Below are 57671 nucleotides of genomic sequence, written 5' to 3' on the forward strand. Positions count from 1 at the left end.
AATGAAAAAGGTGATATTAGATATGCGTTAGATGATTATAACGAATTAGAGTCATCAATGAATAAGAAGTCTGCTAGTGGTAACGACACTATTGAAGAATTAGAGGAAGAAATTGTTTTCGAAAAAAAGATTTTAGAAGACGTGAAAACGGATGATTTATCTAGTGAAGAAGTAGATCCCATGAACAGTCCAATATCAGAGCTTTTAAAAGAACGTGCAGAAGAGCGCAGACGTAAAATGAAGGATTTTAATTATAAATTCAATAATGCCAAAATTGATGATATTGAAAAGGTGCCAGCTTACAGGCGTCAAGGCGTTAATTTGGAAGATGCGAAACACTCATCAGAGAATGATATGTCTAGGACCAGCATTGGTTTTGATGATAATGATGATATACAACTAAGAAGTAATAATTCGTTTTTACACGACAATGTAGATTAATAGCGTACCGAACTTACTTACTTATTATCCGAAAAACGTCCCTCTGTTTTTCGGTTTTTTTTGTGAATTAAAGGCTTTAATTAGGTAAAGGCGACTATCTTTTTTTTATCTTCGCATCAAGTTAATTTTTCAGAAACTATGAGTTTACAAGCAGATATAATGACGGCGCTTAAAACAGCTATGAAAGCTAAGGATCAAGTGGCTCTAACCGCTTTAAGAGCTGTGAAATCGGCTATTTTATTGGCGCAAACTGAAAGTGGTGCAAAGGAAGAATTATCAGAAGAACAGGAGCTTAAAATACTTCAAAAACAAGTCAAGCAACGCAAGGATAGTGCTGCCATTTACTTAGAACAAGGACGAGAAGATTTAGCTGCGCCTGAATTAGCTGAAGCAGAAGTTATCAGTCAATTTTTGCCAGAAGCTTTAAGTGATGAAGCAATCGAAAAAGTAGTTGTTAAGATCATAGAACAAGTTGGTGCAGAAGGCATGAAAGATATGGGTAAGGTTATGGGAATAGTTAGTCAGGAGCTTGCAGGACGAGCAGACGGAAAAACCATCTCTAATATTGTAAGATCTAAATTAACATAATATTTATTTTGGTGTTTAATAGTACGATACACGCCAAAAATTAATTTTGAATACTGAATACTGAATACTGAAATGGCTGCGTAGTTCAACTGGATAGAATATCAGATTTCGGCTCTGAGGGTTGGGGGTTCGAATCCCTTCGCGGTCACTAAAGCTAAAGTTATTTAGTATCAAAACCATGTAATTTTTATTAATTACATGGTTTTTAGGTTTTTATGAGTATATTGGATTATATAGCAATTGGTTTAAAATGGTAGCTATCCGTCAGTTAATTTTTGAAGTGAAAGTGCAACTGACACTTTGAAAATTTCTAACGAATAATATATAGTTGATTTGACTTTCGTCTAAAAATGTTTAACAATTTAAAGACGACAACTATGCGTACAACAAACACATTCTCCATCCTTTTTTGGGTAGACCAAAAAAAGGCAATCTTTAACTATGCTCTAATCTATGTTAGAGTAACAGTAAATAGTAGACGAGTAAACATTAGCACAAAAAGAAAAGTGCCTCTCGAAATTTGGGATGCTAAAAAGAAAAAAGCTATTGGTAATACCTTTGAAGCTAGACAAATCAATTTGTATTTAGACCAAGTTCACTCGCAAATTTTTCAATGCTATCAAGATTTAATATTTAAGAATAAATTAGTAACCGCCAAGTTAATAAAGGCGAATTATGTTGGAGAGGGTGAAAATGTAAAGACCCTTCAAAATATTATAGATTACCATACCAAAAAAGCTGAAAGTACTCTAGCATTAGGAACTATTAGAAACTTTTCCGTTACAGAAAAGTACATTAAAAGATTTCTAAATAAAATCATTAAAACTTCAGATATTTATCTTAATCAATTGGACTACAGGTTTATTTGCGATTTTGAACACTTTTTGCACACTTATTGGCCAAAAGGACATCAAAATGCCATGAGCCATAATACGGTTATGAAACATATTCAACGCTTCCGTAAAATGGTAACTCTGGCATTTCATTTGGAATGGATAGAAAAAGATCCTTTCATTCGTTGGAAACCAACTTTTGAAAAAAGAGAAAGGGAGTTTCTTTCTGCTAATGAACTTTCAAATTTAGAAACGTATAAGTTTCCAATCGAACGATTAGAAAGAGTAAGAGATTTATTTGTGTTTAGTTGTTATACGGGGATTAGTTATGCTGATATCATAGCTTTAACCGAATCTAATATTATGATTGGTATCGATGGGTTAAATTGGATCATGACTAAACGGCAAAAAACCAATACGCCAGTAAAAGTGCCTATACTAGATGCCGCCCAAGAACTTATTAATAAATATAGTAATCACCCTATGACATGTATTTCAGAAACTTTGTTTCCAGTAATTTCAAATGCAAAATTGAATTTGTATTTAAAGGAAATTGCTGATGCTTGTGGCATAAAAAAGAACCTTACCTTCCATATGGCACGACATACATTTGCGACAACGGTTACATTAACCAATGGTGTTCCTATTGAAACTGTATCAAAACTATTAGGGCACACCAGAATAGCAACTACACAAATATATGCCAAGGTCATAGAAAGAAAAGTAAGTGAGGATATGCAATTTCTTAAATCTAAGCTTATAGCCGATAAGAATAATTTAAAATCAAACAAGTTTTTTAATGAAAAGCACTCTTAAAAGAAAAGTTCAAAATTGTAACCAAAAATTAATCCATATTATAAATAAAATAAACAGCCAAGTTGTTGGGGTTTAATATTTTGCTAAAAATATTACTATTTCCCACAATAAGATTGTTAAATTTGATTCTTAACCATATAACGACAGATTCAAAATCCATCATTAGTAATTGGTTTCTATCGAAACCATTTATAAAATCCATAAAAATAGATGTTGGTTATCAGTACTTTAAGATACGTATTATATAGGTTTTATTAGTATTTTTTATGAGGAAGTTTTTGCGCAGTCTGACGGTCTTGTATATGGAAAGTTGCGGGTTTGTGTGCGAGGATTTTCCGAAGGAAAATCAGACGTAGCAAACGTGCAACGACCTTTGATTTAGCACAACACCAGCAATTTTTTATAGGACACTGTGTTGTGGTGCGTTATTTTTTCAAGCTGACATTGGATTCACTTGAATTTGTCCTCCGATTGCTTTTAATACTTTCATAATTGTCGCAAATTGAGGTTTCGCTCCATCAGATAATGCTTTGTATAAACTCGGTCTGCTTAATCCGGTTTCCTCCGCAATTTTTGTCATTCCGATTGCTTTCGCAATATGTCCGATTGCATTAATTATATCCGCATTATTTCCCTCTTCCAAAACAGTATTGAGATATTCCGCAATCATTTCTTTGCTGTCTAAATAATCTGCTATTTCAAATCTTGAAGTTCCCATTTTCTATTTATTTAATTTTTTCCAAATTTCTTTCGCTTTTGCAATGTCTTTTTGCTGAGTAGATTTATCTCCACCAATAAGCAATACAATTACTTTTCCGTCTTTTTCTTTAAAGTAAACTCTGTAGCCTTTCGCAAAATTTATTCGCATTTCCCGAATTCCGTCGCCAACTGTTTTACAATCGCCAAAATGTTCGTCAGTTTCTAATTTTTGAATTCTGAACAAAATTTTCGCCTTTGCTTTAAAGTCTTTTAGCTTTCTTAGCCATTTGTCAAATTCATTTGTTTTCTCAATAAAGAACATAAATATTGTATCTACTTGGATACAAAGTTAAGAAAAATATTTGAATAAATTCAGTTCAGATTGAGTTTTTAGCAGAGTGAGTTTTAAAATGGTTGGCAACGTGTCCGTGTATGGTTTGTTGCGTGGTTTGGTAACTAATTTAGTAAATAATTACCGACCAAGAAAATCCGCGAGGATTTTCGCAAGTAAGTAAAAAGCCAGCAATAAATTATACGGTGTTACCAAACGTTTGTATAGTCATTATTCGATTTACTATTTGAGCCTGAGTGCTTCAATAAACCCAGCATCTACCCACATTAGTTTCTTGCCATTGGCATGAAACCGTGTAAAGAAAAAGTATTTCCCATCTGATGTCACACTGCCATAACCATCTGGGAGTTCTGTATTTATCTTATTCCCTAAATTAATTGCAGCGCCCCATGAACCATCTTCATGACGAAAACTAATATACATATCATTATTACCATATCCGCCTTCTCCTTCTCGGGCATCCCAGATCAAATAGGATTCATCCGGAGCTACGAATGGGTGGAATTTCCTTGTTCCAATATCAATGTCAAATGTTCTCGGTTTTTCACGTATGCCGTCTATTAATCGTGAATAACGAATAGTTCCTACTGCAGATGACTTATCATAAAAGGGTGACGAATCAAAATAGTAAGTCCCTTTAAATGAAGTCGTAAGGCGCATAATGGGAATAGAATCAAACGGTTCGCCAAGGCTTTTCACCTCTGACCAACCAGAACTGGTTCGCTCTCTATACTCGTTTCCTATGTGCATAATCTTACCGTCAGGAGAAATCTCGTCTTTGGGTACCACAAAAGACTCGGTCCATAGATTATCTTTATATTGAAAGGCAATCAACGAATGATTTTTTAATTCCTCATCAGATCTGCGGAAATAAATTTCTTCTATATCGGGTGAAAAAGGGGTGTCTAGTTCACTGTGCGCTGTCGAAATAATACGGGGATCAAAAATTTCAGGAATCGAGCCTGGTGATTTTTGTCCAAAATATGGGCTTACTATAGTTGGTAAATCACCAGCTGTTGTATTCTGTTTTTTTGTATTGCAGGCATTTAAAAATTGCATCAATGCAAGCATCAAAATAAAATATGCTTTTTTCATTTGTTTAAATTTTCTTAAGTGTTGGCAACATTGAATTTAAAAATGTTTGATAACATTCCTACTTCGTTGTATTTGCTAAAAATAAATAGCTTTCACCATTACTCCCCTTCTTTAAGCAAGCTGGCTAACCAATACATACTCCGGATTGCAGTCATAGGCATTGCTGTTTGATGGTTACCTTCAACCACAATATTTTGTAAGGTTAAACTCTCATCGTTTATGCTTTTAAGCATGGTAATAAATTTTTCGAAATGAGGGATATCTTCCCCCTCCAATATGCCATATGAAATAAAAACATTTGCGTTCAGTTTTTTTCGCTCTTCAGCTGTAGTAGACTCAATTTCATAAATTTTCTGTATAACTTCATGATCAACTCCAAGAGCTGGACTACCAAGAATGAAATTTTTAAAGGTATTGGGGTGTTTGGTTAATATGTAAGCACCAACTAAAGCACCAGCGGAATATCCAAAATAGGTACGTCTGTTAGCATCAGCCCGGTAGTTGCTTTCTACCATCTTAAAGGCATCGTTACTAAGAAAGTTCACATAACTGTCCAAATTCCCAAAGTTTATTCCTTTTGACCAGGTAAGCCCAACTATAATAACGTCTTCTATCAGAATTTCAGAGACTGCAGATAATATCTCGATATGTTCTTTCGGAAAAGTAAAATAGATTACAGGGTATTCTAAATCTGTGTTTTTTTCATATCCTTTCGGTAGTTTTATGTAAAGTGTATTTAGTGTATCTGTTTCAGAATTACTGACCTGGATGACCTGAGTTCTGGGCATTTCATATGCCTTTGCTGTATTATCATTTGCAATACTTTCTTGAGCATAGACTGTGTTAAGAGATAAAACACATATCAATATTAATAATTTCGTTGTTTTCATGTTTTCTGTTTTCGTTAATGCATTTAATTTCACCTTATTCTGTTGTAGAACGATTTTACTATCATTTTATATTTCAAAAATGAAACTATATGGGCAGTAACTAAATTTTAATCTATGAAAGTGTATTGTTAATCTATGAAAGTAAAATTTAGTTATTCTTTTAAGGAATCTAGGACATATGCTTTGAGCGTTTTGCCAATAGGGATTTTTAATTCGTCACTTAAATAAATAAGATTGCCATATACTTTTTTGATCTTATTTATATTGACAATGTATGATCTATGTGGTTGTAAAAAATTAAACCCTTTTAATTTCTCATTCCAGTTTCTTAATGAGTCCAAGATGAGATATTCTCTTTTATTTGTAGCAATATTAATATAATCGGCTTCGCCTTTTATGAACAATATATCTTCAATTTGAATATTAAAGAATGTTTTATCGGTGTAGACAAACACATTCTTTTTTGATTCATTTCTTTCTAGGGCTGCTTGATTTCTGATTCTATCTACTGCTTTAAAGAAGCGTTCGTACGAAAAAGGTTTGACTAAATAGTCAGTAACAGCTTCTTCAAAGGCCTCTATTGCGTAATTAGGATATGCGGTGGTTATAATTACCTTGGGAGGGTTTTTAAGTGTTTTCAAAAATGCAAGTCCACTTAATTCTGGTAATTGAATGTCTAAGAATAATAAATCTGTATTTTGAAGTGATGACAATGGAATATGCAGCCCACTTTCATACACACCTTTAGATGAAAGAAACGGTGTTTTTTCTATATATTTTTGCAAAACCCGCTGTGCCGGTTTCTCATCTTCTAAAACAATACATTTAATCATAATTTAATATGTAAATCTATCTTAAATTTATTATTTGAATGATCAATTATTAATTGATGGCTTTTTGGAAATAGTAATTCCAACCGTTTTTTTGTATTCTTAATACCAATTCCGCTTTCTACCCAATCCGAATCTATTTCTTTATCAGTATTTTCTACATAAGGATTTTCACAATTAAATATAAAATCATTCTTTAAAAGCCTTATTTTTATATTTAAATTATGATTTATCCCGGTCATCATGCTTGAATATTTGAAGGCATTCTCAACAAAAGAAATAAGTAAAAGAGGTGGTATTAATTGATCATAATTGTCTATACTTTCTTTCCAATTTACATTTACTTTATTAGACAATCGCTCTTGCTGAAGATTGATATAGTCTTTTAAATGACGTACTTCTTTTTCTAAAGGAACTTTATTTTTTTGTCCTTCGTTTAAAACATATCTAAAATTATCAGCTAGCTTTAAAATCAACTCAGGTGTTTTCTCTTCTTTATCTAAAGCACTAGCATAAATGGTATTTAATGTATTAAATAAAAAGTGCGGATTAATTTGCCCTTTTAGCAATCTCAATTGAGCCTTTTGTTCCTTACCTGATATTTCGTTAATCTCTTGCTGTTTTTTATACAACTGTTTTATAGAAAATAACGCAAAAAATACCAGTCCAAATACTCCATCACTAATAAATCGAGTTGCATTCTTAATGATAGTCCTTTTATCTAAGGAAAAACCATTTTCTGGATGAAAAAAGTTATCTATATACATGTAAAGAACTATATTGAATACCACCAATAAGGAAAGGAGAATAAAATGATACCATTTTTGTTTAATTTTAAAAAACCACAGATATAGTATATATGCTGGTATCATATTAAAAATAAGCTCAGCTATATCGTGCCAAATACTATCTTTATACTCAAATCCCATTGTTAGGGATAGCATTCTAGGATATATAAGAATTATACTCCAGAAAAGGATGTGTATAAGGGGTTCATACCTTAAAACTTTTTGATAGGTTTTATTCATTTAACTTTATAAATGTAATTTACACAACAAATTTGATTAATTATTATTTGCTTATAAAAAAAATTCTATGAAAGTATTTAAAAAATCTTTAAACGTGATGTTGGCCTTGAGACTAAATCTTACTTTCAAATTGGTAGTAATTTACTATAAATGATTACAGATCATAGGATTTTCTAGCTATCAGTTACAGAAACAGGAAAGTGACACCATGAGAGCATCTTTTTATTGAATCAATTTGACCCCAAATAAAACTAAATAAAATGAAAACCCATCATTTAAGTTTTTATAATGTTTGGTAACGTTTTTGTATAAGAATAGCCCTTATGTTTGTAGTAGTCAATACGAAGTTTAGTATTTATCTTTCTATTTTAAAGAACTAAAGATAGGACAATTATGGAAAAGGCATTTACAAAGTTAGATTATAGCGGACAAAATATTTATATTGGATTGGATACGCATTTAAAGAATTGGAAAGCTACCATACGAGTAGGCGATACCTTTTATAAGTCTTTCTCACAGGACCCAGAAGCTGTTATTTTATCAAAATATTTACATAAACACTTTCCTGGGGGTAATTATTACTCGGCTTATGAGGCTAGTTTTAGTGGCTTTAAAGCGCATCGTGAATTAACCAAATTAGGTATTTACAATATTGTGGTCAACCCAGCAGACATACCAACGACAGATAAAGAGCGTAAACAAAAGGAAGACGCAAGAGATAGTCGAAAAATAGCTGAGCAATTGGCGGCATCAAATTTAGTGGGGATACACATTCCGGATATTGAGATAGAGGGCGATCGTTCACTACTGAGGTTCCGTAAAACATTGACCAAAGAAATTGCCAGGAACAAAGTTGCGTGATTTAAGCACTAAAGTTAGTAAATAAATCACAGATAGAAAGTCCGTGAGGGCTTTCGTAAATAGGCGAGAACCCAATGTCATTAAGTTAAGGTTTTTCAAATGCTATCTTTCTGATTTTTAGTTATTTTTGGTTTGGTTCTAGTTCTATATTTAGCCAAATCTCTTTTAAATGACCGATTAGGTCTTATAGGAACCATGTTTTCCATAAATAGCTGTTTGAGTTCATTCAGCGGTTCTTCTATTGAGCTTTCGGTAAAAAATAATTCTACAACTCTATTTTTTAAAAAACCATAGGAGAGGTTTTTGTTAATTTTGTAATCTAATCTTCTTTGTTTATTCTTTTCTGCTATTTCATCTTCTAACTCACTGACAATTAGTCTTTGTATGTTACTAATAAATAGAGCTGCGTAAAAATCTTGTAGAATACTTTGTTTAGAGTATCCAGAAAAATGTTCTACTTTCAGTTTGTTTTTTAACTCGTCATAAAATGTTTCTACATTCCATCGTTTGTAATAAAGTGATTTAAATATGCTGTTGGGATAACTTTTAATATCGTACAAAGAGGTCATTAATATTTCAACCTGCCCTTTTGGTAGTTCTACTCTGATAAGCCTTACTTTGATAGGTTTTGATTTATCTAAACCTTTATCTGATTGTTTTATGTATATACCAGGACTTATGGTTACTATTTGAGACTTTTTTTTGCTTTTTTCAAAATTGATAATAAGTTTGCTAAAGCCTATCTGCACACGTATTACATAATCCAAATTATTGGTAATGTGATATTTGATAAAATCATATGATGGATATCCTCTATCGTAGAGTATTAAATCACCTTGCTTACAATGGGTTAAATGTGAGAGTGCCATAGCGCGTTCGCCTTGACTTACTGGCGCTAGTTCACCATCTATAACATAATTGTTTTCCAGATCATATAAAACAGAACATCTTGCTTGTACGATACTCGTTGTGGTATGGTTTTTTGTTTCCCCAAAATATGACTTTAGTTCTTTTGTTAGTGGTAAAGTAACCCGAGAACCATCTACTGCCAACAGTCTAAATCCTTTCCAAGTTTTAATAGCGCACTCATTATCTGTATAAAACTCTTCTATTAAAGTATGTGAAAGATGTTTAAATACTATAGGGCTTATTTTCTTTCGCGCTTGTACAAAAGCACTTTTGGTAAACTTTTGGGTTGGACTTATTTTTAAAAAACTTAAAAAATTTTCTAATTCAAGGGATAAACTTTTACGTAGCATATTCAACATAAGTAGTAAGATAGTAGAAAATTCTTGTTTTCGTTTACGTGTAAAGTCCTTTTCTGAAATTCTAAATTCAGTTTTTAATGTGTCATTGAATAATTCTGCTTTTAATTTCTTAAAAATTAAAATAGTAGTTTTTTTTCATCTTTATAATTGGTTGATTACCAATTAAATATACGAATAAATTTACAAAAAAACAAATTTAAACTACTGTGAATCAACTAATTAACACCTTAACTTAATGACATTGGGCTAGAACTAGCAATTAATTTTATACGGTGTTGAACGAATCCTCCCTACCGGTCGGAAGCCCATCTCCGAGTCTTCGAAGGGGAGTTCTTTTGTAAATATAATAGATTTATTAATTTGTATCTAAATTTTAAAATGAATATTATGTTTAAAAAAAAGTAAAACCATTGCTGAACGCGCTTTTGATGAAGTTGCAGGTTTCAGTACCCTTCAAGACAAGTTGGAGCAAAGTTTTTCCATTAATGGCAAAGCCAAAAGCACCTTAAACAATTACCTCAGGTGTTTGGCTCACCTTGCTTTGCATTATAAGCAGAGTCCCGAAACACTCTCTGTAGAAAGCATTGAATCTTACCTTTATTACTGCCAAAAACTTCACAAAACGCCTTCTGAAAGTTTCTTTAAACACACCATTTTCGGTCTTAGAGCCGCCTATAAGGTTATGGGTATGGCGGGTAAACGTGTGGCGTTACCTCAAATTAAACGCGACTTAAAACTGCCGATAGTTTTGAGCCAAGATGAAGTGAAACGTCTTTTAAAAGCGCCCAAGCATCTAAAACACCGTTTAATTATTGGCATGCTTTACGGCTGCGGACTTCGTAGCTACGAGTTGTGTGACTTAAAACTGTCAGACATCGATTTTGATCGGAAAACCGTATTTATTCCCAAGAAAAAAGGGAAGATTGATCGTTATGTACCTTTAAGCAAGTTCTTAATCAGAGGGCTGAATACGTACATCAAAACTGAAAATCCTCAAATCTATCTTTTTAACAGTCAGGTCACCAAACAAGGAAAGCCTCAAGGGCTTACCACCAATGGCATCCGCTGGGTAATTAAAGAAAGCCGTAGTAAAATAGGCAGTTCCAAAAAGATAACCGCCCACACCTTTGCCACACATTTGTTGGAATACGGTGTAAACCTAGTGAGTTTAAAAGAACTTTTGGGACATGCGCATATTGAAATGACTTTAACCTATCTGCATGTGGCCAATCTACCCAGTGGTTCGAAATTTTCTCCACTGGACAAACTCTACGATTAATGCGTTCCCGACATACGGTCGCTGACATTTTAGAGATGGAACAGCTACAGCTCAGCAACTTGAGCTTGACCTCTTGGCATTACCGAGCTTTGCAGGCCATCAGGAGGTGCCGCACCAAAGCGATGGGCGGTCATATTGATAAATGCGATTGTTGCCACGCATTGCACATCAGTTACAACAGTTGCAGGAACAGACATTGCCCAACCTGCCAAGGACATAAACGTGAAGAGTGGATTCGGGCACGAGAAGGCGAACTTTTAAATGTTCCTTATTTTCATTTGGTGTTTACCATTCCAAGTGAGTTTAACAGTTATGCTTTGAGCCACGGAAAAATAGTGTACGGTAGTTTGTTTAGGGCAGCATGGCAGACTTTACAGCAATTTGGCAACAATCCCAAACACTTGGGTGGAAGCATGGGGATGATTGCAGTGCTGCATACTTGGGGTCAGAATATGAGTTTGCACCCGCACTTGCACTGCATTGTGCCAGGGGGTGGTTTGAGTCAATCTGGAAGATGGAAAAAGGCAAAGAACAATGGTAACTACTTGTTCAATGTAAAATCCATGAGCCAAGTGTTTCGAGCAAAATATATAGCAGAACTCAGAAAGAATGACTTAAAAATTCCTCAGAAAACATACAATGATCTGTTCGGTAAAAAATGGGTGGTTTATGCCAAACAACCTTTTAGAAGTCCAAAATATGTGATAGAATACTTGGGTAGATATACCCACAAAATAGCGATTAGCAACCATCGGATTAGGGATGTGGATTGTAAAAATAAGAAGGTCACTTTTACTGCCAAGGATTACCGTCGTGCTGGTAAGAAAACCAATTTAACAGTATCAAGTGCGGAGTTTATTAGGCGCTTTGCCATGCATATTTTACCCAAAGGATTTACCCGCATACGGCATTATGGCATTTTAAGCAGCCCTTGGAAAAAGGAGAAACTACCAAAACTACAAGCTGAACTGGCTACAGTAAAAATAGAATGTATTAAAACAGACAACCCCGTTTTGCACCGCCAATGTCCTGTTTGTAAAAAGGGAAGACTACATACCATTTTATTGTTTAATGAACGTGGACCACCCGAAAATTGGCGCGTTTTACTAAAAGACAAAAAATTGAATATGAGTAACTAAAAATCATTCTGCAAAAGCGGCCTGGCTTTGCTATGCCTTAACTTTAGAATGAATTGATAAAAAACAGAAATTTTAAGTTAAAAACTACTAAAAACCCACCAAGAATGTAAAAAAAAGTGATCTCTATACGCTTTGATCGCATCAATCGCATCGCAATCTCCAATCAACCTTCTATAAACGCATCGTTTTACCCATAGCACGGCAAATCAACCGGATTCGTCAACACAGAATTCAGCTCTGGCCTATCGGCGAGCCGAATTCTTAGTTATTGGCAACAGTTATTTTTTTCGACTCCAATAGTTTGTTGAAACTGGCAAAACTTCATTGTTAGGCCCTTTCATAAACATAAATGGGATTTCGTTCTTTTTATTTTTCTCCATATATTCTTTCAATCCGAACTGAATGTCAATGATTGATTCTGTTGTTTTGTTTAAAAGCCAGAATAAAATAAAAGAGATTGATAAATCATTATCCTTTCCAAGTTCTCTTAATTCACTAAAATTTTTATTGAATGTCGAAGAAACTATAATTTTCGTTTCAACTTTTCCTTTCATTAATTCTATTAAGAGTGATGATTTTCCGTTATCATTTCCGATGTGAATTAAATAAGACCTATGGTCATAAAGTCTTCCAATAAATGTTCTATCTAAATTGTCAATTAGTTCACTAAAGTTAGTTTGAGATAATTCATTCTTTTGGTCTCGAACAGATTTAGCGAATTGAGTCCATTTAATTTTCTTCTGATTTTTAATACACAAGAAACCTACTAAATTACTTACGTAGTCAAATGCAGAAACAATATGAAATATTACACTATCAAATAAAGATGAAATATCCGATTTTCTATTCTCAAAATAGATTTGCATACTAATTTGCCCATTTTCTTTAGAATAAATATCGGTTAATTCTTGGTCGAGTGAATTTAGAAGGTTCACAAGAATATTTATATGCAGTCTGGTTGCTCTTAAACGATAAAGTATGTTATCTCTAAATTCATAGATTTTTTTGTCATTAAAACTAGAATCTAAATAATGCTTATAATCCATTCCAATCGCAATCATATTGTTATCTATTGCTTGGAAATCTTTCAGAACGTTTTTCATTTCCAATTTTAAATCAACAATATTTTTATAAGGTCTATTTTCTCGCAATTATTCGGTTTTTTCTAATTCTGACTAACGTTCTTGTTTTTTTTCCTTGTTTTTTAGACTTCTAAAAAGTCAAAACATTCGTCCACTTTAAGAGAAAAAATATTAGAGTTGTAACTCCGATACTGACGAAAATTGCTCCTTGCCAATAAAATAATCTCGTTCCCCAATTTTTCCATGTCCCTTTGCTAAAAACTTCATTTTTGAAATAATTCTTAGAAATTCTCCAATAAAGAAATATGATTATTAAAAATAGTACTATTGCAATAATCCAAATATTTTCCATTTTTTAGTTAAGATGTTTTTAATTGTTGCCAACGTTAGTATAACTAGTCATAGCACCCTACGGGATGCTACGATAGTTATACTAACGTTGTGGGCAAGTTCTTTAAAGAGAAAACCCGGCTCGTTTTTAGCATTTTGGAATTCAATTTCCGCCAAGCCCGGGCGTAAAAACCCAATTTTTTTGGCGCACAAAAACGAAAATTCCAGCTAACGTTCCTGCCTGTTTGTTAATGTCGTTCCCTGGCGGATGAGCAAGGTTGCGGATATTTTTTTGGCCGTTTCCCTTTTTCGGGGTTCGGTAACTGAATTTCCGTTTTTTACCAGTGGCCTTTTTCCATCTGCCAACTGCCGAAACTCCAATCTGGGCGCTTTATTTTTTTGGCCGTTGTTTATCTGCAATATAAAAAATCGGGTTTTTGGACAATGGCCACTGGTTTTTTGCCAACTATTTGCGTAATGGGTCAAAACCTGCCCACAGTCGAGTAAGCCAGGGGATTTTCACCCCTAACTTCTCACAGAACCGTACGTGAACCTCTCAATTCATACGGCTCTTATTATGTAGTCAATAGTTAGGTTAACTGATAACCCAACGCCCAATGATAAAACATATTTGGATAATCTTTAGTAATACGTCTTAACCATTTTACGGCTAAAACCCGACTTCTTTTGAAGCGTTTATACTTGTTCAAAATCCATTTAATAATGCGATGATGGAGATAGTAAAAAACAGGTTTAAGAGCGTTACGCTTTATTTTCCCATAATAATTTATCCAACCCCTAATTTTAGGGTTTAGCATAAATGCTAGGTCTTGTAAATTAGATTGAGTTTTGTTATGAATGTTCAATTCCCTTAAATCTTTTAGAATTCGCTTCTTAGATTTTCGGCTCATCTTACAATCATATTGTAAAAAGAATCCTCCCTTTCTTAGTTTAATCATAATAGGACGGAAACTAAAACCTAGAAAATCAAACTGCACTGGTAATCCTTTTAGATTTCTTCCCTGTTTCTTGCAGTACACTATTTTCGTCTTTTGCGGATGAACACGGAGCCCACATTGCTTAAAACGTTCGGTTACTTTATCAAGCAAATACTTTGCTTCCCGTTGTGTGCTGCAATGAATAATCATATCATCAGCATAACGAACCATTTGTATTTCAGGAAAATGACTTGCAAGCCATTTATCTATACAATAATGTAAAAACAAATTGGATAGCAATGGACTAATTACTCCTCCCTGCGGAGTTCCTTTTCCTTTTGAGTGTATTAATGTACCATCTTCAAGTTGGATAGGTGCTTCTAACCATCTCTTAATATACATTTGCACCCATGTTTCAGGAACATGAACTTGTAGCGCTTTAAAGAGTAATTCGTGGTTGACATTCTCAAAAAATTCTTGAATATCTAAATCTATTACCCAACTGTATTTTCGTGCGTTTTTCTGCACTTCTTTTACAGCTTGGTGCGCACTCTTGTTTGGTCTATAACCATAAGAGTTGTCCATAAATTCAGCATCCAAGCGCGGTTCGATATACGTTTTGATAACCTGCTGTGCGATTCGGTCGCCAACCGTTGGGATTCCTAATGGACGTGTTTTACCGCCGTCTTTTGGAATATCTACACGTTTAACATTTGATGAAAAGTAACTCCCAGAAGATAACCGATTCCAGATTTTATACAATTCTTTAGAACGAACTTTTTCAAATTCCTCCAAGGTCCGTAAATCCACTCCAGCACTTCCTTTGTTCCTTTTTACCAGTTTATACGCATCCCATACCATCATCTTTGTAATGGGTACTGACTTTGTTTGTTCCTTAAAAATCATCCTTACTTTTTAAGTTGTTTTTAATTCTAAACTACATAATTGAATCCCTTTGCTCCACTTCCATTACAGAGGCTTCAACACTAATACGGATTCATCCGCCACCTAAACAAATATTGGTAATCGCCTTACAGGTACTTCCTGCTTGGTTTTTCCCTTTCATACTTTGTTTAGGTTTCCTGTGTTCCAAAATAAAGCCTAAATAAAAGTCATGCCTCCTTTATGACGGTTGCCGTATAGCCAGTAATTAGGTTGCCGCTATACTTATCCCTAAAACCTCGATAGTCCTTAGGTTTTGACAACAACTTGCCTTTTCGTCACTTCATCGGATGGTTCGCTTTCGCTCATCTCTCTTATTCACACCTGACTGTTTTAAACAGCCTTTTCTTCTATCGCTTCATGCACCGTTGTTACCGCTGGCACATCATAAAAGTGGTTTGATTAGTGCTCCTAAAAGCCCTAATCGGAAGGTCTACTTCCATCTTAATTTTAGTTACGGTGTCAATAGACACCTCACAGCACACATCGAGTAGACGGCTCTCCTGACTAAAGGAGAGTGCGCCTCTCACACCACCGTACGTACGGGTCTCGTATACGGCGGTTCGATAATGAAACTTATCGTTTGTAGTATTCAATTAAACTAACATAACCTTTCCTCTTTAAACGTTTTATGGTAATGGTAGTCCGTAGTATAGGACTTTGAGCGACTGCCCATCCTCCCATTCTTGTACGACTCCACGCATAGGCATGGTCTTGGTCAATTCCTAGACGAATCAGGTTTTTCCGTTTTCGTTCTGGTTTCTTCCAATGATGCCATATGCAATACCGTAATCGGTTTCTTAACCACTCTTCCAGCTTTTTAAGTTTCGCTTGAATGGATGCCGGTCTAAAGTAATTTATCCAACCACGTATTAGCAGATTGATACGGTCGATACGTTCTTCAAAACTTGCGGGTATCGTCTTTTTGGTAAGGTATTTAAGCTTTGCTTTGAATTCCTTCCATTTGGACGGTTTTACCACCAGTTGATATTTACCTTTTTCTCCTTTCTTGTAGGTCGGTACAAAACCAAACCCTAATACTTGGAAACTTAAAGGCTTACGTATACCACTTTTCTCCCTGTTTATTGGCAGTTGAAGTTTGTCTTTCAGGAACTTGTAGATACTGTTACCTACTCGTTTTGCAGACATTTTACTCTTAACATAAATACTGAAGTCATCAGCGTATCTTACATAGCGATGTCCTCGTTGCTCTAATTCTTTATCCAACTCATTGAGCAGGATATTAGAGAGCAATGGACTTAAAGGCGAACCTTGTGGAACACCTTTTTTCCGTTTGTGTAATTTACCATTGATTAGTATCGGGGCTTTAAGAAAACAGCGCAGTAGCTTCATCGTCGGTTTACATTTTACCTTTTTGTAAATCAATTCTAAAAGAATATAGTGTTCTACTTCATCAAAGAAACTCTTTAAATCTATATCTACTATATCCTTAGAGCCTGAATTGATATTTTCTAGGCTCTGTGCAATTGCCTGATGGGCGTTGCGCTGTGGTCTGAATCCATAACTATGCTGTTGAAAGTCTGGCTCGAATATAGGTTGCAAAACTTGATGTAATGCTTGTTGAAACACCCTGTCAACAACCGTGGGAATACCGAGTAATCGTTTCTTCCCGTTGCTTTTTGGTATTTCAACGCCCAATATTGGAGACACCTGATACATCTCTCTTTCTATTTGCCAGATATATCGGTTACCTTGGGTTTGCAATATAGATTTGAGTTCAGTGATATGAACTCTGTCTATGCCTGCTGAACCCTTGTTACGATATACCCGCTCATAGGCATAGTTTAGATTCTTTTTACTTGTTAATTGTTTAATCATTAATACTAAATTGATTTGCTGTCTCGCTTAATCAAAGGCTATTATTTTACTGGAAAGCTATCCGTAACGTAAAACAACTCCTGAGTTTATTAAAGACCATTATCGTTCTGTCCTTCACCAACCTATCAGGCGGTCGGTTACTATGACTTCTGCTGACTTCTCTACTTTACCAACTCGTGGTTATAGAGACCTCCCCAGGTAATGGCATCTTCTTTCACTCAATCGCTGCCGTATCTACATAAATACACTTTTGGTAATCTTTTGGGCGTTACAATGATGTGCTTGCTTACCCGTGCATAAATGCCTCGTATACGGTTTCTGTTCGTCAGTACCGAGCTTTGTAGTCCTGCTTCCTTTAGTCCTAGTTTCGCAACTAGCAACCTTGCAGCTTACTAATGGTTCAAGGCCGTACCCCTGCCCATAAGGGACTTGCACCCTCTAGATTAATTATTTACCTTTCGGTAAATTTAAAGATGCCCATGCTGGGCACACACAATGGCTATAGTTAATACGGGTTTTGGCGCTTAACCCAAAGTTTGGTGTATTTTTATAAAGTCCGCCAAATCTTTTGATTTGGCTTTAGAACAAAAAAGATAAAACAAAATAAAAAGTTTTGGCTAATTGCTTAATCGGAAATTAATTACTTTTAATTCCCGTACTAACCATAGCCGAGACGTTGCCAGTAATGCAAAAAAACCGTTTTCAATCAAATAATTAAGTTAAAAATTGTATTTTTGATTAAATACTCGAATTATGGATTTACAAACTAGAAAACTCAATTTAATAACCTATTTGGCTCAAATTAAGGACGAAATATTTTTTGATAAACTAGAAAATTATATCCTAAAGAAAGAAGTTGAACATAATCCAGGCTTAAAACCATTTACTGTTGAGGAGTTAATCAATAGAATTGAGAAGTCTGAATTGGATTTAAAAAACGGAAACTTTAAAAGTCAAGAAGATTTAGAGAAAATATCTGCAAATTGGTAGGAATGAAAATAGTTTGGACTGATTTTGCTATCAGAAATTTAAAGGACATTTTTGACTATTATTCTACTAAAGCTAATAAAAAGGTTGCTCATAAAATTAGAAGACAAATCCTTAAATCTTCAAAACAGCTTAAAAATAATCCGAATTCTGGCCCAATTGAATCAAGCCTCACAATACTTAAGAAAAATCATAGGTATTTAGTGAGCGGAAACTACAAATTGATTTACAGACTAATAGATAATCAAGTAATAATAAATGATGTTTTTGACACAAGGCAAAATCCATCTAAAATGAATGATGAAAAGCGAAAAGCGGAATAAAGCACTACTGGCAACACCGTGTCCTATGAAAAGCACTAGCCTAGTTCTTCAAAGTTAATATTTATTTTTTTAATTATCTCATAATGATGATTCTGTGGTGTTGGAATGTTGATAATTCCGATAGGATTATCAATATTTCAATCGCCTTTAAATAACTTGCTCCGCATCCTATATGTGATCCATTGTAAAACTTGATGGTCACCAGCATCTGTATGATTATAAGTTATAATAAACCTGGCCACTTGCTATAAATGTGTGATACCTATTAATCTGGTTCACCTACGGTGTTCTGTGATACAGGTTTTGCTACTTCTTTGTGAGCTTGGTTATTGATTTATATTATTCTATAACACCTATGGTGTAGGGTGTTTCTGTTTTTATGACCGCTAAGGTTCTACTCAATAATTTACGTGCTATTTTCACTATGATGCTCTTTGCGTTCTTCCCTACGTGTTTTCTATAATAGGCTTGCATCACAGGATCTGTACGTATGGCTTGCCATGAGGCTTCTATAAAATAACTCCGCATTAATCGGTGTGCTCGCATGGTAATGCCTGTGTGCCTTTGGTTGTCTCCACTTTGGTGAATTCCTGGTGCTAGACCTACATAGCCCGCCAAACGTTTTATGCTATTAAAGCGGCGCAAATCTCCCAACTCGCAGATGATACCACAAGCGACAATACCTCCTATTCCTGGAATACTGCGTAAAAGATAATAGTCCTTTTTATAATGCTTGCGACAATAAGCCCGAAGTTTGGTAGACACATCGCGTAATTCCTTATCTATAAATCTGAAGTTTCGCATCCTGCTATCCAAAGTCTCTCGAGCTGTGGGATGACTAAAAGTCAAGGCGTCTAGCCAATCTCTAAATTTATGACTCCAATGATCATTATCAAAGGCCTCTGGAATGCTTACGCCAAAATACAATAACTGCATTTTTATGTAACTCTTCACCCGTCTAAAATCCTTGACCAAGTCGTTGCGTCTTCTAAAAAGACTACGTAGTTGCTCACGCTCTACTTCTGGAATAGTAATACTCTCCAATCTGCCATCCTTTAGTTCTCTGGCTATTAATTGGGCATCGATCTTATCGGTCTTGGTAAAGCGTTCTTTTCCCTTGCGATGGATATCTGCTGGATTTACAACCAGTGAGCGCCAGCCATATCCTTCAAAATTGCGATGGGCGTAATAACCACAGCAGCCTGCTTCGTAAGCTGTTGAAACTTCATGACCCTTAAAATGGGTAGTGACATACGTTTTTAATAACTCTGGCTTTGGTGGCATGGTAAAGGACTTTCCTGAAAATAAATCCGTAGCACAGTGAATTTTCCAACTACGTTTGTGAATGTCAATACCAATGTATAACTTTGGTTGGGCAGTAATTTGAGTGTTCATATCTTTTAAGTTTTTGTGAATTATAAAGATACTTGACTTACTGCTTTTTCATGGATGCTATAATTAATGGCTAGTTTTAGGTTAATTAAGAAAATCCTCTCGGATTTTCTATCTGGTGTTTATTTGCTAAATTAGGTACTTAAACACGCCACTAATCATATACATAAACGTTAGCTTTAATTTAAAATGCACCACGTTAAAGAATTTATAATAGATAATAAAGACAAAATATTTGACTCAATTTCGGCTATTGGACTGATTCTTGACATGATAGGTGTTTATTTATTATTTAAGTTAAAAGATAAATATTTCGACAGACTAAAAATCGCATTTAAAATAGAACGTAAAATTCCATTTGCAGGAGATTCTAAACCTGTTAATTTAGTTAACTCATCTATAAGGATTTTAAAAAATGAATTTAATGACATGATTAATGAATTAACTTTAAAAAACCAAGAAACGAGTAAAAAAGCCAACAAAGCAATGGTATTAATAATATTGGGTTTTGGATTACAGTTTTTAGTATATGCAATAAAGATATTTCACTAACTGAATAGTGTTTTGTAAAAAAAATATAAAAAGATATTGCGGTACCCATCAAAAAAATATGGAATAAAAGAAACATATAATCTGACTTTAAACCAAAAAAATAGATTATGATTAGAGCAAAAACTAAAGCTAATTGAGTAGACGGGTGACGACTTAAAAGTCGTCACTGCGCCTCTCACACCACCGTACGTACGGGTCTCGTATACGGCGGTTCACCAAATTGAAGTTTGCGTATTATTAATGTAATCTAACAAAGGTTTATACCCTTTTCGTTTAAGTCTAGAGACTGTAATAGTAGTCTTTAGAATAGGACTTTGAGCAACTGCCCAGCCTCCCATTCTTGTTCTACTCCAAGCATAGGCTTGTCCGATTTCTATACCTAATTGAATTAGGTTTTTACGTTTCCGTTCTAGTTTCTTCCAATCGTGCCAAATACAATAGCGCAACCGATTTCTTAGCCACTCATCTAGCTTTTTACTTTTTGCATAGATGTTGGTTAAGCGGTAATTGTTCATCCAGCCTCGGCAGACTTGATTAAGTCGTTCGAGTCGTTCTAACAACGACATGGGTTTGGTTTTCTTGGTTATACTTTTTAGGTTACGTTTAAACTTTGCCCAACTTTTATTGGCTACCACTAGTACATATTGTCCTTTTACACCCTTTTTATAGATGGGTACAAAACCATGCCCGAGTAACTCAAAGTTTACAGGTCTGCGGATGCCACTTTTGGCTTTGTTTATAGGTAATTTAAGTTTATCTTTTAAGAAGACAAACAGTCTATTTCCTATTTGTTTAGCCTCGCTTTTGCTTTTGGCGTAAACGCTAAAATCATCAGCGTAGCGAACATAACGCAAGCCCATGCTTTTCATTTCTTTGTCCAAAACATCTAACATAATATTAGATAATAAGGGACTAATTGGACTGCCTTGCGGGATGCCTTTTCTGCGCTTTTGGAGTTTTCCATCTATTAATATGGGAACTCTAAGCCATTTTCGGATTAATCGCAAAGTGGTCGGACATTTTACCTTGTGGTAAATAAGTTGCAGTAAGATACAGTGGTCTACTTGGTCAAAGAATCCTTCTAAATCAATATCTACAATATCTTGATAACCAGAATTGATATACGTTTGAGCTTGTAATACTGCTTTTTGGATGTTCTTTTGTGGACGGAAACCGTAACTAACGGGTTCAAAATCATATTCAAAATGAACCATTAATTGTTGACTTACCGCTTTTTGAAGCCACCTATCGACTACAGTTGGTATTCCTAATAGTCGGGTTTTACCCTGTCCTTTTGGAATGGTTACTCCTAATATTGAATTTGGATTATAGCTGTTTGTGCGAATAGTCGATAGTATAGTCGAACGGTTTTCTAATATATAAGCGGAAAGCTCCGTTGTTTTCATACCATCTACACCGCTCGCGCCTTTATTGCGCTCCACTTGTCGTGTTGCTTTAAAAAGGTTTGTTGCTGATAATACGTTTTCAATCATAGGTTTAATAATTCGTGTACTCCTGTTGGTTTAAAACTAGGCTAGCTAGGCATCCTAATCGAATTCCAACGTAATTTAATGTTCTGTCCTTCCCTACTTGTGAGACCATCTGAGGTATTGCCTCAACTCGTTTCCCGTAGGTACTATGACCTCTGCTGACTTCTCCAAATAACCAACTCGTAGTTTTGGAGACCTCCCCAGGTAATGACATCTTCTTTCTCTCAATCACTGCCGTATCTACATATTTACCCTTTTGGTGTTCGTTGGGCGTTACAATGATGTGCTTGCTTACCCAAGTAAATATGCCTCTGTATACGATTTCTGTTCGTCAGTACCGAGTTTTGTAGTTCCGCTTCCTTCAGATAGAACCTCACGGTTTTCACCCTTGCGACTTACTAATGCTTCAAGACGTTACTCCTGTACATAAGGGACTTGCACCCTCTAGATTAATTATTTACCTTTCCGTAAATAAAAGATGCCCATGCTGGGCACACACAACGTATAACAGCAAATAGCGGGTATTGTACTGAAAATTGTCATTTCAGAGATCAAGTAACAAACCACAAAACCGACAAGAACGTGTCCTTACTCCACGCCACTTGCGTTATACAAGACCGTTGCCATTAATACCAGAAAAACTTTGCGGATTGAAAAAAATGTACTAACTTTGTAATTACAAAACAAAGTTATGGAAACAGCAATTATAAAAATTGGAAATTCAAAAGGTCTGCGTTTAAGCAAGACTATTTTGGAAAAATACAACATAAAAGACAAAGTCGAAATGATTTTAGAAAAAGGACAAATAATCCTAAAGCCAATTGATAGCCCAAGAAAAAATTGGGGAAAAGCGTTTGAAGAGATGCGTGAAAATAATGATGACCGATTATTATTCAATGATGTCTTTGAGGACGAAAATTTTGAGGAATGGAATTAGAACAGTATTCAATCGTACTCGTAAATCTTGACCCAACAATAGGTAGCGAAATTAAAAAAACAAGACCTTGTGTAATTGTTTCGCCAAACGAAATTAATAAGTTTTTAAGAACAATCGTAGTTGCACCAATGACAACGAACTTGAAAAATTATCCAACCAGAATTAAAGTAAAGCATAACGGAAAAAAAGGAATGATTGCAATCGACCAAATTCGGACAATTGACAAATCTCGAATAATAAAAAAGTTTGACCAATTATCGAAATCTGAAATACAGAAATGCAAAGATATTATCAGAGAAACTTTTGTGGATTAAAACTGACTTTTGAACAAAAAAACGAAAAGTACTAATGCCAATTGAGTAGACGGGTGACGACTTAAAAGTCGTCACTGCGCCTCTCACACCACCGTACGTACGGGTCTCGTATACGGCGGTTCACCAAATTGAAGTTTGCGTATTATTAATGTAATCTAACAAAGGTTTATACCCTTTTCGTTTAAGTCTAGAGACTGTAATAGTAGTCTTTAGAATAGGACTTTGAGCAACTGCCCAGCCTCCCATTCTTGTTCTACTCCAAGCATAGGCTTGTCCGATTTCTATACCTAATTGAATTAGGTTTTTACGTTTCCGTTCTAGTTTCTTCCAATCGTGCCAAATACAATAGCGCAACCGATTTCTTAGCCACTCATCTAGCTTTTTACTTTTTGCATAGATGTTGGTTAAGCGGTAATTGTTCATCCAGCCTCGGCAGACTTGATTAAGTCGTTCGAGTCGTTCTAACAACGACATGGGTTTGGTTTTCTTGGTTATACTTTTTAGGTTACGTTTAAACTTTGCCCAACTTTTATTGGCTACCACTAGTACATATTGTCCTTTTACACCCTTTTTATAGATGGGTACAAAACCATGCCCGAGTAACTCAAAGTTTACAGGTCTGCGGATGCCACTTTTGGCTTTGTTTATAGGTAATTTAAGTTTATCTTTTAAGAAGACAAACAGTCTATTTCCTATTTGTTTAGCCTCGCTTTTGCTTTTGGCGTAAACGCTAAAATCATCAGCGTAGCGAACATAACGCAAGCCCATGCTTTTCATTTCTTTGTCCAAAACATCTAACATAATATTAGATAATAAGGGACTAATTGGACTGCCTTGCGGGATGCCTTTTCTGCGCTTTTGGAGTTTTCCATCTATTAATATGGGAACTCTAAGCCATTTTCGGATTAATCGCAAAGTGGTCGGACATTTTACCTTGTGGTAAATAAGTTGCAGTAAGATACAGTGGTCTACTTGGTCAAAGAATCCTTCTAAATCAATATCTACAATATCTTGATAACCAGAATTGATATACGTTTGAGCTTGTAATACTGCTTTTTGGATGTTCTTTTGTGGACGGAAACCGTAACTAACGGGTTCAAAATCATATTCAAAATGAACCATTAATTGTTGACTTACCGCTTTTTGAAGCCACCTATCGACTACAGTTGGTATTCCTAATAGTCGGGTTTTACCCTGTCCTTTTGGAATGGTTACTCCTAATATTGAATTTGGATTATAGCTGTTTGTGCGAATAGTCGATAGTATAGTCGAACGGTTTTCTAATATATAAGCGGAAAGCTCCGTTGTTTTCATACCATCTACACCGCTCGCGCCTTTATTGCGCTCCACTTGTCGTGTTGCTTTAAAAAGGTTTGTTGCTGATAATACGTTTTCAATCATAGGTTTAATAATTCGTGTACTCCTGTTGGTTTAAAACTAGGCTAGCTAGGCATCCTAATCGAATTCCAACGTAATTTAATGTTCTGTCCTTCCCTACTTGTGAGACCATCTGAGGTATTGCCTCAACTCGTTTCCCGTAGGTACTATGACCTCTGCTGACTTCTCCAAATAACCAACTCGTAGTTTTGGAGACCTCCCCAGGTAATGACATCTTCTTTCTCTCAATCACTGCCGTATCTACATATTTACCCTTTTGGTGTTCGTTGGGCGTTACAATGATGTGCTTGCTTACCCAAGTAAATATGCCTCTGTATACGATTTCTGTTCGTCAGTACCGAGTTTTGTAGTTCCGCTTCCTTCAGATAGAACCTCACGGTTTTCACCCTTGCGACTTACTAATGCTTCAAGACGTTACTCCTGTACATAAGGGACTTGCACCCTCTAGATTAATTATTTACCTTTCCGTAAATAAAAGATGCCCATGCTGGGCACACACACTGTATATAGCAAATAGGGCATTCGGTGGTTTGTGAAACTTTGGTAGTTATTTGAAACACCGCCAAATCGTTGATTTGGCTTTTAAGAATGAGTAATTTAAAAACAAAATAAACGATTTGGCTCAGTGCAAACTTGAAAGTTTATCGCTTTCTACTGCCCTACTTGCCATATACTAACAGTTAGCCACAAGCTGATGAAACTAAAATTACAAATTGAATTTAGATAACAACCTCTTATTTTTTTTCAGTGCATTAGGTGCTTTTAACAGTCTTGTTTTAAGTATCTATTTTTTGGTGTTCAAAAAAGCAAAGCTATCTTCAAATTATTTTTTAGGTGCCTTATTGGCTGTTTTGAGCATTAGAGTTTGGAAATCTATTTTTTTCTATTTTAATCCGAACTTATCAAAAATTTATCTGCAAATAGGTTTGTCTGCTTGTATTTTTATTGGACCGTTCTTGTATTTTTTTTTAAGAACTAAACTATCAAATTCTAAAAAACATACAAAGTACTTTATTTTTCAGTTAGTCATATTACTTTTGTTGGTATTGTTAGTTGGAATTCTTTATCCTTATGAAACAAATCCAGATTTATGGGGAACAGTCTTCTATAAAGTAATTAATTACCAATGGCTTTTGTATATTATTGCATCTATAACACTTATAAAACCTGTTTTTAAAAAAAGTATTCGATCGAAAACTAGTTTAAATTATGATGAAATTTTTGCCATAAGTGTATTTATAGGAGTTTTAATAATCTGGCTTTCTTACTTTTTCGCATCCTATACTTCATATATTATGGGAGCAATAACTTTTTCATTTTCAATATATCTATCAATATTAGTTATCTATTTCAAAAGAAAAACTTCCAATAAAAAAGAAAAATATGCTGATAATAAAATTAATGCAAATGATGCGAGTGAATTATTATTAAAAATCGACCAAGCTATACAAGAGCAAGAATTATACAAAAATCCTAATTTAACTTTAACTAAACTTGCTAAAGATTTAAATATTCGTTCTCATTTAATTTCTCAATTACTAAATGATAATCTAAACAAAAACTTTTCGTTATATATTAACGAATACAGAATTAAAGAAGCAAAAAGAATTTTGAAATTAGAACCCAATTTAAAAATAGAAGTTATTGCAGAAATGTGTGGTTTTAACTCTAATAGCACTTTCTATACTGCTTTCAAAAAAATCACCAATACTACCCCCTCCAAATATTTAAGTTCTACATAGTTTCTATATTCCTGATTTATACATTAGGAGTTTCAATGTATAAATCTTTAAGGTTTTATAATGGCTACTGTTTTAATATTGCTTAAAAGTTATTTAACAATTAAAAACAGATCTTATGAAATATTTACTTTTAGTTATTGCTACTGTATTAATTAGTAGTCAAACATTTTCTCAAACAGATGAAAGTCGGATAAAAAACACTTTACTAAATTATATCAATGGGACTTCATATAATAATACCAAACTCATTGAAAAAGCGTTTTATCCCGAAGCTAATTTATATCTAACAAAAAATAAGGACGAACTCTGGACCGTTCCTATTTCTGAATATACGAGTTGGTATACAAAGGCAACTCCTGGAAAATTTAATGGGAGAACGGGAAATGTTTTATCCATAGAATATTTTAACAATATTGCGATGGCAAAAGCTGAAATAGTGATACCTGCAAAGAATACAAGATACATAGATATGTTTTTGTTGAAAAAAATTAATAATGAATGGAAAATAATTAGCAAAAGTGCCGATAGCCAAAAAAGCAATGCTAATAGCAATAGAATTCTTTTTATTGTTTCAAATGCACACTATTATGGAGATTCTAAATTACCAACAGGAAATAGTTATTCTGAAATAGTAAATGCCTATGATACCTTTAAAAAGGCAGGATACACAGTTGATTTTGTTAGCCCAAAAGGTGGAAGTATTCCTTTAGCATATATCAACACTACAGATTCTTTGCAAAAAACCTACTTGTATAATGCAGACTTTATGTATGCTCTAAAAAACACAAAAAATCCAAACCAAATAAACCCGAACCAATATAAAGCTGTACATTATATTGGTGGAGGAAGCGCGATGTTTGGCGTACCTGAAAATAATGCCATTCAGAAAATAGTAATGACAATTTATGAAGAGAAAAATGGAATTATATCATCTGTTTGTCACGGAACAGCAGGCATAGTTCATCTAAAAACAAAAGATGGAAAGTTTCTAGTTGCAGGTAAAACTATAAATGGGTATCCAGATGCATTTGAAAGAGAAGGTGCTGAATATTTAAAGCAATTTCCTTTTTTTATTACAAAAACTATTGAAGAACACGGAGGTATTTTTAAATATTCACCGAGAAATTCTGTACACGTTGAAGTAGATGGAAATTTAATTACAGGACAAAATTATTTATCTTCAAAGACAGTGGCTTTAAAAATTATTGAGAACCTAGAGAATCACAAAAACTAATTAAATATTAACAGAACAAAGCCAGTGGCTAATAACTAAGAATTCGGCTCGCCGATAGGCCAGAGCTGAATTCTGTGTTGACGAATCCGGTTGATTTGCCGTGCTATGGGTAAAACGATGCGTTTATAGAAGGTTGATTGGAGATTGCGATGCGATTGATGCGATCAAAGCGTATAGAGATCACTTTTTTTTACATTCTTGGTGGGTTTTTAGTAGTTTTTAACTTAAAATTTCTGTTTTTTATCAATTCATTCTAAAGTTAAGGCATAGCAAAGCCAGGCCGCTTTTGCAGAATGATTTTTAGTTACTCATATTCAATTTTTTGTCTTTTAGTAAAACGCGCCAATTTTCGGGTGGTCCACGTTCATTAAACAATAAAATGGTATGTAGTCTTCCCTTTTTACAAACAGGACATTGGCGGTGCAAAACGGGGTTGTCTGTTTTAATACATTCTATTTTTACTGTAGCCAGTTCAGCTTGTAGTTTTGGTAGTTTCTCCTTTTTCCAAGGGCTGCTTAAAATGCCATAATGCCGTATGCGGGTAAATCCTTTGGGTAAAATATGCATGGCAAAGCGCCTAATAAACTCCGCACTTGATACTGTTAAATTGGTTTTCTTACCAGCACGACGGTAATCCTTGGCAGTAAAAGTGACCTTCTTATTTTTACAATCCACATCCCTAATCCGATGGTTGCTAATCGCTATTTTGTGGGTATATCTACCCAAGTATTCTATCACATATTTTGGACTTCTAAAAGGTTGTTTGGCATAAACCACCCATTTTTTACCGAACAGATCATTGTATGTTTTCTGAGGAATTTTTAAGTCATTCTTTCTGAGTTCTGCTATATATTTTGCTCGAAACACTTGGCTCATGGATTTTACATTGAACAAGTAGTTACCATTGTTCTTTGCCTTTTTCCATCTTCCAGATTGACTCAAACCACCCCCTGGCACAATGCAGTGCAAGTGCGGGTGCAAACTCATATTCTGACCCCAAGTATGCAGCACTGCAATCATCCCCATGCTTCCACCCAAGTGTTTGGGATTGTTGCCAAATTGCTGTAAAGTCTGCCATGCTGCCCTAAACAAACTACCGTACACTATTTTTCCGTGGCTCAAAGCATAACTGTTAAACTCACTTGGAATGGTAAACACCAAATGAAAATAAGGAACATTTAAAAGTTCGCCTTCTCGTGCCCGAATCCACTCTTCACGTTTATGTCCTTGGCAGGTTGGGCAATGTCTGTTCCTGCAACTGTTGTAACTGATGTGCAATGCGTGGCAACAATCGCATTTATCAATATGACCGCCCATCGCTTTGGTGCGGCACCTCCTGATGGCCTGCAAAGCTCGGTAATGCCAAGAGGTCAAGCTCAAGTTGCTGAGCTGTAGCTGTTCCATCTCTAAAATGTCAGCGACCGTATGTCGGGAACGCATTAATCGTAGAGTTTGTCCAGTGGAGAAAATTTCGAACCACTGGGTAGATTGGCCACATGCAGATAGGTTAAAGTCATTTCAATATGCGCATGTCCCAAAAGTTCTTTTAAACTCACTAGGTTTACACCGTATTCCAACAAATGTGTGGCAAAGGTGTGGGCGGTTATCTTTTTGGAACTGCCTATTTTACTACGGCTTTCTTTAATTACCCAGCGGATGCCATTGGTGGTAAGCCCTTGAGGCTTTCCTTGTTTGGTGACCTGACTGTTAAAAAGATAGATTTGAGGATTTTCAGTTTTGATGTACGTATTCAGCCCTCTGATTAAGAACTTGCTTAAAGGTACATAACGATCAATCTTCCCTTTTTTCTTGGGAATAAATACGGTTTTCCGATCAAAATCGATGTCTGACAGTTTTAAGTCACACAACTCGTAGCTACGAAGTCCGCAGCCGTAAAGCATGCCAATAATTAAACGGTGTTTTAGATGCTTGGGCGCTTTTAAAAGACGTTTCACTTCATCTTGGCTCAAAACTATCGGCAGTTTTAAGTCGCGTTTAATTTGAGGTAACGCCACACGTTTACCCGCCATACCCATAACCTTATAGGCGGCTCTAAGACCGAAAATGGTGTGTTTAAAGAAACTTTCAGAAGGCGTTTTGTGAAGTTTTTGGCAGTAATAAAGGTAAGATTCAATGCTTTCTACAGAGAGTGTTTCGGGACTCTGCTTATAATGCAAAGCAAGGTGAGCCAAACACCTGAGGTAATTGTTTAAGGTGCTTTTGGCTTTGCCATTAATGGAAAAACTTTGCTCCAACTTGTCTTGAAGGGTACTGAAACCTGCAACTTCATCAAAAGCGCGTTCAGCAATGGTTTTACTTTTTTTTAAACATAATATTCATTTTAAAATTTAGATACAAATTAATAAATCTATTATATTTACAAAAGAACTCCCCTTCGAAGACTCGGAGATGGGCTTCCGACCGGTAGGGAGGATTCGTTCAACACAACCTATAAACAATACGTGCTTAGCTGCTTAAGATATAAACCCGGAATATCGACCAACACCGCCAAACCTTTTGGATTTGGCATTAAATAAAAAAAGAAAAAGCAAAACAAAAAGGTTTGGCTAATTGCGTGGCGGAAAGTAAACGTTAGTTTGCCCCCGTACTGTTCATAGCTCAACCGTTGCCATTCATTGCGCAACGCACTCTGAACGGAAAAAAATGTAGTTATTTTTTTGAATTTTAAGAAAGTAAAAACCGAAAAATTATGTTGCTGAATTTTTAAAATTGTGCTGATTTCTCACTCAAATGTGGAATAAAAATCACATCGGACTTTTTAGCTCGTTTGCGGAATCGGAATCTGAATTGAAAACAAAAAATCGAACTGTGTGCGGAATTTAGCAAGTTGCGGAATTGCTTACTCAATCGGAATTGAAAAAGTTTGCGGATTATTCCGTTAACTGAACTGATTCAAACAAAAAAGAGGTTTCAGCTGATTATAATTGTCTTCTTGCCCTTTTGTTTCTACTGCTACGGAAATTCTTCCCTCTTCTGGTAAAGTAAATTACAAAACCAAAAAGCACGCTTATAGCAATAATTAAAATTGTTATCTGATAAAATTCTTCTGGTAAATTCATATTTAAATATACGAAAAAAACAACGAAATGGCAACACCGTGTATAATTAATTGCTTGGTTACTGCCGACTTACGAACATTCCTGCGGAATATTCTATCTGTTATTTATTTGCTAAATTAGTTGCTTAACCAAGCAACTAACCATACACAACACGTTAGGCACAATTTGACAAACCAATGAAGTTATCGATTTTAATATTACTTTTTTCTACCATTTCTGGGTTTAGCCAAGAAATAAAATTCAATCTTTTTTTGAAAGATTCTTGTTCTAACGAAATTGAAAGAAGTACTTATTATCATCTTGAAAAAGATGGAACAGAATATAATATATCGGACTTTGACGGAACAATAATTCTTCAAACCAAAGGAGAGTATAAACTTGTCGCAACCGAAATTGGAGAAACACATAAAATTGTAATTGACAAACTAATCAATTCGGACACTATAATTAAACCAAGAATTGAAGAATACATAAAGAAAACTAATTTTTCTTATAAAAAAGGCACGAGTAAAGAACAACTTAAAAAACTTGGATTAATTCCTAATTATAAGTTTATGAATTGCTCAAAGGCTTGTGACGGAATTGAAACTGAATATTACTCAAACGGAACAATTCGACTTAACGCTGAATTTAAAAACGGACTTGTAATTGGAGAATTAAAAAGATATTATCAAAACGGAAAAATAAAAGAAATTTCTAATTATGATAATGACGGAATTTTAACAAAAAGAACTCTGTTTCACGAAAATGGAGAAATAAAAAAAGAATAAAAACTGTGCCTAACACCGTATTATTACACGCGCTACGTTGTGTGTCATTATAATCAACTAATTAAAGATCATTATAGTTCGTAATTCATTTCTCCTTATTCTGAGCTTTTCTTTTTTGCTACAACAAAATAACTAGATGCCCCTTTATATATCTTTTCAGAATCAACGGTCTGAAAATTGCCATTTGCCAATAAATCATCCAATTCAATACTTTTAAGTCTTCTTATAGGAATGGGAATAATTCCAGTTTTAGACAATATCCGAACAAGCTGAATCTGAATACTAACTAAAAATGACATTTTATCTCGTAAGCAGGGGGTTACAGAAATAAATAACCCCTCAGGTTTTAATAACTCATGTATTCTTTGCACCACATTTTCTGGGGCAGGTACCGTATGCAACATATTGAAGGCTAGAATTATATCAAACGATTCTTTTTTATATATTTTATCAAAAATATCTGTTTGTGAGAAATTTACATTTTCAACTTTACCATCGATAGCTTTTTGTTTAGCTATTTCAATCATTTTTGATGATATATCAATAGCATGGATTTCTTTCACATAATTGGCAAGTTCACAAGATGTTGTACCTGTCCCACATCCATAATCCAAAACAATATTATTGCCCCTAAGATATTTTTTGGTATTATCTCTAGACTTTTTATGAATGTGTTCAAAACGCTCTTCCGTTCTATCATAATTCTTTGAAGCCTTATCCCAAAATTCTTTTGATTTATTCATTTTATATCTTTTCTATTCGTTTTGAACACATACGCTTTAATCATTTATTTTTCTTTCTCCTTTTGAATTTGTCTTTTGACGAATCATAAGTAAATACTTCATCCAAAGTGACTTTAAAAACGTTTGCTATTCTAAAGGCAAGTTCAAGTGATGGAGAATATTTCCCACTCTCAATAGCTGCTAATGTTTGTCTTGTCACCCCAACTTCATCCGCCAATTGTTGTTGTGTCATTTCATCTTTAAAAAAACGTAGGGTTCTAACTTTATTTTGAATATGATCTTTAATCATCTTAAGCTCCTTTATTATAGAAATATATTTTCCAAACGTCACTCATCAGAGCTGATAAAAAACCAAAAATCAAAATAGTTATAAACATATACTGGACTGAATAACTCATTGAAACAGGAATCATTGAAGCCACAAATCCAAACATGGCAATCCAATGACTGTAACGATCTGATTTCATTTCTATGAGCTTATCTCGCTCATCCATAAATTCTAAATCTTCTTCATCCATATTTCTGTTCTTTACTTTTTTGAAAATTGCAAACAAAATAAACAAGATGATTTTTGCCACAACCATTAGCACTGTCAATTTTAATATGAAAATTCCCCAAAATTGAATATCTAAAACCTTCGACAGATTAATATCTCCTTGAATTCCAAAGACGTAAAATAGATATCCTCCCAATAATAAAATGGTCGTAACGAAATTAAATACTGCTTTTTGTACTTGTATAGACATTATTTATTCTTTTTAATTATGTTAACTAATTATGACACAAAGTTATATATTTTTTACACCATGTAAAATATATTTAACATTTAAAATGAATTAATTTTTTATCACACTGATATATACGCTATTAAAAGTAACGAACACACAACAACGTATCCTATGATTAATTGCTTGGTTCCAGCCTACTTACGAAAATCCTCGCGGATTTTCTATTCAGTTTTTATTTGCTAAATTAGTTGCTTAAACCACGCAAATCATACACAAACACGTTAGGCATAATATGACAAAAATGACAATTTCAGAACAAATACAGCATAGTACAGTAAGAATTGAAACTGTATTAAATAACGGAAATACTTCCACAGGAACAGGTTTCTTTTTTAAGTTTCTTGAAAAAGATAACGGAGAACAAAAACAGACAAGCACTTATGGAAGTTATCGAAGATAGACACGGCAAGCGCAGTACCATTATCGCCTCACAATTCCCTGTTGAAGCCTGGCATCAAATCATAGGAGAACAGACCATTGCAGATGCAATTTTGGATCGATTAGTACACTCAGCTCACAGAATCGATATCCAAGGTGAATAAATGAGAAAGAAATCAATTAAAAAACACTAACTTTAAACCACCAAAGAATCAAATTTGAGCACTTGGTTTGCTATGCTCACTTTTATCAGCCCGAGGTGGCTCACTTTGTCCGTCCTTTCCACTATAGCCTCCTTTTTCGTAGAAAACCACATACCTACCAAAAGGAAGCAATAGATTAAAAAGAGCTTTTAGACTTGCTGCAAATACCATTGGAAATTTAAAAGAAGGACATCTTAATGATTTTTTCAAAAGAATAAATTATAAAAAAGGACGAGCCACCGCTATAAGTGCTACAGCAAGAAAACTCGCTGTTATCATTTGGAATATGCTTGCTAAAGGACGGGATTATAATCCGCCAGAAGCATACTTGTATCTTGACCAAAAGAGGAAATTAAAATTGGTCAACAGAATTAAAAAAAATATAATTAAATTTGAGATTAAACCTGAAGACGTCGGTTTTAGCAATCACTTGATTATCAGAACTTAATATTTGACGTTAGTTGGAAGCTGAAAAAACTGCACGCAATAAACTCTCTAACTAAAAAATAAAGCACACTATTTCAAAAAAGATTACTTAAAATTTGTGTAGTTAGGAATCCTTACTATATTTGTAGGGCAATAATGCATTAATCTAAAAATATAATAAAATGGGTAAATCAATTTTCTATCACGCAGGATGTCCAGTTTGCGTAAGTGCAGAACACGACATTATTAATTTAGTCGGTGCCGACAATGTTGAAGTTGTTAACATTGGCGAAAATAGAGCACGAATTTTAGAAGCGGAAAAAGCTGGTGTTAAATCTGTCCCAGCATTGGTAACACCAAATGGCAATACATTACATATCAATTTTGGTGCTTCGATGGCAGGTGTAAAAGGTTAATTTTTAAAACAAATAGTTAGGATTCCTAACACTAAAGGAAGTCCTAACTTCTTAAAACAAATCAAAATGAAATCAATACTATTATTACTTTCAGCAACGATGCTTTTAAGCACAACAAAATCTTGTGCTCAAGAAAGCGAATATAAAAATGACAACTTCAAGATTAATGAAGTTAGTGTAGTACACGAATCCGATTTAGGCGTTACTATTTGGGAAATAACTGTAGATGGAACAGCAGGAAAAACAACACCTACCAAAGTTGGTCAACTTGATGGTGCGACAGTTTTAGGGTATGTTTTTCCAACAAGTTTAAAACCTAGTGATGTTGGCTTTAATCAAACGGACGGAATTGTTGCACTTGCTCTAACATCACATCCCGATTTTGATGACACACCATTATGGGACGAGAATAGTGACCAAATATTTGATAACGATGGAATTATTTGGCATCCACATTGGGTAATTCTTCACGAGGACAAAAGAGTTGATGGAGGTCTTTCGGTTAAACAATTTAAGAAAGCAGATGAAACAGTTGTTTTACCACCAACAAACCCAGGAATGCCAATGTATATGGATTCACCAGGTTATCCTGTTACAACTAAAAACAACACTATAAAGGTAGTCGTACCAGATTATCGTATGAACAATAGAACAGACTTTAGTTGTGATGGTGTTACTGCATTTATGAAAGTAAATACAAGTAATGAAAATTTACCTATGCTCGGAGTTTACGAAGTTTTTAGTGTGGCAAGTGGAGATTTGTCATTACCATATAAGGTGAAAAACCAATAAAATGAAAGTAGCAGTTTGGGACACTTATGTAAAAATAGAAGATGGGAAAATTATGCACTTCGATATTCTCGTACCAAGTGAAATAAATGACGAACAGACCATATTTAACTTTGGTAAACATTATCTACAATCCAAGTCAGTTAAAACAGAACAATTAACCGCTAAAGAATGTCGTCTTTGTCATATTGAACAGGCTACAGAAGAAATAATTGCATCCATTGAAAAAAATGGTTATTCAATTATTGAAATGGAAAATTGTAATTAATTTAATTAGGATTACTAACTTTGCCTGTCGGACAAATTTCGGCAGGCTTTTTTTATGAAGAAAAGTACATTCAACCCAGAACAACAACAAAAGGATATTTCAAGTAAAATCGTTGCAGGATTGGAACGAGTTTCAGAAGTATTTAAAATCCTGCTATGGGAAAAAGCCAAATTGGTCGGTTTAAGTCCGATTCAAATTCAGATACTCATTTTCATAGCTTTTCACAAGAGAGAATTGTGCAATGTCAGCCATCTTGCCAAAGAATTTAATGTGACCAAGCCAACTGTAAGCGATGCAGTTAGGGTTTTGGATAAAAAAGGATTCATTGTAAAGGACTTTTCATCATCCGATAGTCGCAGTTATTCAATTTCGTTATCCGATTTGGGAAATGATATAATATCTCAAACCTATGATTTCTCAAGCCCATTAAAAAAACAAGTTGACAGCTTTTCGCAACCCGAATTAGAGAGTTTATTCGGAACTTTAAGCCAATTAATTTATAAATTAAACCGATACGGAATTTTGAGCGTACAGCGGACTTGTTATGGCTGTAAATTTTATCAAAAAAACCAGGAATCGGATTATTGTAATTTACTTCAAAAAGAATTATTAAACCGAGAGATTAGATTAGACTGTCCAGAATATGAAGAAAAAGCCAGTGGCTGACACCGTGTCCTATGAAAAGCACTAGCCTAGACTGTTCCCCTATTTTGATTAGACAATGCTTATGCGATAATCAAAGATAGTCTATAGGAAGCGAAATAACTCTGGGCAATATTCGTTATCTTTGTAACAAAACAATACCTAATAACAATGGACATTCAATTAGAAAAATATAAGTTAGTGGAGTGGTTGATGAGCCTTAAAGACGAATCAATCATCTCTAAAATAAAGCATATGAAAAATAACCTTTCTACTGCTTCTGACTGGTCAAGTGATATCTCTGAAACAGAAAAATTATTGATTGAAGCTGGGTTAAAAGATATTGAGGAAGGGAATACATTCACTCATGAGCAAGTAATGAAAGAGATTAATGAAGCTTACGGTATTTAGTGAATGGAAATAGTTTGGACAAAACTAGCTAAGGTCACATATTTGGAGGTTCTTGAAAACCTTAAAAGGAGATGGACAATGAAGGAAATAAAAACCTTCAAAGACTTAACCAATGGGGTGTTAGAAGAAATCAAAAACAGACGAGTTACCCATTTATATGCAAATGAAGCGTTAGGAATTCGAAAAGGTTTGGTACACAAAAATGTTTCTCTATTTTATAAAGAAGACAGAGAAAATAATAAAGTTTACTTGATTACATTTTTCAATAACAGGATGAATCCCGAAACACTAAGAACTTTATTGAAAAAGCAAAACGGAAACTAACAATTCGTTGATTAAAAAACATCAATTAATAAAATTTCTGAACATTTGTCTTGGTTTGATATGCAACAAATAATATATTTGCAGCATCAGAAAGTAAGGCATTTTACTTTAAGTTCATTTATAACACCGTCAACAAATCGGATAACAGTTTGTTTTTGTATTTTATAAATGATTGGTATATAAGATATTACGTGGGCTAGGTGTCATCCTGCCACCCCGACTTTTAGGGTATCAAACGATACAAAAAAATAGCTAATCTTATGATAATCAACGATTTTCATAATTTTTGACATCAAAAGATTAGCTTTAATATCAATTGGTAGGTTACCTAAAAAGTTACCGAATTTTTCACTACATTGGTAATCCAGTAACAATTGACTTTCGCACGATTTGACTTTCGTAAACAAATCGAATATTCATCTAAAGCGAGAGTACATGCGAACTTCAAAGACTTTTAGCATCCATTTTTGGTTGAACACATCCAAAAAAAAGAACGGTATTGCACCCGTTTATGCCCGTATAACGGTCAACGGAAAACGTGCAGAAATCAGTTTAAAACGTTACCAATCGGTTACCTCTTGGGCCCCCCAAACCAAAAGGGCCAAACCAAGAACCCCAAATGCCCCAGCCTTGAATGCCTACCTAGACCAAGTATATGCTGACTTGTTGGCTTGTCATAAACAATTATTGTCTGAATTTAAGCTGATAACCGCCCAAGCCATCAAAGCCAGATATTTAGGGGAGGACGAACACCAAAAGAGCTTATTGGATTTGGTGGACTACCATAACGCCAATATGAAAACCGTCCTAAAGTTTGGAACATTGAAGAACTATTTTACCACGGAGCGTTACTTAAAACGATTCCTAAAAGCTAAAACAAAGTCCAGTGACATTTATTTAAAACAACTGTCATACGGTTTTATCATTGATTTTGAACAGTACTTTCTTTCTTTATTCTCTTTCCAAGGAATTATATGACTTGCGATTAATAATTCTGGTATCTTAAGACCAGTTATACAGCAACTTAAATTATATTCCGAAAGAACAGAACTTCTAAAAAATGTTTGGTTAACTCTTGTTTTTATCATTCTCATTTTATCTTTTCCTTCAGGAAAATCTTCTGTTGTAAGTTTGCTTTGAATATCAATTCCCATGAAATTCGTCCCAAATAATTTCTTCTAATTTACTTCCGTTTACCAAACCTGTAACACCTCTCTTTTTCAATTCTGGGTCTAATCTTCCCAAGTTTCCGATTTTCATATTTAAAGCAGAAGGCGAACGTCTAATAATGTTTGCATATTCTATTACTGTTGGGTGTGTTTTACTGCTATTCTTAAATGGTATTTTACAATACACATTAAAAGCTACTATAGTTTCTTCTCTTGACCAATTATTTTTTGCCATTCTCAAGCTGCGTTAGGGATAGAAGTGAAAAGCCCACAGCGAGGCACGAGCGAGGACTTGCAACGGATAGCCCGACCCTTTAGGGTAACGCCCAAATCTTTAAGAAATACAACTATGAAAATCCGTTCACGATTTTGAGGAACTCCGAATTCTTTTGCATTTAAAATTTGTGGTTCTGGAACATAGTAGTTTAAATCTTCTCTTAATACATTCAAGATTGTGGCTAATGTTTTTCCTTTATCGTGATTTCGTAAACCTTTTACATTTTCCAAAAAGATAGCTTTTGGCTGTTTCTTTTTTATAATCTCTGCAACATCAAAAAATAATGTTCCGCGAGTATTTTCAAATCCACCACGTCTTTTCGGCAATAAAAAAAGCTTGGCACGGAAAACCAGCACAAAGTACATCGAAATTGTTTGGAATATAGCTTTTAGTCTTTTCTTTTGTGATGTCACCAAATGGTATTTCTCCAAAGTTGGCTTTGTAAGTTTGTTTTGAATATTTATCCCATTCGCTAGTAAATACACATTTTCCTTCGAGATTTTGAAATGCCATTCTAAATCCACCAATTCCAGCAAAAAGGTCAATGAATTTGAATTTTGGTTTTTCAGGTGCGGGAAAAGGAACTGTTTTATTTAAGTCGAAAATTAAATATTGCAAAGCCTCTTCTGCGACTTTGTTCGTTATTTCGTTCATTGGGTATTCTTTCACAAGTATTTCCTTTACAAATGCAAGTGCATCTTTTTTGTAGAATTGCGAAACTCCATTTGTGTGATTGTGCAAATAATGGGTAAAAGAAGCTGGTTTAGAGTTCTCTGGCTCAACCAGTTTTATTTCAAATAGCTGTCCGTCAATCTTTTTTATGTCAATTCTTTCTTTTATCATTCCTTTTTAAATTCAACTCCACAAGTTAAAAAAGATATGTTCTACTTGTCTTTTTTATCCGTTTTTTTGTTCACATTCTTATGTAGATAAAGTTGCTCAAGTGCAAAGGCAGAAACAGCTCTTTTATTTTTTCAGCGTTGGCTGGTGTGATTGGCAAAAATAAATGTGCTGTTTTAGCGGTGGCTTTCCGCTTGTAGAGAATGCCCACAGGACATAAAACCATTTCAATGCTTTATATTAACCGTTAAACGAAACTAGCAAATTCTCCTCGCAAACTCAAGTAAAATGATTCTTATAACAGTTTCTGTTTACTCAAAAGCATACCATCTGCATCCACATAAACATAATTATCTGGAACAAAGGTGATGCCTCCAAATTTAACAGGAATATCAGTGACGCCTATATTACGTTTGATACTTTTAACAGGAGAGGTGTTTAATGCTCGTATCCCTATGGTCATAGTTTCAATAATTTGGCTATCGCGAATACAACCATTAATAATTATACCCGCCCTAGTTGTTTTGTATGGCTAATGCAGCTAATAGGTCTCCTACTAAGGTACAACGTAACGAGCCGCCACCGTCAATAACGAGCACTTTTTCCTGTCCGTTAGATTCTAATGCTTGTAATTGTCTTCAAATAACTTTAGGGTTTTAATGGGGCCTGAAAAACGCTTCTTAGCTCCAAAAGAACAAAAAATGGAATCGGCACAGATGAGTAGCTCGTGATGCTCATCCCAGAGGTCTGCTGTTGTAAAAATATATTTAATATGGGTTAAGAAAGTTGGTAACAAGAACTTAAATTAAAAAGAGGCTGTCTAAAAAGTCATTTTTATTCGTCATTACGAGAAATTTTAATTTCGAAGTAATCTGTTAATCAGCAACTTAAATTTAACGGATTGCTTCTCCCGAATACTCGGGATCGCAATGACGGTCTTTTCAGACTGCCTCTTAACATTTATTGCATAAGTGGTTATTTAGCTAAAACAAGTTTTCGTTTTTCAATCGATTTTTTAACCTCAAACTGATTGCTCGTATTCTTTTCGCCTCCTGCCTTTAAGGCTTTGTCACCGGCGAAAAAAGTTTTATGATCATCACCAATATCAGAACCCGCCATCCGTTGATGCTTGACACAGGACACACCTTTACGTATTTCCTGGCGCTGCACAGCGTCTACATAAGCTAACATACCCATATCGCCAAAATAGCCTTCAACCAGATTGTTCATATGCAATGCTGTGGTGTGGTATGTTGGCAATGTGATTAAGTGATGGAACACCCCAGCGTGCAGAGCGGCATCTTTTTGGAAGGTTCGAATCATATCATCGGCACGGTTTGACAGTGCTGTACCATCGTATTTAACATCCATAAGTTCAACGCGATTATAGGCCGAAACATCTTCACCGTTTGCTTTCATGGCATCGTATGCCTGTTGGCGGAAGTTGATGGTCCAATTAAAAGACGGCGAATTGTTATACACCAATTTGGCATTTGGAACCTGCGCTTTTACCCGGTTTACCATATGCGCAATTTGACCAACATGCGGTGTTGGGGTCTCAATCCAAAGTAAATCTGCGCCGTTTTGTAAACTGGTTATACAGTCTAAAACGACCCGGTCTATATTGGAGTTTGCTTTAAATTTATAGAGTCCGTTAGGCATGCGTGACGGACGCACTAGTTTGCCATTGCGCTTAAAGAGTACATCATTCTCTTTGATGTCTCCCATAGACACTTCCTCTGCCTCCACGAAATCCATATACTGCGATGCCAAATCCCCTTCTTCAAGAGATACGGGTAGTTTTTGGGTTAAGCCGGCGCCTTCTGAATCGGTTCGGGCTACAATAATACCTTCTTCTACACCAAGTTCTATAAAGGCATAGCGCAAGGCATTTAACTTGGCGATAAAATCTTCATGGGGTACGGTGACCTTACCGTCTTGGTGTCCACATTGCTTCGCATCTGATACTTGATTTTCGATTTGAAGTGCACAGGCACCAGCTTCGATCATTTTCTTTGCTAATAGGTAGGTCGCTTCTTCGTTGCCAAAACCGGCATCGATATCGGCGATAATGGGTACCACATGGGTTTCAAAATTATCAATTTCAGATTGTACATTTTCGCCTTTGTCCAAGCGCCGAAAAAGGTCATTGAGTTCCACGGCATCAGCTTGACACAAGAAGGTATAGATTTCTTCTATTAGCTTAGGTACTGCTGTTTTTTCATGCATGGATTGATCAGGTAATGGCCCGAGTTCTGATCGCAATGCGGCCACCATCCATCCAGAAAGGTATAAGTATGTTTTGTTTGTAGTGCCATGATGCTTTTTAACGGCAATCATTTTTTGTTGCGCTACAAAACCATGCCAGCAACCTAAGGATTGTGTGTAATTTAAAGGATTAGCATCATATTCGGCCATGTCGTTGCGCATGATTGATGCGGTGTATTTGGCAATATCCAATCCTGTTTTAAATCGGTTTTGCATAGCGATACGTGCTGCGTTCTCTGGACTTATAGCTGTCCAATTGTTTCCGTGTTTAGCCTTTAAGTTACGTATCGTTTCTATAGCTGAATTATAATTTGTCATAACTTAAGCGTTTAATGGTTCAATTAAAAAGATGTGATTAGAATTCAGCCCAGTGCTACCTTTAGGCTCATGGTATTGGAACGTATTATTTATCGCCCAATTTGTAATTAATGTTCGTGTTTTCGCTTGATTTTTCATAATTTTGTTATAGGTTATTTATTATTAATAATTAGATCCTGTTGATTGTTGCCGCAATCGCAGGATTGTTTTTTTAGATATATTGATAGGCCGGAAGGGTTAAAAATTCTTCAAAATTTTCTGAGATTACTAAGTTGTCGAAAATGCTGAAGGCCAATTTGAATTTGGTGTCTTTTATTTTATCCTCTCCAATTTCTGTAATTATTTTTTCTACTTCATCATCAAAAATGTCCATGTAGAGCTCAATATTGAATGTTCGCCCATCCTCTAACTTGACTTCATTTTTTAGCCATTGCCAAACTTGGGTTCTAGAGATTTCGGCAGTAGCTGCGTCTTCCATTAAATTATAAAGTGCTACAGCACCGTGACCTCTTAACCAAGATTCTATATATAAAATCCCGACATTGATGTTCTTTCTAATCCCTGCTTCCGTAACCGTTCCTTTTGGGATTTCGACCAAATCTGCTGAGCTTATTTGTACATCGTCACGTGTAACGTGTAACTGATTGGGAGTTGGCATGTGTTTGTTAAATTCATTCAGGGCAACTTCAACTAAATCAGGGTGTGCTACCCATGTGCCATCGTGACCATTTTTAACTTCACGCTCTTTATCTTTTCTTACTTTTTCTAAAGCCAAAGCATTAGCTGTTTCATTATTTTTAATTGGAATTTGCGCAGCCATCCCGCCAATAGCAAGAATGCCTCTTTTGTGGCAACGCTGAATGACCAATTTAGAATAGGCATCCATAAAAGGTGTGGTCATGGTCACCTGATCGCGATTGGGCACCACAAAGTTGGGATGGTTTCTGAATTTTTTGATGTATGAAAAGATATAATCCCAGCGGCCACAGTTTAAACCAACAATATGGTCTTTTAGTTCGTAGATAATTTCATCCAATTGAAAACTGGCCGTAATGGTCTCTACCAAAACCGTTGCCTTAAAGGTGCCTTGAGGTATTTTCAAGTAGTCTTGAGCAAATGTAAATACATCATTCCACCAACGGGCTTCTAAATAATGCTCTAATTTTGGTAAGTAAAAATAGGGCGCCGTATTGTTCCGCATCATGGTCTTGGTATTGTGAAAAACATACAGACCAAAATCCACCAATGCACCAGAGACCGCTTCACCATTAATTAGAATATGTCTTTCGTTTAAATGTAACCCTCTTGGTCGTACTAACAACACGGCCAATTCGGTATTGAGTTTATAGGACTTCTCTTTTTTTATGTCATAATAAGAAAGGGTTCTTTTATTGGCGTCTATCAAATTATATTGACCTTCCATGGTATTGCTCCAGGTTGGCGCATTACTGTCTTCAAAATCTGCCATAAACGTTTTGGTTCCAGAATTTAAGGCATTAATCACCATTTTTCTATCCACTGGCCCGGTGATTTCTACACGTCTGTCCTGCAAATCCTGGGGTATGTTTCCAGCTGTCCAATCGCCCTCTCTAATGGATTTGGTTTCTTTTGGGAATTCAGGAAATTTACCAGCGTCAAAAACCTGTTGCTGATTGATGCGTCTTTTTAATAGTGCAGCTCTTTCTGTATTGAATTTTTCGTGGAGTGCCGTAATGAAGGTCAAGGCGGCCTCAGTTAGAATTTCCGGGTAATAATTATTAACCTCTTTAGAGAAGGTAATTTTCTGTTGTTTTAAAAGTGTGTGTTCCATAGTACTGTAAAATTATAGGACAATGATTAAAATAGATCTTTAAAAAACAAGCGAACGTTCGCTAAATATTATTTTTCGCAAAATATAGAAGTTCGCAAAAATGCTTATATTTGCCTATATGGAAGAAGATTATATTAAACTTATATTTGGATTGAAGCTAAAGCAGATAAGGACTGACAGGAATTTATCCTTATTTGGATTATCTAAACTTTCGGGATTATCAAAATCCTATTTAAACGAAATTGAAAATGGAAAAAAATATCCGAAACCAGATAAAATTGCAGCCCTTTCAGAAAAATTAGATGTGCCTTACGATCAAATGGTGTCGTTAAAATTGGATAAGAATTTAGCACCTATTGGCGATTTATTGCGGTCTAAGATATTAAAGGAAATTCCTTTGGAGCTGTTTGGGATTAAAGAAAGTACTTTGATAGATATTGTTGCTAATGCGCCTGTTAAAGTGACGGCCTTTATCAGTACCATCATTGAAATTGCACAACATTATAGTTTTAGTCGAGAGAGTTTTTATCTGGCTTCGGTAAGGTCATTTCAACAGGCAAATAATAATTATTTTGAAGATTTAGAGCAAAACGTATTGAAATTTGCTAAAGCTTACCAAATTGATTTGAACCAAAGTATTACTTCAAAAGATTTGGAAGAGATTTTAATGGAAGAATACGGTTATACTATTGAAGAGAACGAGCTAAGTAAATATGATGATTTAGATAATTTACGTTCTGTTTTTGTTCCCAAAACAAAAACGTTGTTGCTAACTCACGGGATAGACCAAGCGCAACGCACGTTTATTTATGCTAAAGAACTGGCTTATAATTTTTTGGAGTACAAGGAACGGCTAAACACCTTTCCGTGGATTAAATTTGACACTTTCGACCAAGTGCTTAATAACTTTTACGCGTCCTATTTTGCAGGCGCTCTAATTATTTCAAAAGCAAAAATCACGTCACAAATGACTGAGATTTTTCAAAAGAAAACATTTGATTCCACTTTATTTACCAAGACTATTTACTCTTTTAATACATCACCAGAATCCTTTTATCAGCGCTTAACTAATATTTTACCTAAAGAATTTAATATTCAGAATTTATTTTTTTTAAGATTTACGCATCAAGCTAAAAGTGACAAATATTACCTAAAAAAAGAACTTCATTTATCGCATCATCACGCGCCTCATGCCAATGAAACGAACGAGCATTATTGCCGGCGATGGGTATCATTAAACGTGCTCAAAGACATTAGTAAAAGTAAAAAGGACCATGTGTTTGACGTGCAAATTTCAGATTATCAAGATGAGGATATGAACTATTTGGTTTTGTCATCAGCCACGAGAGATCCTTTTAAAAAAAATCAGTATAGAAGCATAAGTATTGGTCTACTTATCAATAAGCAACTCCAACGAAAAATCAATTTTATAAATGATTCTAAAATTAAAACACAGCAGGTTGGTGTAACTTGCGAACGGTGTGCGATAACAGATTGTGAGGTGAGACAAGTTCCAGCCGTGGCCCTGGAAAAAAGTGCTAAAAACAAAAAAATTGCAATGATTGTTGAAGAATTGAATACTAAGTTTAATGCTTAAAGTGCTACAATATTTCTTATTTTCATTAATTGGGAACTAGGATGTTTAATCTAAAGAATTCCTCGCAGCTTGCTTCGGGGTAAAAGTGGAAAGTTTGAAAACCTTAGGTTTTCATCAATCTAAAAATTTTTTTTCCGCTTGATACCTCGTCAGCTTGCTGCGGGGTTATTCATTCATACTTTTTAGTGTTGAATTTTAAAAAGTTCGTTTAACGGTTTAGCTATGAACAGTACCGAAGTAAACGGGAGATTATTTTCCGACACGCACATAGCAAAAACTGATTTTTATTTTTTTTTGTTTTATTCAACGCAAAATCCAACAGATTTTGAGATCCTCATAAATATACGCAAACCTTTCGATTAAGCCCGAAGCCTGTATTGTTTATAGGTTTTGTTATCTTCTGTAACGATATGGCCGAGTAAGCACGTTCCGATTTCGTTTTCCTTTTTTCTTCGCCCGAATATAGCCCTGGGCAAGAGGTAAGTTTGAGTGAAGTCCACCTGCGTAAACTAGCTGAAAATCCGTTCGAGTGATAAGTCCGACGCAACAGTTGCGTCTTAGTAAATAGTCCTTTATTATTGCTAATAAAAAAATTATAGCAATAAACTGTCATATTTTTGAAATTCTGGTAACTAAAATAGTAGAGATAAGCTTTAACAATGAGAAAAGAACGTGAAACAATATTTCTTAGTGCTCTAGAAGAAAATAAGGGAAAACTACTTAGAATTTGTTCGATTTATTCTAAAGATGACGAAGATACCAAAGACCTTTTTCAAGAGGTGTTAATTCATATTTGGCGCTCAATGGACACCTTTAAAGCTAAATCATCTATAGGTACATGGATGTTCAGGGTTGCCCTTAATGTTTGTCTTCGTTTCAAATCTAAACATACTAAAAATCAAAGTCGGTTCATAAGATTGGATAGTATTACAATAACCAATTTTACAGAAGAAAAGAGTGAAGAGCAAGATGAAAAGTTAAAAAGCCTAAGAAAGTGCTTAAAAGAATTGAATGAAGGTGATAAGGCAATAATTGCTCTTTATTTGGAGGAGTTCGCCTATAAAGAAATTTCAAGTGTTCTTGGCTTGACTGAAAATAATGTTGCGGTAAAGGTCAAGCGTATAAAATCAAAGTTGTTGAACTGTATAAATGAAATATCATGATAGAAGATGAATTAATTAAAATTTGGCAATCGGCCAGCAATCAGGAGCGTTTAAAATTTGAAAAATCAAAGTTGATGATAGAGTTGGAGTCTAGTTTAGGACGTCTCCATAAATGGTGGAAATATGTAGAAATATCCGAGGTTGTTGGTGCAATAATAGCGATTCCACTATTTCTTTTTATCGTTTTTACGGTGCCTTATGTTTTATCAAAAATTGCCGCAGCATTAATAGTAGTTTGGTTAATTTATTTACTAATTCGGATACTAAGCGTTAAAAAATTTAAGCCAAGTGATTTGAATGAGAATTATGTAGAATATTTAAACAGGACAAAAGAGTACATTACAGTCCAAAAAAGACTTTTGGATACTTCTCTTTATTGGTATATTTTACCAAGTTTAACAGGTGTCATGCTTTTCGTAATAGGAATAAGTGATGTGCCTAAACAGCTATTAATATTAATTTTTATGGGAATTGTTGTGTTTGGAGCCTTTATTTATTTTTTGAATAAGAGAAGGGTTAGAAAGGAAATTATTCCAAGAATAGAAAAAGTTGAGAATCTGATAAAAGCGATAAGGGAATAATTCTCAAGATTAATTTAATCATTCCAGTATTATTAGTCAGATGTAAATTTCGTTTTTCCGAACAATTAAAGATAATGCCTTCAGAATATGAAATCGTTTCAATATTTTATATCCGCCGTTACTGAAACAAGTTCAGCACAAGCAAACGAAATTAGCAAATTTCTCTCACAAATTCAAGTAAATAATTTCAATAAAAAAGCCTCATAAACTAAATTACAAGGCTTCAAAATTTTATAAAAATTAAGGATTATAACCCAAAGGCTTCTTTTACTTTATCCACATAATCCAGTTTTTCCCAAGTGAACAATTCAACATCTAAGGTGACTGATTCGCCGTTAGGTTGTGAAAATGTTTTAGTGACAGTTTCGTTTTCACGTCCCATATGCCCATAAGCAGCCGTTTCGCTATACATGGGAGAACGTAATTTTAAGCGTTCCTCAATGGCGAACGGGCGCATATCGAAAATGGCAGACACTTTTTCAGCGATTTCACCGTCGGTTAAATTAAAGGCACAGGTGCCATAAGTATCCACAAAAATACCCATAGGTTCAACCACACCAATGGCGTAGCTTACTTGTACTAGAATTTCATCGGCTACCCCGGCAGCAACTAGGTTTTTGGCTATATGTCTCGTGGCATAAGCGGCACTTCTATCTACCTTACTGGGATCTTTACCAGAAAATGCGCCACCACCGTGGGCACCTTTTCCACCATAAGTATCTACAATAATTTTACGACCTGTTAATCCGGTATCGCCATGAGGGCCACCTATTACAAATTTACCTGTTGGGTTGATGTGATAGGTAATATCATCGTTAAATAACACTTGAATGGCTTCTGGTAATTTTGCGACAACACGGGGTATTAATATGTCTACAATATCTTTCCTGATTTTGGCGAGCATCGCTTCGTCTTCATCAAAATCATCGTGCTGTGTTGAGACAACTATGGCATCAATGCGTTGTGGCACATTGTCGTCGCTATATTCAATCGTTACCTGACTTTTAGAATCGGGTCTTAAATAGTCTATGTCTTTATTTTCTCTGCGTAAGTCGGCAAGTTCTTTTAAAATGCGATGCGATAAATCTAAAGCCAAAGGCATATAATTTTCGGTTTCTTTGGTGGCATAACCAAACATCATCCCTTGATCACCAGCGCCCTGTTGCTCCTTGCTCGCTCTGTCCACGCCACGGTTAATATCGTCTGACTGTTCATGAATAGCCGAAAACACACCACATGAATTACCATCAAACATATATTCGCTTTTGGTATAACCGATTTTATTAATCGTTTCTCTTGCTATTTTTTGTACGTCTAAATAGGTTGTAGACTTTACTTCGCCAGCAAGCACCACTTGTCCCGTAGTAACTAAAGTTTCACAAGCGACTTTAGAATCTGTGTCAAACGCTAAAAAGTTATCAATTAAAGCATCGCTAATTTGATCTGCTACCTTATCTGGGTGTCCTTCAGAAACACTTTCCGAAGTGAATAAATAGGCCATAAATATATTTTATTTGAGGATTTGACGAGTACGTCCAAGGAAGTTTACACTGCCTTTAGCATTTTTATTTTATACTAAATTAGGTTTAGTATAAAAGAGGTTGCAATCAGTCAAATCTTTCCTCTGTTAATTGTCTGCAAATGTAAAAAAATAAAAGGAATTAGTAATTGTTCCGTCAGTTTTTTGGTAATTATAGTATAGAACAATATTTCAGTCAATATTTTTTCAATTTTGGGCATCATATAAAATATAATTTATATAATTGATATTCAGTATTTTATGTTGTTTTTCAATACACTGAATTTAACTCATGCCAAGAACAGTTTCATCTAATAAAATGCGAATCAATTAATTTCGAAACCTATACTGATTACGCCGTAATCTAAGCGAATAGAAACTATTATTTTTGAAAACTTATGGCGATAATGATTAAAGCAAAAACGATCCGCAATATAAATGAAGGAACTCAATAAATACAGTAAAACAGTAACTCAAGATCCAACGCAACCGGCAGCACAAGCCATGCTGCACGCTATTGGACTGACGGATGAAGATTTTTATAAACCTTTTATAGGTATTGCCAGTACGGGTTATGAGGGAAATCCTTGTAATATGCATTTAAATGATTTGGCAAAACTGGTTAAAAAAGGAACGAAAAATGAAGATATTGTAGGTCTTATATTCAATACCATTGGTGTGAGCGATGGCATTTCTATGGGAACTCCAGGAATGCGTTACTCATTACCATCACGCGATATTATAGCAGATTCTATGGAAACTGTTGTTCAAGCGATGAGTTATGACGGCCTTATCACGGTGGTTGGTTGTGATAAAAATATGCCAGGTGCTTTAATGGCCATGATTCGTTTGAATAGACCTTCAATTTTGGTTTATGGCGGTACTATAGATTCTGGATGTCATGAGGGCAAAAAATTAGATGTGGTCTCTGCTTTTGAAGCTTGGGGAAGTAAAGTGGCAGGCACCATGTCAGAAACTGAATTTAAAAGTATTGTACAAAAGGCATGTCCTGGCGCAGGTGCTTGCGGTGGCATGTATACAGCAAATACTATGGCCTCTGCTATTGAAGCTTTGGGAATGGCACTGCCATTTAATTCGTCTAATCCAGCATTGAGTGATGCTAAGAAAGCAGAATCTATAAAAGCTGGGGAGGCCATGCGTGTGCTTCTTGAAAGAGATATTAAACCCTCAGATATTATTACTCGTGAGTCATTAGAAAATGCCATACGCTTAATTACTATTTTAGGAGGCTCTACCAATGCCGTACTTCATTTTTTAGCGATTGCACGAGCGGCCCAAATTGACTTTACGCTTAAAGATTTTCAAAATATAAGTGATAACACACCTTTTTTGGCCGATTTAAAACCGAGCGGTAAATATTTAATGGAAGATGTGCATGCCGTTGGAGGCATTCCAGCTGTTTTAAAATATCTACTGAAAAAAGGGTTATTGCATGGCGACTGTTTAACCGTTACCGGAAAAACCTTAGCTGAAAACTTATTGGATGTGGGCGATTTATCCGAAGGGCAGGATGTTATAAAACCAATTGAAAAGCCTATAAAAATTTCTGGACATTTACGTATGCTTTATGGAAACCTAGCAACAGAAGGCAGTGTTGCAAAAATTACAGGAAAGGAAGGCTTAAGCTTTATTGGAAAAGCCAAAGTATTTGAAGGCGAATATGCCGCTAACGATGGGATTAGAGATGGTCTGGTAGAAAAGGGAGATGTGGTTGTTATTCGTTACGAAGGTCCAAAAGGTGGACCTGGGATGCCAGAAATGTTAAAGCCAACAGCAGCTATTATGGGCGCTGGATTAGGGAAGGATGTGGCATTAATTACAGATGGTCGTTTTTCAGGTGGTACACACGGTTTTGTAGTGGGTCACATCACACCAGAAGCTCAAGAAGGTGGCACCATTGCCTTTGTTAAAGATGGTGACATGATTACGATTGATGCTGAAACGAATAGTATTTCCTTGGAAGTTTCAGAGGAAGAATTGCAAAAACGCAGAGCAGGTTGGAAGGCGCCAAAATTAAAATTTGATCGGGGTGTCCTTTACAAATATGCAAAAACCGTATCATCAGCCTCCAAAGGATGTGTTACAGATGAATTTTAATATATGTATTGTCATTCCTGCCAATCCCGATAGCTATCGGGAAGGAATCTCATGAATTGAATTTGAGAACTATGAATACACAAACAGAAAATAAAACACAGACTACCATTGATAAAACCGATTGTATTTCAGGTAGCGAAGCTGTTATTAAATGCCTTTTAGCGGAAGGTGTAGATATTCTTTACGGATATCCAGGAGGCGCTATAATGCCTGTTTATGATGAGCTATTTAAATATCGAAATGAAATTCATCATGTTTTAACACGTCACGAACAAGGTGCAACGCACGCCGCTCAAGGCTACGCACGTATTTCCGGAAAGGTTGGCGTGGCTATGGCAACTTCTGGCCCTGGAGCCACCAATTTGGTGACAGGATTAGCAGATGCGCAGATAGATTCTACACCTATGGTATGTATCACTGGTCAAGTAGCCTCACACCTATTAGGTAGTGATGCTTTTCAAGAAACGGATATTATTGGTATTTCTACACCAGTAACCAAATGGAACCATCAAGTGACTAAAGCTTCTGAAATTCCGGAGGTGCTGGCAAAGGCTTTTTACATTGCAAAGAGCGGGCGTCCTGGTCCGGTTTTAGTGGATATAACAAAAGATGCCCAGTTCGAGGAATTCGACTTTAAATATGAAAAATGTACAGGGGTAAGAAGTTATAATCCTGTTCCAAAAATCGATAGCGCAGCGGTTTTAGAAGCGGCCAAATTAATTAATGCTGCAAAAAAACCTATGATTGTCTGGGGGCAAGGCATTATATTAGGTCAAGCTGAAGCTGAATTAAAAGCGGTCATAGAAAAAGGAGGTATACCCGCAGCATGGACCATTCTTGGTGCCTCTGCAATACCAACATCGCATCCTTTGAATATTGGCATGGTAGGGATGCACGGAAATTATGCACCCAATATGCTCACGAATGAATGTGATGTGTTAATTGCTATAGGAATGCGTTTTGATGACCGTGTCACAGGAAATTTAGATACTTATGCAAAACAAGCAAAGGTTATTCATTTCGAAATAGACCCTGCTGAAGTGGATAAGAATGTAAAAACAGATGTGGCGGTTTTAGGAAATGCAAAAACCAGTCTACAGGAATTATTGCCCCTTTTACAAGAAAAAACATATCCAGAGTGGCACAATAAGTTTAAGGATTTATACGCCATAGAATTTGAAAAAGTCATAAAGGATGATCTTCACCCAACAAAAGAAGGTTTGACCATGGGAGAGGTACTGAAAGAAATTAATATCCAAACCAACGGAAATGCTGCTATTGTTAGTGATGTTGGGCAACATCAAATGATTGCATGCCGATATGCCAAATTCAATAAAACGAAGAGCAATATCACTTCTGGCGGATTAGGAACGATGGGGTTTGCACTTCCTGCGGCTATCGGCGCAAAAATGGCAGCACCAGATCGAGAGGTGGTAGCCATTATTGGGGATGGTGGTTATCAAATGACTATTCAAGAATTGGGCACTATTTTTCAACAAAAAGTACCTGTAAAGATTGTGGTATTGAACAATGAGTTTTTAGGTATGGTACGTCAGTGGCAACAGTTGTTTTTTGATAAACGCTATGCCTCCACAGAAATGACGAATCCAGATTTTGTAGCCATTGCAAAAGGCTATTTTATTGACGCGCAGAAAGTCACCAAAAGAAAAGACCTGAAAGCTGCCGTTAAAGAAATGATAGACAGTGATGGTCCTTACTTTTTAGAGGTTCGTGTTGAGAAAGAAGCAAATGTGTTTCCAATGATTCCATCTGGGGCATCCGTTTCAGATATTAGACTAAGTTAATTATGGAAGAAGAATTATACACAGTAAGCGTTTATACCGAAAATAATATTGGATTACTTAATCGTATATCTGCAATTTTTCAGCGCAGACATATTAATGTCGAGAGCTTAAACACATCGGCCTCAGAAATAGATGGCGTGTCTCGTTTCACTATTGTTGTTCGGGTTACAGAAGATCAAATAAAAAAAATCATCGGTCAGATTGATAAGCAAATCGAAGTGATTAAAGCCTATTATCATCGTGATGAAGATACTATCTATCAGGAATCTTGTTTGTTTAAAATAAAGTCGGATCTATTATTCGAAGAGCGTCAAATTCAAAATATAATAAAAGAAAGTAACGCCCGTATAGTTACGGTCAATAAGGAATTTTTTGTGCTCGAGAAGTCCGGTAGAAAGGAAGAAATTGATTTGTTACACCGGGAACTCAGCGTCTTTGGGATTATGCAATTTACGCGCTCGGGTCGTATTGCGGTGACTAAAGAAGAAATGAAAATATCAAAAATGCTTCAAGCATTTAATCAATAAACCAAATACAATGAAAAATTATTTTAATACACTATCGCTAAGAGAAAAATTAGATCAATTATCAAAGTGCCGATTTATGGAATCGTCAGAATTTGAGGATGGTGTAGCTGCTTTAAAAGACAAGAAAGTCGTTATTGTTGGATGTGGCGCACAAGGATTGAACCAGGGATTGAATATGAGAGATTCCGGATTGGATATTTCGTATGCCTTGCGTGATGCTGCCATATCTGAAAAAAGAGCTTCATTTAAAAATGCAAGCGATAATGGTTTTACCGTTGGAACCTATGAGGAGTTAATTCCATCGGCAGATCTGGTTTTAAATTTAACACCTGATAAACAACATACTAGTGTGGTGAATGCCGTGATGCCCTTAATGAAACAAGGCGCGACCTTATCATACTCCCACGGATTCAATATCGTTGAAGAAGGCATGCAAGTCCGTAAAGATTTAACCGTGATTATGGTGGCACCCAAATGTCCTGGATCAGAAGTTAGAGAAGAATATAAACGTGGTTTTGGAGTGCCTACATTAATTGCGGTGCATCCAGAAAATGATCCAGAAGGAAAAGGTTGGCAACAAGCAAAAGCTTATGCTGTCGCTACTGGAGGAGATAGGGCAGGGGTTTTGGAATCATCTTTTGTTGCTGAGGTTAAAAGTGATTTAATGGGTGAGCAAACCATTTTATGTGGGGTGCTTCAAACCGGATCTATTTTGTGTTTTGACAAAATGGTTGAAGAAGGAATTGAACCTACCTATGCGGCTAAATTGATTCAATACGGATGGGAAACCATTACAGAGGCCTTAAAACATGGCGGTATTACAACCATGATGGATCGTTTATCCAATCCATCAAAAATTAAGGCTTACGAATTGTCTGAAGAATTAAAAAACATCATGAGACCCTTGTTTGAAAAACATATGGACGATATTATCTCAGGACATTTCTCTAAAACCATGATGGAAGATTGGGCAAATGATGATGTGAACTTACTAAAATGGCGCGAAGCTACGGGTCAAACCAATTTTGAAAAAACACCATTAACCAGTGAGCATATTTCTGAGCAGGAATATTTTGATCACGGCGTTTTAATGGTCGCTTTTGTGCGTTCAGGGGTGGAATTAGCCTTTGAAACTATGGTGAGCTCTGGTATTATTGAAGAATCGGCTTATTATGAATCGCTACATGAGTTGCCTTTAATCGCGAATACCATTGCGAGAAAGAAATTATATGAAATGAATCGTGTTATTTCTGATACGGCCGAATATGGTTGCTACTTATTCGATCATGCTTGTAAACCGTTATTAGAAGATTTTATGAAAAAGATCCACACGGAAGTTATTGGTAAATCATTTTCAGATTCAAACGCGGTAGATAATAAAGAACTTATTGAGGCTAATGATGTTATTAGAGCACACGAAATCGAAGCCGTTGGAAAAGTTTTAAGAACTGCCATGACAGCCATGAAAGTTATAAAAACAGATGTGCCTTCAGAATCTTCTGTGTTAGTTTAACAAGAGGCCAAACTTAAATCCAGAAAGCCCTGTTTTTAACATGGCTTTCTTATTTTTATACAGAATACGTTGTCAGCGTGATTATTTTAAATGACATTACTTTAGCTATTAACACGATATATAACTTATGAAATCTACATTTTCAAAAATCCCTCAGCAGTTTCAAATCGAAACCCTATTGCATCAGAAAAACTATTTAGTATCTGGAGAATTGAGAGACTGGGAAGGTAAAACAACAGAGGTGTATTCCACAATTTCTTCAACAGAAAACTATAAACCAACTTTACTGGGCACTATTCCAGAGTTAACAGAAAAGGAAGCTCTAGACGCACTCAATTCCGCATGCCTCGCCTATGATAAAGGACAAGGCTTATGGCCAACGATGAAGGTGGAAAGCAGGATTGCTTGCATGGAAAAATTTGTGGCACAAATGAAGACCAAGCGCGAGGAGGTTGTTAAACTGTTAATGTGGGAAATTGGCAAAAATCTGCCAGATTCAGAAAAGGAATTTGATAGGACCGTAGATTATATTTATGATACCATTGAAGCCTATAAACAAATAGATCGTGATTCCGCTAAATTTGAAAAGAATGATGGCGTGTATGCGCATATTCGTAGAGGACCATTGGGCGTTGTACTCTGTTTAGGGCCTTATAATTATCCGCTTAATGAAACATTCACACTACTCATTCCTGCGTTGATTATGGGAAATCCCGTAATTTTCAAACCTGCTAAATTGGGTGTATTATTGCTTTCACCGTTATTGGAAGCCTTTCAGAATAGTTTTCCAAAAGGGGTGGTGAATATTATTTATGGCCGTGGCCGCGTATTGGCAGCACCAATAATGAAATCAGGAAAAATTGATGTATTGGCATTGATTGGCAACAGTAAATCTGCCAATGCTTTACAAGAACAGCACTCAAAAAAAAACAGATTGCGATTGGTTTTAGGTCTGGAAGCAAAAAATCCTGCCATTGTTTTACCAGATGCCGATTTAGATCTAACGGTAGATGAATGCATTGCAGGAAGTCTTTCATTTAATGGACAACGTTGCACAGCCTTGAAAGTGTTGTATGTTCACGAATCTATAGTCGATGAATTTAATACGCGTTTTTCAAAACGGGTCGATGCCTTGAAATTTGCAAATCCGTGGGAACTTGGTGCTAAACTAACCCCGCTCCCAGAAGAAAATAAGCCAGCTTATATTCAGGAATTAATTGACGATGCTATTGAAAAAGGCGCTAAAATTTTAAATGAGAAAGGTGGTGAAACCACAGAGAACTTTATATTTCCTGCCGTTTTGTATCCAGTTAGCAAAGATATGCGGGTGTTTAAAGAAGAACAGTTTGGTCCCGTGGTTCCAGTCGTTTCTTTTTCAGATATTGAAGAGCCTTTAGATGATATGGCAGAATCTAATTATGGGCAACAAGTGAGTCTGTTCGGAAAAAACATTCATACCCTATCTCCCTTAATCGATACCTTGGTAAATTTGGTGTGCCGTGTAAATTTAAACAGCTCCTGCCAGCGTGGTCCAGACGTTTACCCTTTTACTGGCAGAAAAGATTCTGCTGTAAGCACCTTGAGTGTTCATGATGCCTTGCGTTCATTTTCAATACGAACTTTTGTGGCGTCAAAAGACAATGCATACAATAATGCAATTTTAACAGCGTTGCTTGAAAAGAAAACGTCCAATTTTATCAGTACAGATTATATTCTTTAAATTAAAAATGAAAAATCATTTAAAAATGACATTACCAAAGCAACTATCGATTCTATTAATAGCTATTCTTATCACGGCTTGTGGTGGTAAGAAGGAAGACAAGAAAGAAGGATTCTCCTATGAGAAAAAAACCGAAACTTCAGAAAAAGCAGAAAGCAACCCGAATGCTATTGTTTTAACATCCAACGATGCTATGCAATTCAATAAGAAAGAAATTGTTGTAAAAGCAGGACAAAAAGTGACACTAACTTTGAAGCACATTGGGAAGATGGACAAACAAGTCATGGGTCATAATTTTGTTTTATTAAAGCAAGGGGTAGACTTAAATGCTTTTGGAAATAAAGCAGCGGCTTTTGCTAATAATGCTTATATACCTATCGATACGGAAGATGTTATTGCGTATACCAAGTTAATTGGTGGTGGTGAAACAACAGTGATAGAATTTGATGCGCCTGCCACAGGCGAGTATGAATTTTTATGCAGTTTCCCAGGGCATTATGCCTTGATGAAAGGTGTATTTATTGTGGAATAATTTTATTGTAGAATCGGTTTAAGCTTTTTTCAATTGGCTACAAAATGCTCCTTCTCACCCTTTTTCGCCTTTTTGTTACTTCATAGCCCTGCTATGAAGTGCAAAAAAGCCTTTAAAATAAATAAAAATTAGCTATTTTTCGCTTCAATCAAAAAATTTTAAACCGATTCTACAATTGAATATTTAAAAGAACTCTTAATCTGGAGTTCTTTTTTTGTAGATATACTAGAATCTTATGCGGAATTCTAAAAAAAAGTGCTTTAAAAAATAAAATATGATAATTTTTATAAAAAATTCATAATCAAGCGATTGATAATTAAAATAAATTTATAGTTTTACTATATGAAACTTCAAGAAATTAAAATACGTTTTGCAATACCCGGTTTGCCCACGCGCAATCGCCGTCGCTTCTAATTTAAAAGAATTGCAAACTCAGTACGTCATTTTAATTTTATCCCAGTGTTCAATATTTTTCTCATAGCGTTTCAAAATTCAGTTAGTTTTTCAATTAATGCACAGCCTATGCGCCGTTTCTATCCTCGTCGCCCGTAAGGGTACACTTCTATTTTAGAACTAGGTGAGTCCAGTTCAACCTTCAAGAGAATAAAAATTAAATTAGAACTAAAAACAAATACAATGGACGTTGTAATTGCCAATAAATCACATAGTAAATACGCAAAAATTATTTGCGACACTATTGCAGAATCAGCCAGTGTAAGAGGAACCGGTATTGCAAAACGAACGCCAGAATACATTATCACAAAAATGGAAAATGGCAATGCTGTTATTGCTTTAGATGGTGATGTGTTTACGGGGTTTTGCTATATAGAAGCCTGGGGCCATGGTAAGTTTGTTGCCAATTCCGGTCTTATTGTGCATCCAGATTATAGGGGACAAGGTTTGGCAAAACAGATTAAGCATAAGGTATTTCAGCATTCAAGGATCAAGTTTCCGAATGCTAAGGTATTTAGTATTACAACGGGCTTAGCAGTAATGAAAATGAATAGCGATTTGGGCTATAAGCCTGTCACCTTTTCAGAATTAACCGATGATCAAT

General features: G+C 35.3%; 60 protein-coding genes, 1 tRNA gene and 1 pseudogene (2 of these 62 running past the window's edge). 34 read left to right on the forward strand and 28 right to left on the reverse strand.

Going from position 1 to position 57671, the window contains the following annotated elements; all coding sequences use genetic code 11:
* The 4 genes from ftsZ to FAF07_RS11325 all read left to right on the forward strand — a co-directional run.
* Positions 1-441: the 3' portion of a cell division protein FtsZ gene (ftsZ, locus tag FAF07_RS11310; protein WP_142785208.1), read on the forward strand. Its footprint begins 1536 nt before the window's first position; the window shows 441 of its 1977 coding nt (coding positions 1537-1977); its start codon lies off the left edge, out of view; its stop codon occupies positions 439-441.
* 138 nt (positions 442-579) lie between these two features.
* Entirely contained in the window at positions 580-1029 is a 450-nt protein-coding gene (locus FAF07_RS11315; RefSeq protein WP_142785209.1) for a GatB/YqeY domain-containing protein, read from the forward strand.
* 74 nt (positions 1030-1103) lie between these two features.
* Positions 1104-1177 (forward strand) — tRNA-Arg (locus tag FAF07_RS11320).
* Positions 1178-1406: 229 nt separating this feature from the next.
* The gene (locus FAF07_RS11325) at positions 1407-2678 is read left to right on the forward strand and encodes a site-specific integrase (protein ID WP_142785210.1); all 1272 of its coding nucleotides are present in this window, start codon (positions 1407-1409) and stop codon (positions 2676-2678) included.
* 433 nt (positions 2679-3111) lie between these two features.
* Here the strand turns inward: FAF07_RS11325 and FAF07_RS11330 are convergent, their stop codons facing one another.
* From FAF07_RS11330 to FAF07_RS11355, 6 genes are all read right to left on the reverse strand, one after another.
* Entirely contained in the window at positions 3112-3396 is a 285-nt protein-coding gene (locus tag FAF07_RS11330; protein ID WP_142785211.1) for an addiction module antidote protein, read from the reverse strand.
* 3 nt (positions 3397-3399) lie between these two features.
* Positions 3400-3699, reverse strand: a complete 300-nt coding sequence (locus FAF07_RS11335) for a type II toxin-antitoxin system RelE/ParE family toxin (RefSeq protein WP_142785212.1) — start codon at positions 3697-3699, stop codon at positions 3400-3402.
* Between the two features lie 252 nt (positions 3700-3951).
* Positions 3952-4824, reverse strand: coding sequence for a TolB-like translocation protein (locus tag FAF07_RS11340; RefSeq protein WP_142785213.1), 873 nt, complete (start codon positions 4822-4824; stop codon positions 3952-3954).
* 98 nt (positions 4825-4922) lie between these two features.
* Entirely contained in the window at positions 4923-5714 is a 792-nt protein-coding gene (locus FAF07_RS11345) for an alpha/beta hydrolase (RefSeq protein ID WP_142785214.1), read from the reverse strand.
* Between the two features lie 152 nt (positions 5715-5866).
* Positions 5867-6547 carry a LytR/AlgR family response regulator transcription factor gene (locus FAF07_RS11350; RefSeq protein ID WP_142785215.1) on the reverse strand — a complete coding sequence of 227 codons (681 nt, stop codon included), beginning with the start codon at positions 6545-6547 and terminating at the stop codon, positions 5867-5869.
* Positions 6544-7488 carry a sensor histidine kinase gene (locus FAF07_RS11355; protein WP_185956427.1) on the reverse strand — a complete coding sequence of 315 codons (945 nt, stop codon included), beginning with the start codon at positions 7486-7488 and terminating at the stop codon, positions 6544-6546. Before FAF07_RS11355 ends, FAF07_RS11350 begins: the two co-directional genes overlap by 4 nt.
* Before the next feature lie 477 nt (positions 7489-7965).
* Here FAF07_RS11355 and FAF07_RS11360 point away from each other — a divergent pair, with 477 nt between their 5' ends.
* Positions 7966-8433, forward strand: a complete 468-nt coding sequence (locus FAF07_RS11360; protein WP_142785217.1) for an IS110 family transposase — start codon at positions 7966-7968, stop codon at positions 8431-8433.
* A 95-nt stretch (positions 8434-8528) separates the two neighbouring features.
* Here the strand turns inward: FAF07_RS11360 and FAF07_RS11365 are convergent, their stop codons facing one another.
* Entirely contained in the window at positions 8529-9824 is a 1296-nt protein-coding gene (locus tag FAF07_RS11365; RefSeq protein WP_142783871.1) for an IS4 family transposase, read from the reverse strand.
* Between the two features lie 403 nt (positions 9825-10227).
* On the opposite strand from FAF07_RS11365, the gene FAF07_RS11370 reads away from it, so the two are divergent.
* Positions 10228-10980 carry a tyrosine-type recombinase/integrase gene (locus FAF07_RS11370; protein ID WP_246067692.1) on the forward strand — a complete coding sequence of 251 codons (753 nt, stop codon included), beginning with the start codon at positions 10228-10230 and terminating at the stop codon, positions 10978-10980.
* Positions 10980-12119, forward strand: a complete 1140-nt coding sequence (locus tag FAF07_RS11375) for an IS91 family transposase (RefSeq protein ID WP_142785219.1) — start codon at positions 10980-10982, stop codon at positions 12117-12119. Before FAF07_RS11370 ends, FAF07_RS11375 begins: the two co-directional genes overlap by 1 nt.
* Before the next feature lie 278 nt (positions 12120-12397).
* Here FAF07_RS11375 and FAF07_RS11380 read toward each other — a convergent pair whose 3' ends face one another.
* The 3 genes from FAF07_RS11380 to ltrA (FAF07_RS11395) all read right to left on the reverse strand — a co-directional run bounded on the left by FAF07_RS11380 (position 12398) and on the right by ltrA (FAF07_RS11395) (position 17250).
* A complete protein-coding gene (locus FAF07_RS11380) occupies positions 12398-13222 on the reverse strand; it encodes a hypothetical protein (protein ID WP_142785220.1) in 825 nt (274 codons plus the stop codon).
* Between the two features lie 899 nt (positions 13223-14121).
* Positions 14122-15375: a group II intron reverse transcriptase/maturase gene (gene ltrA / locus FAF07_RS11390; RefSeq protein WP_142785222.1), complete on the reverse strand. Its 1254-nt coding sequence runs from the start codon at positions 15373-15375 to the stop codon at positions 14122-14124.
* A gap of 612 nt (positions 15376-15987) precedes the next feature.
* On the reverse strand, positions 15988-17250 hold the full coding sequence (gene ltrA, locus FAF07_RS11395) for a group II intron reverse transcriptase/maturase (protein WP_142785223.1): 1263 nt from the start codon (positions 17248-17250) through the stop codon (positions 15988-15990).
* 753 nt (positions 17251-18003) lie between these two features.
* On the opposite strand from ltrA (FAF07_RS11395), the gene FAF07_RS11400 reads away from it, so the two are divergent.
* Positions 18004-18240: a hypothetical protein gene (locus tag FAF07_RS11400; RefSeq protein ID WP_142785224.1), complete on the forward strand. Its 237-nt coding sequence runs from the start codon at positions 18004-18006 to the stop codon at positions 18238-18240.
* A 2-nt stretch (positions 18241-18242) separates the two neighbouring features.
* Positions 18243-18560, forward strand: a complete 318-nt coding sequence (locus FAF07_RS11405) for a type II toxin-antitoxin system RelE/ParE family toxin (protein WP_142785225.1) — start codon at positions 18243-18245, stop codon at positions 18558-18560.
* A 339-nt stretch (positions 18561-18899) separates the two neighbouring features.
* On the opposite strand, the gene FAF07_RS11410 is transcribed toward FAF07_RS11405, so the two are convergent.
* Complete coding sequence (locus FAF07_RS11410) at positions 18900-19955, reverse strand: IS110 family RNA-guided transposase (protein WP_142785226.1); 1056 nt, start codon at positions 19953-19955, stop codon at positions 18900-18902.
* 186 nt (positions 19956-20141) lie between these two features.
* Here FAF07_RS11410 and FAF07_RS11415 point away from each other — a divergent pair, with 186 nt between their 5' ends.
* Positions 20142-20504, forward strand: coding sequence for a hypothetical protein (locus FAF07_RS11415; RefSeq protein ID WP_142785227.1), 363 nt, complete (start codon positions 20142-20144; stop codon positions 20502-20504).
* A 212-nt stretch (positions 20505-20716) separates the two neighbouring features.
* Here the strand turns inward: FAF07_RS11415 and ltrA (FAF07_RS11420) are convergent, their stop codons facing one another.
* Complete coding sequence (ltrA, locus tag FAF07_RS11420; protein WP_142783376.1) at positions 20717-21997, reverse strand: group II intron reverse transcriptase/maturase; 1281 nt, start codon at positions 21995-21997, stop codon at positions 20717-20719.
* Positions 21998-22685: 688 nt separating this feature from the next.
* On the opposite strand from ltrA (FAF07_RS11420), the gene FAF07_RS11425 reads away from it, so the two are divergent.
* Both FAF07_RS11425 and FAF07_RS11430 read left to right on the forward strand, forming a co-directional pair.
* Complete coding sequence (locus tag FAF07_RS11425) at positions 22686-22931, forward strand: AbrB/MazE/SpoVT family DNA-binding domain-containing protein (protein WP_142785228.1); 246 nt, start codon at positions 22686-22688, stop codon at positions 22929-22931.
* Positions 22922-23245, forward strand: coding sequence for a type II toxin-antitoxin system PemK/MazF family toxin (locus FAF07_RS11430; protein WP_142785229.1), 324 nt, complete (start codon positions 22922-22924; stop codon positions 23243-23245). Before FAF07_RS11425 ends, FAF07_RS11430 begins: the two co-directional genes overlap by 10 nt.
* Positions 23246-23365: 120 nt before the next feature.
* Here FAF07_RS11430 and ltrA (FAF07_RS11435) read toward each other — a convergent pair whose 3' ends face one another.
* Positions 23366-24646: a group II intron reverse transcriptase/maturase gene (gene ltrA, locus FAF07_RS11435; protein ID WP_142783376.1), complete on the reverse strand. Its 1281-nt coding sequence runs from the start codon at positions 24644-24646 to the stop codon at positions 23366-23368.
* A gap of 710 nt (positions 24647-25356) precedes the next feature.
* Here ltrA (FAF07_RS11435) and FAF07_RS11440 point away from each other — a divergent pair.
* Both FAF07_RS11440 and FAF07_RS11445 read left to right on the forward strand, forming a co-directional pair.
* Positions 25357-26385 carry a helix-turn-helix domain-containing protein gene (locus FAF07_RS11440; RefSeq protein ID WP_142785230.1) on the forward strand — a complete coding sequence of 343 codons (1029 nt, stop codon included), beginning with the start codon at positions 25357-25359 and terminating at the stop codon, positions 26383-26385.
* A 115-nt stretch (positions 26386-26500) separates the two neighbouring features.
* Entirely contained in the window at positions 26501-27619 is a 1119-nt protein-coding gene (locus FAF07_RS11445) for a nuclear transport factor 2 family protein (protein ID WP_142785231.1), read from the forward strand.
* Positions 27620-27919: 300 nt separating this feature from the next.
* Here FAF07_RS11445 and FAF07_RS11450 read toward each other — a convergent pair whose 3' ends face one another.
* Together FAF07_RS11450 and FAF07_RS11455 are read right to left on the reverse strand one after the other, a co-directional pair.
* Positions 27920-29059: an IS91 family transposase gene (locus FAF07_RS11450; protein ID WP_142785219.1), complete on the reverse strand. Its 1140-nt coding sequence runs from the start codon at positions 29057-29059 to the stop codon at positions 27920-27922.
* Complete coding sequence (locus FAF07_RS11455) at positions 29059-29811, reverse strand: tyrosine-type recombinase/integrase (protein WP_246067692.1); 753 nt, start codon at positions 29809-29811, stop codon at positions 29059-29061. Before FAF07_RS11455 ends, FAF07_RS11450 begins: the two co-directional genes overlap by 1 nt.
* 1064 nt (positions 29812-30875) lie before the next feature.
* Between FAF07_RS11455 and FAF07_RS11460 the strand changes: the two genes are divergently transcribed.
* Entirely contained in the window at positions 30876-31469 is a 594-nt protein-coding gene (locus FAF07_RS11460) for a toxin-antitoxin system YwqK family antitoxin (protein WP_142785232.1), read from the forward strand.
* A gap of 95 nt (positions 31470-31564) precedes the next feature.
* On the opposite strand, the gene FAF07_RS11465 is transcribed toward FAF07_RS11460, so the two are convergent.
* From FAF07_RS11465 to FAF07_RS11475, 3 genes are read right to left on the reverse strand one after another with little or no spacing between them, the layout of a single operon-like run.
* Positions 31565-32212 carry a class I SAM-dependent methyltransferase gene (locus FAF07_RS11465; protein ID WP_142785233.1) on the reverse strand — a complete coding sequence of 216 codons (648 nt, stop codon included), beginning with the start codon at positions 32210-32212 and terminating at the stop codon, positions 31565-31567.
* A gap of 40 nt (positions 32213-32252) precedes the next feature.
* Positions 32253-32501 (reverse strand): helix-turn-helix transcriptional regulator, encoded by a 249-nt coding sequence (locus FAF07_RS11470; protein ID WP_142785234.1) that lies wholly within the window; start codon positions 32499-32501, stop codon positions 32253-32255.
* Position 32502: 1 nt separating this feature from the next.
* Entirely contained in the window at positions 32503-32958 is a 456-nt protein-coding gene (locus FAF07_RS11475; protein WP_142785235.1) for a hypothetical protein, read from the reverse strand.
* A gap of 283 nt (positions 32959-33241) precedes the next feature.
* Between FAF07_RS11475 and FAF07_RS18565 the strand changes: the two genes are divergently transcribed.
* Both FAF07_RS18565 and FAF07_RS11480 read left to right on the forward strand, forming a co-directional pair.
* Positions 33242-33400, forward strand: a complete 159-nt coding sequence (locus FAF07_RS18565; RefSeq protein WP_185956565.1) for a hypothetical protein — start codon at positions 33242-33244, stop codon at positions 33398-33400.
* A pseudogene (locus tag FAF07_RS11480) lies at positions 33369-33542 on the forward strand (ATP-binding protein); the annotation flags it as partial. The gene FAF07_RS18565 and the pseudogene FAF07_RS11480, both read left to right, overlap by 32 nt.
* A gap of 48 nt (positions 33543-33590) precedes the next feature.
* Here the strand turns inward: FAF07_RS11480 and FAF07_RS11485 are convergent.
* Positions 33591-33791: a hypothetical protein gene (locus FAF07_RS11485; protein WP_142785236.1), complete on the reverse strand. Its 201-nt coding sequence runs from the start codon at positions 33789-33791 to the stop codon at positions 33591-33593.
* 398 nt (positions 33792-34189) lie between these two features.
* On the opposite strand from FAF07_RS11485, the gene FAF07_RS11490 reads away from it, so the two are divergent.
* From FAF07_RS11490 to FAF07_RS11520, 7 genes are all read left to right on the forward strand, one after another.
* Positions 34190-34423 (forward strand): thioredoxin family protein, encoded by a 234-nt coding sequence (locus FAF07_RS11490; RefSeq protein ID WP_142785237.1) that lies wholly within the window; start codon positions 34190-34192, stop codon positions 34421-34423.
* 66 nt (positions 34424-34489) lie between these two features.
* Entirely contained in the window at positions 34490-35215 is a 726-nt protein-coding gene (locus tag FAF07_RS11495; protein WP_142785238.1) for a hypothetical protein, read from the forward strand.
* A gap of 1 nt (position 35216) precedes the next feature.
* The gene (locus tag FAF07_RS11500; RefSeq protein WP_142785239.1) at positions 35217-35480 is read left to right on the forward strand and encodes a DUF2024 family protein; all 264 of its coding nucleotides are present in this window, start codon (positions 35217-35219) and stop codon (positions 35478-35480) included.
* Between the two features lie 54 nt (positions 35481-35534).
* Positions 35535-36146: a MarR family transcriptional regulator gene (locus FAF07_RS11505; protein ID WP_142785240.1), complete on the forward strand. Its 612-nt coding sequence runs from the start codon at positions 35535-35537 to the stop codon at positions 36144-36146.
* Positions 36147-36293: 147 nt separating this feature from the next.
* Positions 36294-36533, forward strand: coding sequence for a hypothetical protein (locus FAF07_RS11510; protein WP_142785241.1), 240 nt, complete (start codon positions 36294-36296; stop codon positions 36531-36533).
* Between the two features lie 78 nt (positions 36534-36611).
* Complete coding sequence (locus FAF07_RS11515; protein ID WP_142785242.1) at positions 36612-36857, forward strand: hypothetical protein; 246 nt, start codon at positions 36612-36614, stop codon at positions 36855-36857.
* Between the two features lie 435 nt (positions 36858-37292).
* A complete protein-coding gene (locus FAF07_RS11520) occupies positions 37293-37835 on the forward strand; it encodes a phage integrase SAM-like domain-containing protein (RefSeq protein ID WP_142785243.1) in 543 nt (180 codons plus the stop codon).
* Here FAF07_RS11520 and FAF07_RS19090 read toward each other — a convergent pair.
* The 8 genes from FAF07_RS19090 to aceB form a co-directional block, all read right to left on the reverse strand.
* Positions 37751-38011, reverse strand: coding sequence for an HNH endonuclease (locus FAF07_RS19090; RefSeq protein WP_394344956.1), 261 nt, complete (start codon positions 38009-38011; stop codon positions 37751-37753). The genes FAF07_RS11520 and FAF07_RS19090 overlap by 85 nt on opposite strands.
* Positions 38001-38261, reverse strand: a complete 261-nt coding sequence (locus tag FAF07_RS18570; RefSeq protein WP_185956429.1) for a hypothetical protein — start codon at positions 38259-38261, stop codon at positions 38001-38003. The genes FAF07_RS19090 and FAF07_RS18570 overlap by 11 nt, the downstream gene beginning before the upstream one ends.
* A 2-nt stretch (positions 38262-38263) precedes the next feature.
* The gene (locus FAF07_RS18880) at positions 38264-38629 is read right to left on the reverse strand and encodes a DNA cytosine methyltransferase (protein WP_262710926.1); all 366 of its coding nucleotides are present in this window, start codon (positions 38627-38629) and stop codon (positions 38264-38266) included.
* Entirely contained in the window at positions 38604-39146 is a 543-nt protein-coding gene (locus FAF07_RS18985; RefSeq protein ID WP_262710927.1) for a DNA cytosine methyltransferase, read from the reverse strand. Before FAF07_RS18985 ends, FAF07_RS18880 begins: the two co-directional genes overlap by 26 nt.
* A 292-nt stretch (positions 39147-39438) precedes the next feature.
* Positions 39439-39606: an RraA family protein gene (locus FAF07_RS18990; RefSeq protein WP_262710929.1), complete on the reverse strand. Its 168-nt coding sequence runs from the start codon at positions 39604-39606 to the stop codon at positions 39439-39441.
* Between the two features lie 52 nt (positions 39607-39658).
* Positions 39659-39742 (reverse strand): hypothetical protein, encoded by an 84-nt coding sequence (locus FAF07_RS19095; protein ID WP_221930787.1) that lies wholly within the window; start codon positions 39740-39742, stop codon positions 39659-39661.
* 376 nt (positions 39743-40118) lie between these two features.
* Positions 40119-41729 (reverse strand): isocitrate lyase, encoded by a 1611-nt coding sequence (locus FAF07_RS11540; RefSeq protein WP_142785244.1) that lies wholly within the window; start codon positions 41727-41729, stop codon positions 40119-40121.
* Positions 41730-41940: 211 nt separating this feature from the next.
* Positions 41941-43539, reverse strand: coding sequence for a malate synthase A (gene aceB, locus FAF07_RS11545; protein ID WP_142785245.1), 1599 nt, complete (start codon positions 43537-43539; stop codon positions 41941-41943).
* A 118-nt stretch (positions 43540-43657) separates the two neighbouring features.
* Here aceB and FAF07_RS11550 point away from each other — a divergent pair, with 118 nt between their 5' ends.
* The 3 genes from FAF07_RS11550 to FAF07_RS11560 all read left to right on the forward strand — a co-directional run bounded on the left by FAF07_RS11550 (position 43658) and on the right by FAF07_RS11560 (position 46880).
* Complete coding sequence (locus FAF07_RS11550; RefSeq protein ID WP_142786607.1) at positions 43658-45136, forward strand: helix-turn-helix domain-containing protein; 1479 nt, start codon at positions 43658-43660, stop codon at positions 45134-45136.
* 659 nt (positions 45137-45795) lie between these two features.
* Complete coding sequence (locus tag FAF07_RS11555) at positions 45796-46299, forward strand: RNA polymerase sigma factor (RefSeq protein ID WP_142785246.1); 504 nt, start codon at positions 45796-45798, stop codon at positions 46297-46299.
* A complete protein-coding gene (locus tag FAF07_RS11560; RefSeq protein ID WP_142785247.1) occupies positions 46296-46880 on the forward strand; it encodes a hypothetical protein in 585 nt (194 codons plus the stop codon). Before FAF07_RS11555 ends, FAF07_RS11560 begins: the two co-directional genes overlap by 4 nt.
* Before the next feature lie 247 nt (positions 46881-47127).
* Here the strand turns inward: FAF07_RS11560 and metK are convergent, their stop codons facing one another.
* On the reverse strand, positions 47128-48381 hold the full coding sequence (metK, locus tag FAF07_RS11565) for a methionine adenosyltransferase (RefSeq protein WP_142785248.1): 1254 nt from the start codon (positions 48379-48381) through the stop codon (positions 47128-47130).
* A gap of 456 nt (positions 48382-48837) precedes the next feature.
* On the opposite strand from metK, the gene ilvD reads away from it, so the two are divergent.
* The 7 genes from ilvD to FAF07_RS11600 form a co-directional block, all read left to right on the forward strand.
* Positions 48838-50517, forward strand: coding sequence for a dihydroxy-acid dehydratase (gene ilvD, locus FAF07_RS11570; RefSeq protein WP_142785249.1), 1680 nt, complete (start codon positions 48838-48840; stop codon positions 50515-50517).
* Between the two features lie 71 nt (positions 50518-50588).
* Positions 50589-52322, forward strand: a complete 1734-nt coding sequence (ilvB, locus tag FAF07_RS11575; RefSeq protein WP_142785250.1) for a biosynthetic-type acetolactate synthase large subunit — start codon at positions 50589-50591, stop codon at positions 52320-52322.
* A 2-nt stretch (positions 52323-52324) separates the two neighbouring features.
* Positions 52325-52849, forward strand: coding sequence for an acetolactate synthase small subunit (gene ilvN, locus FAF07_RS11580; protein ID WP_142785251.1), 525 nt, complete (start codon positions 52325-52327; stop codon positions 52847-52849).
* 10 nt (positions 52850-52859) lie between these two features.
* Positions 52860-54362 (forward strand): ketol-acid reductoisomerase, encoded by a 1503-nt coding sequence (gene ilvC, locus FAF07_RS11585; RefSeq protein WP_142785252.1) that lies wholly within the window; start codon positions 52860-52862, stop codon positions 54360-54362.
* Positions 54363-54489: 127 nt separating this feature from the next.
* Complete coding sequence (locus FAF07_RS11590; RefSeq protein WP_142785253.1) at positions 54490-56082, forward strand: NADP-dependent glyceraldehyde-3-phosphate dehydrogenase; 1593 nt, start codon at positions 54490-54492, stop codon at positions 56080-56082.
* Between the two features lie 7 nt (positions 56083-56089).
* Positions 56090-56614 (forward strand): azurin, encoded by a 525-nt coding sequence (azu, locus tag FAF07_RS11595; RefSeq protein WP_142785254.1) that lies wholly within the window; start codon positions 56090-56092, stop codon positions 56612-56614.
* 636 nt (positions 56615-57250) lie between these two features.
* Positions 57251-57671 carry the 5' portion of a GNAT family N-acetyltransferase gene (locus FAF07_RS11600; RefSeq protein WP_142785255.1) on the forward strand. 197 nt of this gene lie beyond the right edge of the window, so only the first 421 of its 618 coding nucleotides appear in the window; the start codon lies at positions 57251-57253; its stop codon lies off the right edge, out of view.

This window comes from Changchengzhania lutea (genome assembly GCF_006974145.1).
GTDB lineage: Bacteria > Bacteroidota > Bacteroidia > Flavobacteriales > Flavobacteriaceae > Changchengzhania > Changchengzhania lutea.

What these genes read in the sequence shown, in the direction of transcription:
- ltrA (WP_142785222.1), bottom strand. Translation starts at nt 15,375, where the DNA reads ATGATTTTTAAGGAACAAACAAAGTCAGTACCCATTACAAAGATGATG.
- FAF07_RS11495 (WP_142785238.1), top strand. Translation starts at nt 34,490, where the DNA reads ATGAAATCAATACTATTATTACTTTCAGCAACGATGCTTTTAAGCACA.
- FAF07_RS11405 (WP_142785225.1), top strand. Translation starts at nt 18,243, where the DNA reads ATGAAAATAGTTTGGACTGATTTTGCTATCAGAAATTTAAAGGACATT.
- ltrA (WP_142783376.1), bottom strand. Translation starts at nt 24,646, where the DNA reads ATGATTGAAAACGTATTATCAGCAACAAACCTTTTTAAAGCAACACGA.
- FAF07_RS11430 (WP_142785229.1), top strand. Translation starts at nt 22,922, where the DNA reads ATGGAATTAGAACAGTATTCAATCGTACTCGTAAATCTTGACCCAACA.
- FAF07_RS11590 (WP_142785253.1), top strand. Translation starts at nt 54,490, where the DNA reads ATGAAATCTACATTTTCAAAAATCCCTCAGCAGTTTCAAATCGAAACC.
- FAF07_RS11505 (WP_142785240.1), top strand. Translation starts at nt 35,535, where the DNA reads ATGAAGAAAAGTACATTCAACCCAGAACAACAACAAAAGGATATTTCA.
- FAF07_RS11425 (WP_142785228.1), top strand. Translation starts at nt 22,686, where the DNA reads ATGGAAACAGCAATTATAAAAATTGGAAATTCAAAAGGTCTGCGTTTA.
- FAF07_RS11360 (WP_142785217.1), top strand. Translation starts at nt 7,966, where the DNA reads ATGGAAAAGGCATTTACAAAGTTAGATTATAGCGGACAAAATATTTAT.
- FAF07_RS11475 (WP_142785235.1), bottom strand. Translation starts at nt 32,958, where the DNA reads ATGTCTATACAAGTACAAAAAGCAGTATTTAATTTCGTTACGACCATT.
- FAF07_RS19090 (WP_394344956.1), bottom strand. Translation starts at nt 38,011, where the DNA reads ATGGGAATTGATATTCAAAGCAAACTTACAACAGAAGATTTTCCTGAA.
- FAF07_RS18570 (WP_185956429.1), bottom strand. Translation starts at nt 38,261, where the DNA reads ATGGCAAAAAATAATTGGTCAAGAGAAGAAACTATAGTAGCTTTTAAT.
- FAF07_RS11350 (WP_142785215.1), bottom strand. Translation starts at nt 6,547, where the DNA reads ATGATTAAATGTATTGTTTTAGAAGATGAGAAACCGGCACAGCGGGTT.
- ilvD (WP_142785249.1), top strand. Translation starts at nt 48,838, where the DNA reads ATGAAGGAACTCAATAAATACAGTAAAACAGTAACTCAAGATCCAACG.
- FAF07_RS11415 (WP_142785227.1), top strand. Translation starts at nt 20,142, where the DNA reads ATGCACCACGTTAAAGAATTTATAATAGATAATAAAGACAAAATATTT.
- FAF07_RS11410 (WP_142785226.1), bottom strand. Translation starts at nt 19,955, where the DNA reads ATGAACACTCAAATTACTGCCCAACCAAAGTTATACATTGGTATTGAC.
- FAF07_RS11460 (WP_142785232.1), top strand. Translation starts at nt 30,876, where the DNA reads ATGAAGTTATCGATTTTAATATTACTTTTTTCTACCATTTCTGGGTTT.
- ilvC (WP_142785252.1), top strand. Translation starts at nt 52,860, where the DNA reads ATGAAAAATTATTTTAATACACTATCGCTAAGAGAAAAATTAGATCAA.
- ltrA (WP_142783376.1), bottom strand. Translation starts at nt 21,997, where the DNA reads ATGATTGAAAACGTATTATCAGCAACAAACCTTTTTAAAGCAACACGA.
- FAF07_RS11540 (WP_142785244.1), bottom strand. Translation starts at nt 41,729, where the DNA reads ATGACAAATTATAATTCAGCTATAGAAACGATACGTAACTTAAAGGCT.
- FAF07_RS11510 (WP_142785241.1), top strand. Translation starts at nt 36,294, where the DNA reads ATGGACATTCAATTAGAAAAATATAAGTTAGTGGAGTGGTTGATGAGC.
- FAF07_RS11335 (WP_142785212.1), bottom strand. Translation starts at nt 3,699, where the DNA reads ATGTTCTTTATTGAGAAAACAAATGAATTTGACAAATGGCTAAGAAAG.
- FAF07_RS11400 (WP_142785224.1), top strand. Translation starts at nt 18,004, where the DNA reads ATGGATTTACAAACTAGAAAACTCAATTTAATAACCTATTTGGCTCAA.
- ltrA (WP_142785223.1), bottom strand. Translation starts at nt 17,250, where the DNA reads ATGATTAAACAATTAACAAGTAAAAAGAATCTAAACTATGCCTATGAG.
- FAF07_RS11375 (WP_142785219.1), top strand. Translation starts at nt 10,980, where the DNA reads ATGCGTTCCCGACATACGGTCGCTGACATTTTAGAGATGGAACAGCTA.
- FAF07_RS18565 (WP_185956565.1), top strand. Translation starts at nt 33,242, where the DNA reads ATGACAATTTCAGAACAAATACAGCATAGTACAGTAAGAATTGAAACT.
- FAF07_RS11380 (WP_142785220.1), bottom strand. Translation starts at nt 13,222, where the DNA reads ATGAAAAACGTTCTGAAAGATTTCCAAGCAATAGATAACAATATGATT.
- FAF07_RS11325 (WP_142785210.1), top strand. Translation starts at nt 1,407, where the DNA reads ATGCGTACAACAAACACATTCTCCATCCTTTTTTGGGTAGACCAAAAA.
- FAF07_RS18990 (WP_262710929.1), bottom strand. Translation starts at nt 39,606, where the DNA reads ATGACCATAGGGATACGAGCATTAAACACCTCTCCTGTTAAAAGTATC.
- FAF07_RS11340 (WP_142785213.1), bottom strand. Translation starts at nt 4,824, where the DNA reads ATGAAAAAAGCATATTTTATTTTGATGCTTGCATTGATGCAATTTTTA.
- FAF07_RS11490 (WP_142785237.1), top strand. Translation starts at nt 34,190, where the DNA reads ATGGGTAAATCAATTTTCTATCACGCAGGATGTCCAGTTTGCGTAAGT.
- aceB (WP_142785245.1), bottom strand. Translation starts at nt 43,539, where the DNA reads ATGGAACACACACTTTTAAAACAACAGAAAATTACCTTCTCTAAAGAG.
- FAF07_RS11330 (WP_142785211.1), bottom strand. Translation starts at nt 3,396, where the DNA reads ATGGGAACTTCAAGATTTGAAATAGCAGATTATTTAGACAGCAAAGAA.
- FAF07_RS11555 (WP_142785246.1), top strand. Translation starts at nt 45,796, where the DNA reads ATGAGAAAAGAACGTGAAACAATATTTCTTAGTGCTCTAGAAGAAAAT.
- FAF07_RS11315 (WP_142785209.1), top strand. Translation starts at nt 580, where the DNA reads ATGAGTTTACAAGCAGATATAATGACGGCGCTTAAAACAGCTATGAAA.
- metK (WP_142785248.1), bottom strand. Translation starts at nt 48,381, where the DNA reads ATGGCCTATTTATTCACTTCGGAAAGTGTTTCTGAAGGACACCCAGAT.
- FAF07_RS11470 (WP_142785234.1), bottom strand. Translation starts at nt 32,501, where the DNA reads ATGATTAAAGATCATATTCAAAATAAAGTTAGAACCCTACGTTTTTTT.
- FAF07_RS11465 (WP_142785233.1), bottom strand. Translation starts at nt 32,212, where the DNA reads ATGAATAAATCAAAAGAATTTTGGGATAAGGCTTCAAAGAATTATGAT.
- azu (WP_142785254.1), top strand. Translation starts at nt 56,090, where the DNA reads ATGAAAAATCATTTAAAAATGACATTACCAAAGCAACTATCGATTCTA.
- FAF07_RS11520 (WP_142785243.1), top strand. Translation starts at nt 37,293, where the DNA reads ATGCGAACTTCAAAGACTTTTAGCATCCATTTTTGGTTGAACACATCC.
- FAF07_RS11550 (WP_142786607.1), top strand. Translation starts at nt 43,658, where the DNA reads ATGGAAGAAGATTATATTAAACTTATATTTGGATTGAAGCTAAAGCAG.
- ilvN (WP_142785251.1), top strand. Translation starts at nt 52,325, where the DNA reads ATGGAAGAAGAATTATACACAGTAAGCGTTTATACCGAAAATAATATT.
- FAF07_RS11345 (WP_142785214.1), bottom strand. Translation starts at nt 5,714, where the DNA reads ATGAAAACAACGAAATTATTAATATTGATATGTGTTTTATCTCTTAAC.
- FAF07_RS11560 (WP_142785247.1), top strand. Translation starts at nt 46,296, where the DNA reads ATGATAGAAGATGAATTAATTAAAATTTGGCAATCGGCCAGCAATCAG.
- FAF07_RS11450 (WP_142785219.1), bottom strand. Translation starts at nt 29,059, where the DNA reads ATGCGTTCCCGACATACGGTCGCTGACATTTTAGAGATGGAACAGCTA.
- ilvB (WP_142785250.1), top strand. Translation starts at nt 50,589, where the DNA reads ATGAATACACAAACAGAAAATAAAACACAGACTACCATTGATAAAACC.
- FAF07_RS11500 (WP_142785239.1), top strand. Translation starts at nt 35,217, where the DNA reads ATGAAAGTAGCAGTTTGGGACACTTATGTAAAAATAGAAGATGGGAAA.
- FAF07_RS11515 (WP_142785242.1), top strand. Translation starts at nt 36,612, where the DNA reads ATGAAGGAAATAAAAACCTTCAAAGACTTAACCAATGGGGTGTTAGAA.
- FAF07_RS18985 (WP_262710927.1), bottom strand. Translation starts at nt 39,146, where the DNA reads ATGATAAAAGAAAGAATTGACATAAAAAAGATTGACGGACAGCTATTT.
- FAF07_RS11445 (WP_142785231.1), top strand. Translation starts at nt 26,501, where the DNA reads ATGAAATATTTACTTTTAGTTATTGCTACTGTATTAATTAGTAGTCAA.
- FAF07_RS11355 (WP_185956427.1), bottom strand. Translation starts at nt 7,488, where the DNA reads ATGCTATCCCTAACAATGGGATTTGAGTATAAAGATAGTATTTGGCAC.